Origin of the sequence: Paenibacillus sp. MSJ-34 (assembly GCF_018918005.1) — a bacterium.
In the GTDB taxonomy this organism is placed as follows: Bacteria; Bacillota; Bacilli; order Paenibacillales; family Paenibacillaceae; genus MSJ-34.
In genome coordinates this window covers 1-57,671 of the sequence record NZ_JAHLPR010000007.1, presented here as the reverse complement: position 1 = coordinate 57,671, position 57,671 = coordinate 1, and the positions used below count along the sequence as shown (strand labels likewise).

Genomic DNA, 57,671 nt, shown 5'->3' with positions numbered 1-57,671 from the left:
CTTGTCCGCCCCGCCATCCGGCGCCGTTCTCGCCGCGCCGCCCGTTCCTCCGGCGGATTCGCCGTCCGGCGCCGTACCCTCCGCCGTAGTCGAGCCGGCATTCGAGGACGCGTCCTGCTCGCCGTCCGGCTTCATGCCCAAGCCGTTTGCGGCGAAGGCTTGTCCGCTCGCGCCCGGCCGGAGCGCGCCCGTTACCTCATCCTCGCCGCGCTTTAATAGAATATTGTACGCGGCGGGATCCGATTCTTCGCCTTGAAACGCCCTGCAGCCGTCCGCGGATTCAAAGCGGATTTCGATTACGTTCATCCCCTGCACCGTTTGCGCAGTCACTTCTTCAATATTGTACGCCATCGCGGGAACCGCTTCGGGTTTGAAGAACGCGTTGTAGAGAATGCCGGCGCCGACAACCGCAACGACGACGATCCCCAACACAAGCCCCAGTATCTTCCCTTTTCTGTGGAGAAATTTGGCGAATCCGCCGGATAGATCGTATTTGACGTCGTCGAGAACCCGCTGCAACGATTGCGGGGCGTCTGCGTACAACAATTTCCGGTCTTTTCCGCTTTTGAATGCTTCGCGGTCGTATTGTTGAAAATATTGTTTGACCGCCTTCGCATACCCCGGGTACAACCGTGAAGTCCCGGCAAAATATTCGTCTCGCCCCGACCATTTCAGGAACGAATACACCGTGTCCTTGCTTCCGCCATGTTCGCGAACATAAGTCAACAGATCGAAATAGAAAACTCGAGGCCCCGTTTCCTCTCTCCCCTTGCCGCTTCCCCGAACGCCGCCGGTTATTTCCGCAAACGCCAGCGTAATTTTGCGGTAATTGGCCGGAACGATCTCGTCCGCCAGAACGCGCCGGATCAATTGTTGCACAGTCTCCGCCTCACGCGCGGACAAGCCGGCAAATTCCGTTTCCGACGGCTCGGACAAGCGATAGATCCGCTGAGCCGCTTGCAGCGCCTTGATTTTGCCTGCATATTCGTCCGCAACCAATTCCGATGCATAGCCAATCCGCATGAAATCTTCCTTCGTCAACGAATCCAAATCGAGCTTGGCAAGCAAATAATAGTCCGCCGCCGAAACGATGCGATCCGCCAGCAAGCTGTAAGCTTCATGAGACTTCCACCGTTTGAACTGCTCGTGCACCATGCCTGCCGCGGCTGTCAAATTGCCTTCTCTGGCCATCCGTGCGACAACCGTCGTCTCCGCCAGTTCGCCGAACGTCAAGTTGTCCAATGCCTGCGGACACCACGTCTCCCAATCCGTAATAAAACGGATCACTTCTTTCAAACTGCCCAGCGATTCGAATTTGCGCTCCGCATAAGGTTCGAACAACACTCTGACCAATTCGTCATACGCAAACACCGTTTGGAAAAACGATTGAAAAATAGCGCGGTCGCTCTCCAGCGCCGCGTACATTTTCTTCCGCTCCGCGCCGCCGCTGAGATGAATCGATTTGATCAAATATTTCACGACTTGTCCCTTATCCTCGGGACGGGCCATGTGGAAATATTGGACGAAACATTCCCAAACGGAGAGTTCCGGTGCTATATGCCGGTCAACCGTCTTTTGTTCCGCGGCAAACTTGTCCAAAAACAGCCGATTCAGCCGTTCTTTACGCTCCAGCGCGGACGGCGGAGCGAAATATTCGAGGATGCCGCGCAGCACGAACGCCGGCCGCTCGCGGTACAACCTGTCGTCCCCCGCTTCGATTCGGTAAAACACGCAAAGCTCATGATAGCTGGCGATGGCCATTTTGCGGGCGTCGCCCATATCCGCCAGCATCAGGTCCGCATATTCCAGAAAATCGTCCATTTGCCGCGGAGCGTCTAGATGGTCCCAGGCAAACTCAAGATACGGCTGATTCGCAAAATCCGACTCCGCGTTGACGATCCGGCCTTGCGCGAGATCGAAGCAGTAGTCCTTCTCGATGCTGCGGTCCCCTGCGCGTATGCTCCCTTTTTCCACAAACATGACATGAATATATTTCTTGCTCTGGGGTTCCTTCGCATATGTGATAAATCCGATGCGCCGCCGAAATTCGTAAGGCAGGGCGGAGAACAGAATCTCCATCAGCCGGTTGGAATTCCGCGCAAGGTGCTCCACTTCGACATCCAACGCAATATATACCTTTTTCTTGCTGGAGACGGAGGCGACGACAGCGCCGAGCAGTTGTTTAAACAGCGTTGCGCCGATGTTCAGCCCGGCCAGAAAAGCCCGATGATTCGGCGCCGAACCGGAATCGCCCGCTTGTTGCGGAATGTCGCTTACTTCCGGCAGCTCCTTGCCCTGCTCGATATCGTAGCTGCCCGCGAACGAGGCGCGAAACAGCTTCGCCGGCTGTTTCACATATTCGTCGTTTCGTTCCGCCGGGATCACGTAATTATGCATGAAAAACGCAGTTCGCAACCCGGTAAAATCGGCAGGCACGAAGACGCTTCTTCCGAGCACCGCCTCCCCGGAGTCCGCTTGGAAAAACGTGACGCTCTCGGGATATTTGCCGGCGTCCTTTTCGCTGCGTTCCAGCAGTTCCAACGGAGCAGCGTATCCGCAAAAAGGATGGATCGTTTTTTTAATAAAGTTGTTGTCCAGATTCGCCGATTTGGCAATCGTATCGTACCCTTCCGACGAACGAAAAACGCCGCGCCGTTCCCGGGTGTAATATTGCTGCTGAATCGGCTTTTTTCGCCGGTCCACTATTCCTCCCTCCCCTCGATATAATCCAGCTTATACAATAGCCAGATGAAAGGTTCGTCCACGCGGATCGGGTCGACCAGCCCTTTCAATTTCTGATTGACAGGATTGCTGCCGAGTGCGGATACCGCGAAAAAAGCGATATTGTTAAAATGCACGTCAAGCGCGCCCTTAAAAGGACGGTCCACCTTCTCGATAAATCGGCGTATTTCACCGTTAATATTTTCGAATTCGGTCAGGTTCAAATGTTTCTTATGGACATAATTATGGAAAAGATTGCTGTTTGCTTTGATATATTCGCCGTCCTCTTCCTTGATCGCGTGCAGCATGTCGCTTTTCGTCAGGACGACGGCCGTCGGAATATCGGTCTTGCTTCCTTCTTCAAAACCGATAAAGTTCTGGTACATGCTCAGCACGACATCCCGCGGTTCATCGTATTGCGACACCCATTCGCCCGGTTCGTCGCCAAGGTTGACGCGGATTTTCTCGCGAATCGTCTTGATCTGAAGAGGATCGACCATGAACAAAATACCGGTCGAATTTTTGATGTGCGCCGCGTATAAATCCAAATATTCCTGATCGACCATTCCTTCGCCCGCGGCGTCAAAGAAGACGAGCATGAGCGGCGGCTTCGTTTCGTCCTTGAAAATGAATTGGAATATAAACGGTTCCTGCAAAACTTCCTTCTGCGTCGATTCCAACAAATCGTTGCGCTCGAACAGAGGCTCCTCGTAATTTTGCCGGAATTTCCGGCTAATATCGGCGTTCAATGGCATGCAAGCCGCATCGAAATTGTCCGCCGTCGTGTTTTGCAGCGTATGAATCAACGAAGTCATATAAACCGATTTCCCCACCTGGGACGCGCCAACGATCGAGATAATGTTGCTTGGCACCTTGCCTGCGGATATCGGCAGATCGTTATGGCATTTCGGGCAAAGTCTTTTTTTGGTCACGATTCCGTAATGGTCGTTAATGCCTGCCAGAACGTTATCCACATATATTTTATGTTCGTCCGGAATCGTGACCGGATCGATGACCGCCTCGATCTCGTCGATGGAGTCCAAATTGAACTTTTCCCGATAAGCGTTAAGCAGTTGGTCTTCGCCGAGCGCGTAATCTTCATCGTTCTCCTTATGATGGGCGGCCCGAAACACCACTTCCTGCGGGTGAAACTTGCTGAAACAATAAGGGCATACAATATCATAGTAAAGAGGCCGCTCCTTGACTTCCTGTTTCTTGCGAAACAAACTGAATAAACCCATTGCTTTCGTCCTCCTCAGGCTTGTTCCTATTCCGGTATCAATTCGTAGATTTGCCCGTATTTTTTGCCGTCCGTAAAAAACAAGCGTATATAATCGTCCTTCCCGACTTCGATCGGCGGGAGCACCGTCTTACCCGGTTCAAAATCGCTTACGAAAGGATAGACCGTTCCGTCTTCCTTGCGAATCGGCAATCCGCCCTCTTTTTTCACGTAACAAAGCACCTCTTTGCCGATCCGGGCGTCCGAACGCAACTGCAGTTGAATCGTTTTATATTTGCGAAACAACCCCGTTTTCGAGGCAATCGAAAAATATATTTTAATCTTTCCCGTACTGACCGTAATCCGATTTCGGCCGTCTTCCTGACGAACAAGACTCAGTTCCCCGTTTTCATACACGCATGCATAAACCGTATAGGCAAAGCGGTCGATGGAAACGATCCGATCGCGGTAGCCGTTATTGGCTTTGTATTCTTCCCTCGTGTAAAGCTTCAAACGTTCCGGATGCGGCGGTTCCGCGGACTCCGCCTCGTCGGCATGCGTTTTGTCGATATACACATGCCGAACTCCTTCCGGCCACTGCCAACGCAACACGCACGCGCCGTCGTCGATGGTATGCGTCAAACGGCTAATATAAAACTCGGAAAGGTCCGATTCGACAACCCGCATCTCCATTCCTCCTTCACCGTCTTAAAAACCTTTGCTCCGGTTGTTATCCGCTCCGGCGAAAGATTTCGCCCTAAGCCCCATGCGATTGCCGTACGGAGAACGTTCGACCGCCCCTTTGTCTTTAATCGGCACAATGCAAGTAAAGAGCGAAATGACGACCGCCAGAACGCAATCTGCAAGCAGCCGGTGCATCATGCCCCATCCGGGCTGCTGCGCAAATCCGAACTCGAGAATGAGCCCCGCCAACAAACCGGCGACCGTTCCCCCGATCGCGAAGCTCCGCGCCAAATAACGGTTGTCGAAAATGATTCCGAGCGCAAGCCCTATCAACGCGCCGATGCAAACAAGGGAGAAGATGCGCCAAACGGCATAGAAGGCGTTGTGCTGCGCGAGGCCGGTCCGCTCGTCGATCAAGATGCGGCTGTCCCGCTCCGTATAAATTCTATGGAACACTCCCGTCAGTTCTTTCGCGTTCGACACGTCGTAATATTTCCCGCCCGTTTGCGCGGCAATATCCTTCAACAAACCGGCTCCTTGCGGGTCGTCGTATGCCATGCCTACGGTATGAACCGCGATATGATCGTCTTGAAACATTTTCAAGGTCGAACCGAGGTTCACTTCGCTGAACCCGTCGGACAGCATAATCACCATCGTCCCTCTGCGGTCCTGCAAGCGGCCGATTTCTTGAGCCGCCGCGTTTAAAGCGCGGGCAATATCCGTACCGCCGTCCACCTGGTCCAAGCCGTCGATTTGCCGCTTCACTTCCTCTTTCGCCGCCGCGTCGGATAATCGAATGAACGGCTGCACGACTCTCGTGTCGTGATTGAACGCAATCACGGCCAATCTTTTATCCGCATCGATCTGGTCGACTAACCGTTTAGCGGCGGCAATCCGCTCGTTGCCCGGATCGGTCGTCTCCATGCTGCCCGAAACGTCGATCGCCATCACGATGTCTTGCGGCGCTTTCGCCTTGCCCACATCCAGTTCGTAGACCAGTTCGAGCAGAAGGCCTGCAACGAACAAGGCCGCCAATGTGGCGATCGGCAGCATCTTCCACGATGCGCCGGAATATTGCGATTTCCAGGAGACGCCGTTCAGGCGCGGCGAGATCAGTTCTGCCAGCAAGCACATCAGACCGATGCAGAAACCGACGACCGCAAAATAAATCCCGATCCATACGATGCCCGGCATGGACGAGGCGTAGCTGCGCAGCAGCCATTCTCCGATCAAAAAGCCGATTACGCCTCCCACTAAACTGAACCATATCATCAGCATATTTACTTTTCGTCGCAGCATCGGCAGCCTTCCTTTCCATATTGGTAATTAGAGTTCTTAGTCCGTTCGCTCAACGAATCGCAGCCAATCTTTCGGCGGAAACGCCGTGAAATTCATAACCTTCGTTGCAATATCGGTCATAATACCCTTGCGCATTCCGGCAATACATGACATCCTCGAGATGGAATCCGCCCATCAGATGAAGCTTGGCAATTCCGCTGCGCCCCGTTTCATGCACGCATCCAAGCTTGTACGTACGGGAAGCTTCGTCGATGCGAAGCGCATAATGAAGAAATTCGCTCTCGGTATCGCCGAAAAAATACCGTTCTTCGTACCGGTGCTCTTGGGTGTAATGAAACAGGCGAAGATGAACTTCCGCGTTCTGATTCAGGCCGTTGTACAGTTCCTTGAACAATTCATCTTTCGTCAATACCTGCCGGTCGTAATAACCGACGGCTACGTTCGTGCGCTGCAGAAGCTCTTGTTCGAAAGACTCCATGAACGGCCCGGCTGTCAGCACATGGCGTTTGCAAACCTCGACGATTCTGCGCACGAGTTCCTCCGTTGTGCCTTCCCGAAGCAATTCCAGGACATTCCCGACATACCGTTCATCGAAATAAAAGTGTTCGCCCCGCTTCGTTTCCAGTTCGGTTACAATTTCCCTCGTTACGACCTGGTAATATTCGAACACGTTCTGTCCGATGTAATCGTCGGCCTGTTTCACGTTCTCGCGGACGATGTCAAGCAATTGAAGCCGAAGCCGTTCCAGTGCGCTCATCTGGATGCTCATCGCTTGATGAACGCGCGCAAGTTCGGTTTCATACCGGCGGAGCAGCGACAGTCTCGTTTGCAAACGCAGCATTTCCGTCTTATAGCCGTAGATTCTGGCGAAAAAGCAGCGAATAAAGTTGCGCGTATTCGTTTTGTCCATCAACGGAACCCGCTGAAATGTCTGCTCTTCGACGCGTTCCTGGTACAACAGCTCCAATTGGGCTTTGGCCTCTTCCAAATCCTTGGCCGTTTCCCTCGCCATTCTACGAATTTCCTCCAATATGCCGGTTTCCTTATTGTTTTCATCCGTCCATACGTAAAGGCTGTACAGACCGATTCCAGGCTTGCGCTTCATGATTTCCAGAATGGTGCGCTCCATAAGTTCGGGCATATTCAAGTCGTCCAACTGCGCGTTTGCAGCCTCAACGAAATTGTGTTGGAAATACGTTTCGCAACTGTCGCCAAACAGCATCGCTTCCGCTTCTTTCACCGTAACGCGTTTCAAATCTCCAAATCGAACCGGCCGATGCATGAGCGCGGTCATCCCGCGCAATGTGTCGTCATCCGGCACGATCCGCTCTACCAACCGATCGAGCGACGGCGGGTCCAGCTCGAAAAGCTCGAGTACCTCGCGTTTGTTCCAATTTCCCATACTTTGTATCTTCGCCAGCATCGAGTTATAGAAATGATAAACGACAGCTAGGAAGATCGCTTGATTCGGGCGTTTCATTTTGAAAAAGCCGGCGGTGACGTAAGCGTGCCGCGCGTTTTGCGACATAATTTGATTCTTAAACATCGTGTTGTTGTAAGTTTCAACGCCGTTGTCCGGTACTTGCCGCACGTTGCGATTTTTCAGCAAATGAATGTGGCAAATGATTTCGTAATTGTCCGTCAAACGGTTGCGCGTCGCAATTCCGCTCTCTTTCTTGTCCGACAACAGGTAGACAAGATCGAACAACGGAGACTTCCGATGAACGACCGGCAGCCTGACGCCTTCCCCCGTTACTTGCAATTCGGCCTCAAACGCATATTCCGCGTCCTGAACCGTCTCCAGCTCCCGCAAAAAGCCGAAACCCGCCGCGGCCGCATAACCGAATCCTTCCCCTTCCTCCCGTTCGCGAATCAACGCGTACAAATCCGATTGCACCACTTTGAAAGAAAGCGCGAATATCGTCTGCATGAGCAGCGTAATTTCCGACATTAATACATTAAGCGGGTCGTCGACCCGCGTAATGACAGAAATATGAATCCGTTCGAAGGAGGAATACAGACGGCCGAATTCGGAGACGTTGTTGCTTAAGCGGCGAATCGTTTGATTCAGCTCAAACAGCCGCTGTCCGTCTTTATAAAATTGATCGTAAATCGCCTTGCGCAACGTTTTTTTGTCCGCCTGCTCCGGTTCCGGGATGCGGAAGGACACGACGTTCGGGTATTGAACCGTTTCGTTCGAGCAAACGTGCAGATAGACGACCCCCGCGTTATTGTCCCATTTCTTCTCGTTCAACTCCGCGATCGGCCGGATGGCATCGGCCGTCAAGTCCCCAAGGAACACGAACACCGCCGGATGGTGGATGCTGCCCTGATCGTTGCCCGTATCGGTCCGCTTCTCTTGCGCAAAGGCATACTCCAGGGAAGAGCGTTCCAACAAATCTTTCATCGGCCTCTACCCCTATTTCATATTTCTAACGATATCGTTTAATTTGCCGAATACTTGCCGATAGAATTGATACATGTCTTCCCCGTCGGCGAGCTCGATTTTTTCGTACTCCAGCTTTTCTTTCGCCCCGCCGAACGCTTCGATCAATTCCTCCAGCTTGGCGAGCAGCGGTGCGATATCCTCCGCCGCGGTCATCTCGGCATCGCGCTTATGCGACTTCCTCAGCAGAACGGCTTTCGCTTTGTCGTCCAATTTGCGGAAACGGTCGAATACGGCGTATTCGATATAACTTTTCACCTTCATTACATTGGCGAAAGGCTCCCATTGGTCTTCTTCGGGATCGCGGTCATATACGTAAAGGGCGCCCTTCTTGACAATCGTTCCCGTATACATCGCTTCGATAAACTGGTCGATCAACTTGTCTTCGTCTTGATGAGCGGCGATCAGCGCGTTCAGTTCGGCGACTTTCGCAGCAATCGCTTCGTATTTGGCCGTTTCTTCCTTCACCCGTTTGATCAATTCCGGCGAACGGATGAAATTTTCCTGCGCCATCTCCGTATTCACGCTTCCGAAAATATCTTTGGCGCTCTCGCGCTCCAAGCCTTCCGCAAGCAGCCGGTTCAATTCGCCGGCACATTTTCTCATTTCGCCGAAATTCGGCTTCGGGCTGTCCAAGCGCAAGTCGTATTTCGCCAAGATGTCGGCAAGCGCGAAAGGCTTCGTAAAGACGCATTCGTAGCGGCTGCTCGTATTGCTGTCGATATGCTTCTCCGCAATCGCCCCGAATGAGAGCGCCCGCCCGAACAATTCGCGAACACGCGCGTTGTACTCTTTGATTCGCTCGTTCGAATAGGTTTCTCCCCACGATTTTTCCGGGATCGGGGAAGGGAGATACGTCCAGTTGACTTTATCCGTTTGCACCAAATGACGTCCGACGCCTTCTTTGTCCAATATCGTCTTCTCGTAGCTTTCTTCGTAAACCTTGAGCGGGGTATAGGCGAACAACGGAACGCCGTTCTTCGTGTTCAACCAGAAGATCCGGTTTTTCACTTCGCTCTCTTTGACGGTGAAATTCGATTTGCCGATCGAGTTGTTTTGATAATTTTTAATTCCTTTCAAAATGCTCGGCGCCTGCACCGGAACCGACACGAAGCCCCACGAAGGAAAATAGAGATTGCCGATGCTGTTGTTCAAATGGAACACGGCGATCGCTTCTTCGTCCAGCTTCGGCGCAATGAACCGTTCGACGAATTTGTCTACGGACTCGTCCTTCCCGTATTTGATGACCAGAAAATCTTCCATCGATTTCGTAATTAAATCGCCGAATTTCTCGGTCAAGAAATCGGAAATCGTAGCGATGACGTCCAGTTCCTGTTCCTTGATCCATTGGTTGGACCGCTTCAACAGTTCCGCCGTAAAATCGCGCATAAGATCGTCGGCATCCTTCTGTTCCAGCATTCCGCCGATCACTTTCGCAATATCCGGAACGCTGACGACGTTCCAGTAATATTTTTTGTTCCCTTTATGGTCTTGTTGTTCTTCGCCGTTGATCAGAATATCTCCGTTTTTGGCGAAAATATCGTTGAGCGCGTTCAATATTTCCGTAAAGACGTTATAAATTTTGGAGTTTTGCTCGTTCAGCAAGCGGTACAAGTCTTCGTAAAATTCGATCAGTTGCTCCGTTCGTTCGACATCCGCATGCAACAGGTACTCGTTGATTTTCGCCTCGATGAAGGCGTTTTTCTTCTTTTCCTTGGACACGAACGCGCTGCGCGCGTCGCCGAGCTTCTCCAGCGCCTGATCGCGCGCGCTTTCGATATCCCGCGGAATGCGGGTTATATTCTCTTTCAAAGTCTCGATATAAGATAAGATCATGTTCAGCAAGCAAAAACCTTTTTCCGTATAAATAAGCCGCGACACATAAAACGGCCCTTGTTCCGGGTGCAGGAAAAGCCTGCGGATTTGGTCGTCGAACCGTTCGAGCCTCTCCGCCGGCATTTGCTTCTTGGCTTTGATATATTCCTCTCTGGCCCGCGCCAGGAAGCCTTGCTCAAGCTCGGTATCCAGGTTGATCGCCTGCGTCTTGACGACATTATGATAGCTGAGGCGTTCGCTGTTCTGATAGCCCGCCAGCGGTTCCGGCACTCTCGCTTCGAAATCGCGCACGACCGTATCCAGATCGATGCCGATTTTGCGCGCAAACTTCTCGACGTCGTCTTGCGAAGGCGCCTTGTCGAACATTTTTTCCATTTTGTTAAAGAGACGGAAGGCCAAATAGGTCGTCATCTCTTCGATCGGCAATACCGCCGACGAGGCGCCGATGATGTTGTATTCGTAATTCGCCGCATACGTTTTGTTCATTTGCGCGATATTGGTGCGAATGTTGCTAATATAATCGTGAATGGCGAATTCCTCGCCCGATTGCTTCTCTTCGCTGGCCATGAAGTTCGTAATGTTCTCCGCCGTCACGTTCATGCAATAATCGTAGGCGTTCTCGAGCAGCTTGCCTTCCGTATTCGTAGCCGAAATCAGGTGGCATAGATTAAACGGCGGCAACGGCGAATTGACGGACAATATATTGCCGTATTGCTGTTTGAAACGTTCATTGCGGCTATCCACGTTCATCCAGTAATCCAATTCCTTCAGCGCCGCGTAGCCGTTCTTCTTAATATATTCTTTCGTATGCTCGCTCAAGCTTTTGTTCGACAGGTTCACGTCCGGCGTGAACAAATAGCCAAGCGTGTTGACGCGGTCGATGCCGGACGAACCGTGATCCCGCTCGATAATGCCGCGCACGATATAAGCGATGTCCAGGAAACAGCCGCTGCCCGTACCGCCGGATAAGCCGGTCAGAAGGAACACCATCAGTTTTTTATTCGTCCCGACTGAGAGCGTCTTGATTTTTTTGTCGATGCTTTGGACGACTTGGTTGATTTTGGTGAACAACAGCAATCTGCCTGCCTGCCGTACCCCGGCCGCCCCGTTCATGCCGTCGGTAATGTTCAATTCCGGGGAGAGCCAATCCGTAATATAAGGCTCGAGAATGCTGCGGTTGCTTAGCAACCCGCCGATTTCCGGATTCGACAGCAATACGAATTCGTTGATCGGGTCCAGGCCGATGCCCCGATATTTTTTGTTGCGGTCTTGTTCGTTCGTCTCGAATGCCAGAAATTCGACATTTGCCGGTTTTTCCAGTTTCTTCTTCGAAATCGGATCCTCGGGAAGTCTGAATCGGCGGTTAATCTGGTATTTGAGCCGCAGAAGCGCGTCGATTCCGGTGCCGCCCAAACCGATGATCAACATCGGATTATCGATCGTATCGACCCGGATCTTTTCGCTGACGATCCCTCCGCCGAGCGATACGTCTAATTGCTGGATATGTTCTCTCACAACCGGTTTCATGTCGTACCCTCCAATATTTTCGCAAATGTTATCGTATATATTCGATGAAAATCGTTTTATTCACATGCTGCATGGTGACGCTGATGCGCTCCGACGATTTCAGTTCCTTGCCCTTGCTCGCGTCCAGCGGACGCCCGCCTTTTTCCAGCGTGCATCCGGACAGATTTCGTACGGCGATGCCGTCGTTTTTGGCCGGGGTGAAGATCACTTTTTCCGTTTCCTTGAATTCGGGCGCAAGCTGCAGCAACTGGTGCAAGTTGAATTTCCCCTTGAAGGTATTCAGCTTCTTGTATTGAGGGTAGGTCATATCGCCGGTGTCGTTGTCCCTGATCTCGATGACCGCCTGGCCGACAAACCCTTTGTTCGCTTTCTTCACATAAGCGGCTATTGCATAGGCCGCTGCGGCGACCGCTATCAACCCTAGCGCACCCAAAATAACGGGAAGCAGCGGAAAGGGTTTACGATCCTCGTCTCCCCCCGCCCCTTGCGCGGACTGGCCATTATTGGCAGGGGCGCCGGTTTTGGCGTCGATTTGAACCGGCGCCGTCTCGCGGTAGAAGCTCCGGTCCTCGGCCCGTACTTTTATTTCATAAATATGAGCGTCCGGGATGGAGTATGAGCCCGCGAAATGATCCGTCTTGTTAGCCAGTTCGACCTGTTCCTCTTCTCCCGTGTCCAAGTCTTTCACGACCAGCGTCGCTTTCATCGTTTTGTAAATATCGTTGTTTTGCAGTTTCTGTCCGTTGCTGAGCAGATAGGACCGAACGTCGACCGAATCCCCAGCCTTGAACGTCGATCGCGTCAGCGGGTCCATTGCAAGTTCCAGGTCGTAATTAAAAATGAGATTGATATCGATTTTATCTTTGTTCGCGCCCTTGACTTGCAGCTTCCAATCGCCCATGGCGGGACTGGCGATTTTGATCATCGAGTACGTCTTCGACCGGGTATAAACGATATTCGGATCTGTCAACGGCACGGGCTGGCCGGAAGGATCGAACAATTTGACTTCCACGGGCTGGCGGGACATGATCGAAATATTCGCTTCAATCACGTTGGCATTCGGAATCGGCACCGCAACCTCCTGGAAGTCCCCGTTTCCGGTCATTCCCTGTCCGGGCACGATTTTCAACTTCAAATGGCTCGCGAAAATTTCGCTTAAAATTTGCGGCAGATTATCCGCCGTACTCGTCTCGAAAAATTTCCCGTTCGTTTGGGCCGAAATATCTTCCAGCACCGTTTTGTTTAATTTGCCGTCGGCGTTCAATCCGATCGTATAAATGGGGTATCCGTTCTTTTGAGCGATTTCCAATGCTTCGTTCAAGTCTTGATCGGACTGCGCCTGCGTGCGGCCCGATTTCTTGCTGAAATCGTTGTTGCCGTCCGCCAGCAGGACGATAAGCGGCACGTGGTCCGGCTCGGAGCCTTGCTGCAGCACCTTAACCGCCTCTTTGACCCCAACGGCGATATCCGTATAAGAAGCGCGGACCAATTGATCGATAAATGTTTTTAAATCCTCTTTATCCTGCGCCGACCGGATTTCCAGCAGCGCCTTCTCGCGCGCGATCTGGTCGGTATAAGCGACGATGCCGACTTTGTCCCCTTGGGCGGACAGCATGTCGATGAACATCTTCATCGCTTCGTTGCTGATTTTATTCTTGTCGCTGTTATTCATCGATCCGCTCACGTCGACTGTCAACACCGCGTCGATTTTCGACGTGGCGGAACCGGCGGCCGCATAAGTTGTCGAGAACGTCGACGCCGGATACGGGACAAGCGCGGTCAATATAAAAATGAGATATAAGACTCTTTTTAGATAAAGCCGGGACATATTCCAAACCTCCGTACAAGATGTAATGAACTTATCGTGTCTCTTTCGCCGTATATGCAAGCGGAAACCGCACCAACCGAAGGCGTCGCCCGCTTCTATCATTTAAATAATATGATATAATCTAACATAAGTAAACATTCGCACATTCTGTAATTACACGGACGTTTGAACGACTCGAATCCCTTCAACGAAGGCGAAAACAGTCCTAAAGTCCTATAAATCTACTAAAAACCAAGGGTGAAAATAGCGATGATTACATATATTTTCCTTTCGATATTATTTCTTTTTGTCGTTTCAAAAGTTATATTCTATTACGTTCGCCACAGCAAAATTGTTTCACTTCAAGAAATCGACAAATCTCTTATCCGCCGATTAAATGACGAGAGTGAATGACGATGAGAAAAAAGCCCGTTCAATTCAAACCGTTTAAACGCACTACCTTTGCCTTTCAGAAGCTGACCTATTGCCGCCGTTGCGGCACGTTCTCCATCCTTAAAGAGCAGGTCTGCTCCGTCTGTCACAAAAAAACGCCGATTCCTGTGGAACGGCAAGCCGAACTTGTCGCGGCCAAGTCACTGCGCATCGACGCCTTGATCGCCGTCTTTCTTTTTCTGGCAGGCGTTTTGTTAGCGCGAACGTCCGTGGAATCTATCGCAATGATCCTTTGCGGACTCATTCTGTTAACCCTTTTATTTCTATTCCAAAGAAAATGGAGGAAATCGTTCTTTCTCTTCCACCTTGACAACATGTTTCATAAGCAGCTTCCGCAAATCAAGGCCGGATTGCTGCGGAACTCCCAGTCGATCGTCCGGGACAGAGACGCCGGCCAGGAACGGATCGCCTATGAAAAATTGCGTGAAATCGGCACGCTGCTGCGGAGCGATCCGATCCGCAAGTTGAAGCTTATATTCCTGAATCAGTTTTATTTGCGCAAAGATATGGATCTGGAAATGGATTCGCTTATTATGCGGGAATTCGATCCGGATCTGGTAGACTATATCGGCACGATCGCCAGAATCAGGAAAGACCTGATTAAAAAAAGAACGCTGCGCTACGTCACCAGATACCAGATCGAGATCGCGAAGTTGCCCGGCGGAGAGAATATATTGATCGATGTAGCCGGATGCGCCCTGCGTACCAAGCCCTATATCGACCAATTCCGGTCGCTGATTATCGGCCAAATGCGCAAATTGCCGAAAGAGCGCTTCCTCAGGCTATGCAAAATGCTGCATCAAAGAGAAGGGTACGATTGGGACGACCTTTATGCGAGAGCGCAAGCGGTTTGCGAAGAGCAATACCACTGGGATCCCGATTTCAGCAAGTTTTTCTGAACAAGGCTATTCGCAGGTGATAACGGAAACGGCTTTTACGGCGTGCCGACCTGTTCCTTCTGCTCCTGGGGCGTCGGCGTCGTTGTGGTCGTTGTGGTCGTCCCTTCCGGATTGTCCCCCATCGCGGGGGCCGACGGCATCGGCAGCGCGATGCTCGGCGCATTGCCGCTGCGCTCGCCAACCGGATTTCCTTTATTGTCGTAATAGTACATTGGCACATCGCCTACAACGAGCAAATAAGAAATCGGAATTTCCGTCTCGACCAGTTCGGGTTCCGTGTCGAACGGAATAATGATGGCCACTTCGGCCACGATGCGAATATACACCTCTACGAGAATCATGTTGATGCCCGCATCCTGCTGCCGCGTATTGAGCGCCACTTTGACGGCGCCTTGCGGCTCCAGCTTAACCGGAACTCTCGGGCCGAAGGACCCGATTATCGCGCTTCCCATCGCTTGGCCGAGCGGAATATGCTCCGGCATTTCTTTCAGTTGGGCGAGCGTGCCTTCCACAATATCTTTCGTATTGGACGTAATTTTAATATTTTCCGCATAATTCAGCATAAATCCGGCAACCTTGCCTTGGCTGTCCGTCTTCCAATCGATCAAACGCTCATAATCGCTTCCGCGCGCCACCTGTTCGGAAATCGCTTTATTGATCGCCGTCGTGGCGATCTGCTTGATTCGCATCTTCGCAAGCGCCATCAGCGGCGGCCGCATGTTCTTCTCGATATAAATAAACGATTGCAAGGAAAATAGCGTGAAAATGACCATGGCGATAAAGAAAAATTTCCGGCGGCTTCGCGGTTTTGTCTGTCTGCTGTGCCACCTCGTCCGTTTGCGCATAAGCATGCCCCCCGCCCAGAAATAGAGTCAATTCGTATCATCTAATGCTTATGCGGTACAGGCAAAAAAAAGAAGGCCGGGCTTAGGACACGGAACCAAAACTAGGCCGGCGTCATATCGTATTAATGACGATAGACGATAGAAGTTAACCAATAAAGGAGCGGATCCCGAACATGAACGCCTATTATGACGTACCCGATGCGATTCCCGCAGTCGGATACAGAACGGATTACCCGATGCACCATATGCATCACGGAATGCATCATATGCATCATGGAAAGCATCATATGGCGCATTACATGCCCACGAATTGCACCATCATCCTAAAACCGAAATTTATGGAACATCTGAAACAGCACGTAGGCAAAAAAATTTGCGTCATGACGACGGCCGGCAAGCTGGAAGGAATATTGGACGGCGTATTTATCGACCATCTCGCCCTCGTTCCGAGCAGTCACAAGAAGCATCACGTATTATACTCGCAAATCGTTTATTTCGAGTAAGCCTTTCTCCGCCGAATTTATCCCTTCGGCGGAGGAGTCCCCTTATCGGCCACACCCCCCCTTTTTTTTCGTACAAGCCCCTCTGCTTGCCTACGACTTACTTCCATTCCATAGAGCAAAAAAAGTAAAAATATCTAAACTTTCAAACAAATCATCATTAGCGTAAAAACGCTTCCAACTTTACACTAGATACTGATAAACAACGAAGGAGGCAAACTTATGAAGCTGGCTTTAATCGGAGGAGCCGGGGTAAGAACGCCGAGCATGATCTACGACCTGGTCCGCAAGCAGCAGGAAATTCCAATCCGCGAGTTATGCATTCACGATATTAGCCAAGAAAAAATCGATACGATCGGCGCCATCGTGAAGCATTTGGTGCAACAGTACGGTTCCCCTTTCAAAGTCAAAGTGACGACGGATTTCGCGCAAGCCGTTCGGGGAGCGGATTTCATCTATACGGCGATACGTGTCGGCGGCGAGGAAGGCCGGGCGATCGACGAACGGGTCGCCTTGCGCTACGGGGTTCTCGGGCAAGAAACGACCGGTCCCGGCGGGTTCGCCATGGCGCTGCGGACGATCCCCGTCATGCTGGAATACGCCGCAATCATCGAGAAGGAGGCGCCGAACGCATGGGTGGTCAATTTTACCAATCCTGCCGGCCTTATCACCGAAGCGTTGACGAAATATACGAACTTGAAAATAATCGGCATCTGCGACGCCCCTTCGGCGCTGAAGCTCGATATCGCCAAGTTTTTGAACGAGGCCCCCGATCAGATCCACATGAATTACGTAGGGCTGAATCATCTGGGCTGGGTGAACCGCATTATGGTGCGGGGCAGCGACCGGCTGCCCGAAATCGTCGACAATTACGAAAAATTTACCGCCTGCAGTCCGCATATGGCTTGCTTCTCTCAGGCACTGATCAAGCAGCTCCGCATGCTGCCGAACGAGTACTTATACTATTATTATTACCGCGAACAAGCCGTAGACTATATATTAAACAGCCCGCGCACGCGCGGCGAACAAATCGTGGAGTTGAACAAAAACTTAATGGCCCAACTCGCGGAGAAATTGCGCCAAGGCGGGATGAAAGAGGCGCTCGACCTGTACACAGGCACGATGGCGGAGCGGCAGAACAGCTATATGTCGGCCGAAACCGGCAACGCCGGAGCCGCCCATGCCCGGCAGCGGGACGATGCCGGAGCGGATCCGCTCGAGAACGAAGGATATGCGGGCCTCGCGCTGTCGATCTTATCGGCCATCTATAATAACCGCAAAACAAGCCTTATTCTAAACGTGCCGAACCGCGGCGCCGTCAAAGGCTTGTTGGACGACGATGTCGTCGAAGTGCCTTGCTTGCTGGACGCCAACGGCCCGGTGCCGTTGAACGTGGGGGCGATTCCGGAAGCGGCGAACGGGCTGATTCAGAGCGTGAAGCAATACGAGCGTTACACCGTATCCGCCGCGGTCCGCGGTTCGTATGAAGATGCCATGATGGCGCTGACCGTCCATCCGCTCGTCTTATCCCAATCGCTTGCCCGGAACATTTTGGACGACTATTTGCAGCAGCATCGACAATATTTGCCGAGGTTCGGACACAAAGGAGCACTGCATGGATAAACATGACGTAATATTTATCGGTTCGGCTTGCTGTGACCTTATTTTTAACGGATTGCCTTCCTTGCCGAAACTGGGGGAAGAGATTTGGGCCGAGCATTTGGAATTGACCGTCGGCGGCATGATGAATTCGGCGGCGGCGGCGGCCCGCTTAGGGATGAACGTCGGCCTTGCGGTCGAATCGGGAGACGATTTGTGGGGGGACATGATTCTTGCCAAAATGAAAGAGGAAGGCATCGACCTGCAATTCGTGCACAGGCATGCCGAACCGTATCCGCAAATTACCGTCGCCTTGAATTATCGGGAGGACCGATCGTTCGTCTCTTATGCGGACCAGCGGAATTTCGATCTTCATTTGCGCCATTTGCACGATACTTTGCATCATTCGGATGCAAGCTTATATCACTTCTCGGCGCAAAAGCAATATTTCGACTTGATCGGGGCGGCGAGACGGCTTGGCAAAACGATCAGTTTGGATACCAGTTGGGACGAAGACTGGCTCCAATCTTCGGAATTGAAGGACATGATTCGATTAGCGGATATTTTCATTCCGAACTTAAAGGAAGCGCAATTGATTACAGGCAAGGAGCATCCCGACGAGGCGCTTGCGGAATTATCCGCGCTTTGCCCCGTCACCGTCATCAAGCTGGGCGAGCAAGGCGCGATTTGCCGGGCGAACGGGGAGCGTTACGCGGCGGAGGCGCAGGCGGCGCAAGTGGTCGATTCGACCGGGGCCGGAGATTGCTTCGCGGCAGGCTTCCTGTACGGATGGCTGCAGCGCAAACCGATGGAGGAATGTCTGCGCATCGCCAACTATTGCGGCGGCAAATGCGTTGAGTCGATGGGAGGCTATACGGGCGCTCCCACCTTGGAGCAGTTACTTCATGATTTCACATAAAACCATTTTTAGAGGGGGATTTCCATGAAGGTCAAAAGAAAAGCTTCCATTCTAGTGTTGGCGGTAGTGTGCGCGGCCTCTCTCCTCCTGCAAGCATGCGGCGCGGGAGGCGCGCAAAGCTCCTCCGAGCCGGGAGAGGGCGGCTCGCCGGATAAACTCGTCGAACTCGTCTTCTCGACCCATTGGGTCGGAGAGGACGGCAAGGCGGATATCGTGCAGCAAATTGTGAACGGTTTCAATGCCCAATACGAAGGAAAAGCGAAAGTATCCATCGACGCGATCCCGGACGACGACGTATACCAGGATAAAATGAAAACGAACTTGGCGACGAACAGCTTGCCCGACATTTTTACTTTCTATTATAATCCTGTTGAGTCGGAGCGCTATTACAGTTCCGGAAAGCTGTTGGATCTTGCGCCGTATATGAGCGACGAATGGAAAGGCAATTTGAAGGAAGACGTCCTCGCAACGGGGCGGTTCAACGATCAAATTCTGGCCATTCCGCTCGATCAGATGGTGACGCCGATCTTCTACAATAAATCGCTGTTCGAGCAGGCGGGCATTCGGCAATTTCCGCAAACTTGGGACGAGATGATCGATGCGGCCGAAGCGTTGAAGAAAAACGACATCTACGCGTTTGCGATGGGAACCGGCGAGAACGCTTGGTCGGCGATGCTCTTGTATTCGTATCTTGTATCCAGCATCGGCGGTTCCGATGTATTGGAGAAAGGGTTGGACGATCCTGCGTACGTGCAGGCGGCGGAGATGCTCAAGCAGTTATTCGCTTACTCTCCGAAGGACGCCGTGGGAGCGACCTATCAGCAATACGCCAGCCATTATTTGAATGAGAAAGCGGCCATGATCGTCAACGGACCGTGGATGATCTCCGAATTTTTGGAAAAGGGCGGCGAAGCTCTTGCGGCTAAAATGGGCGTCGGCACTTCCCCTAGCGCGAAGGACGGGACCGGCAAACAAGGGGCCCTCATCTCGGGAATCGGTTGGACGATGGCCGGCAAGAAGCAGGACGATGCGCAGCGGGCCGAATATACGGCCAAGTTTATCGAATTTTTCACCCATCCGGATAACGCCAAGAAAATTTTTCTGGAAAGCGGGGAAATATTCGAATCGACCAACTATCAAATCGAGCAGGACGATCAGGTCGATGCGATTTCTCAAGAGATATTAAGCAAACTAAACGCGGCTCCGCAAACGTACGATTACTTTGAAGGGATGACCGGTTCGGCTGTCAAAATCGAATTTCCGACAGCGCTTTCCGGTTTGGTTCTCGGCCAATTCACGGCCGAACAGTTTGTCGAAATGTTGAAAAAGGCGAGCATGGAATAAAGGGTTTGTGGCAAATATGACGGCGTTTACGCGGCCCATCGCCGCGGAGATGCCGTCAGAACCTTTGATTAGAGAGGTCCGAACATATGAAAAATCAACATCGAATAGGCGTTATTTTATTTTTAATCCCTGCCGTTGTAGTCTTCCTTATTTATTTTATATACCCGATCGGATTTTTGGCCTATACGAGCTTGATGAAGTGGGATTCGATCACGCCGATGGAATTCGTCGGATTGGATAATTATGGAAGGTTGCTCGAGGACAGCGTATTTCACAAATCATTGTTGAATACGCTTGCATGGGGCGCCGCCGCCGTCTTCATCCATATTCCGATGGCGATGATCGTCGCGATGATTTTATCGCGCAAAATAGCGGGGTGGAAATTTTTCCGGACCGTATTTTTTATACCCAATCTCATCTCCACCCTGGCGCTGGCGATGCTCTGGCAATTTATTTACAACGGGGAGTTCGGGCTGCTGAACGAATTGCTCCAGTTTCTCGGGCTAGGCTCCTGGCAGCGTAACTGGCTCGGCGAACTGCATACCGCTTTTCCGGCGCTGATCGGCCAATGGATTTTCTATATCGGGTTTTTCATGATTATCTTCATGTCGTTTATTTCAACGATTGACCCGTCCTTATACGAATCGGCGCAAATCGACGGCGCGAGCGTCCTGAAGCAGGAATGGCATATTACGCTTCCTTTGCTCAAGCCTGCGCTCTCGATTGCCGTCCTGCTGTCGTTAACCGATACGCTCAAAAATTTCGAGGCGCCGTTTCTGCTGACGAACGGCGGGCCGATCAACCAGACGATGGTTCTTTCGCTGCACATATATAATAAGATGGTTTCCTATCAATACGGATACGCGAACACGCTTGCCGTCATGCTGATTGCGATCGGCGCCGCCATGGTGCTTGCCGTGCGTCTGGCGTTCCGTGAGAAAGATCTGTAAAGGGGGATCGGTATGAATTGGAAAAACAGTGTCGCCAAGCTTCCGGCCTATCTCGTCATTCTGTTCTTTTTTTGCGTCACGATGCTCCCCATTCTTTGGATCTTGATCGGTTCGCTCAAAAGCAACGCGGAATTGATGAGTTCGCCTTTTTCCTTGCCGGAAGAGTGGCATTTCGCCAACTACCGCAAAGCTTACGTCGTAGGGCAGCTCGGGCAGCTGTTTCTGAATTCGGTATTCGTCAGCCTGTTATCCGTCGGCTTCTGTTTGCTGTTCGCGACGATGGCCGCTTATGCGGTCAGCCAAGGCAAGAAGTGGACCGTATCGGTGTATGTCGCGATGACGGCCGGTATTTTCCTTCCCGTCAATTCGTTAATGGTGCCGTATTATCTGATTGCGGGCCAGTTTGATTTGCTGAATTCGAAATGGGCGCTGATTACGACCTATACCGCGATGGGCTTTCCGTTAACGTTGTTGCTCGTATACGGATTCGTCCGCTCCGTGCCGAAAGAAATTATGGAATCCGCTTATATGGACGGCGCAGGCTTTTACTATACCTACGGACGCATTCTGATTCCGTTAATTCGTCCCGGCATGGCTACGGCCGCCATTTTTCAGTTTCTATTGTGCTGGAATGAATTTCTATACGCCCTGCTATTGACCAGCGACCAGAAAGTACGTACCTTACAGGTAGGCATCAGTTTGTTCAAATCGCAATTTAACGCCGACTTCGCGGCGATGTTCGCGGCGATTGTCGTCAGCGTCATTCCGATCGTCATTATTTTTATTCTATTGCAAAAACAGGTGATTCAAGGATTGACAAGCGGCGCGTTAAAAGGTTGATCTACCCGAAGGAGTGATTGATATTATGAACAGACTTCCCGAATCGCTGCAAACGTTTCGCAGCTTCTACGATTTCCAAATTTTTATCAATCGCAATGAAGGCGAGTGGCGCATGCCGTTCGAATGGCATGAACCGCTCGAAATTTTCTATGTCGTATCGGGCAGAGGCAAATATTATATCGAAAATAAAGTATACGTTTTCGAGCCCGGCGATCTGTTCGTCATCGGCAATCACGAATTGCATAAAAGCCAATTGATCAATCAAGAGCCGTTTGAAGCGATGATCATCATGTTCGATCCGTCGCTTGCCAATTTGATACAGTTGGACGACGGGGTCGATCCGCTAGCGCTATTCTACGAACGGACGGACGACTTCTCGCATCAACTGAAAGTGGATCCGACGCTGCAGCCGAAGCTGCGGTGGTGTTTCGATCTGATGATGGAGGAATACGACCGCAAGGAAGGATTCTCGCTGCGCACGGTCGGCTCCCTCCTGCAATGGCTGCTGCTGGAATTGAAGCGGGAGTACGGCCGGAACAAGCGCTATAACCAGATTGAATGCTGGAACGGCGTTCACTTGAAGCCGGTCGTCCAGAACGCAATGGAATATATTAATCGGTGCTATAACGAAGATATCAACTTATCCAAGCTGTCTTCCCAGCTTCGGGTAAATCCGTCTTACTTAAGCCGGGAATTCAAGCATAACACCGGCTTTTCGATCGTGGAGTTCATTTCGTTCAAACGAATTTGGCACGCTAAGGAAATGCTGCTCTATACCGATACGCAGGTCACGGAAATTGCGTACCAGGTCGGCTTCAACAATGTCACGCATTTTCATTGGATGTTTAAGAAAATGATCGGCATCAGTCCGAATAAATACCGCAAGCTGCCCAAAATTTTTTACAATCTCAAAAAATATTGACGTCGAGCATCGAATTCGAGGGTTGCGTAGCGACGCGAAGAAATCGCTGGCTTCTTGGCCAAGGAAATGAAATAAGGCTTCCTGCAAACGGAAGCTTTTTTATTTTTCCGCTTAGCGGTTCCGCCCCGAACGTTCGAACAAAAGCAACGGGTCGATGCATGCGCCGCTCTTTTGTGTATGATTTTTCGTCTACAACTACAGAATCAGGGCCCAGATCGCGTTTTGTATATGAAATTTCGAACTAAGTCGACGGATTCGCAGCGTGCGCGGCTCGTTTCGTACGATTATTCGTACACCTTTGCGGGAATAGGGCTCAAATCGGCGCGTATGTATGAAATTTCAAACTAAGTCGATGGATTGGAAGTGTGAGCCGCTTGTTTTGTACGATTTTTCGCATACCTGAGCAGGATCAGCACTGGCGTTGCATTAACTTTTTTCAGCAAATATTGAGACAACTGTGTGGATTACGGTGCTATTCCTTCACATTTCATCTACCGCCCTGCTCCCCAAGTTCGCGGACACAGGAGACGCTAATTGTGACAAACGGCCCGATTTCGGACCTTTTGCGGACATACGATCCTCTATTCGCGGCAAAAACGTAAAAATAAGCCCTCCGACGAACGGATAACGAACCACTGTCCGCCTAAACAGCGAAAAAGCAAGTTTGACACAAAATAACGGCCGTACGGTCCGGATAGCAATTTCCTCAATGCAACGCCATTGCAGGAGCAGGTCTCAAATCGCGATTTGAGTATGAAACTCAAACAAATTCGGAGGATTCGATCCATGCACTGCTTCATTGCGTATGAACGGAACGAAACTGAGGCGGCATCAACATGATACCGCCTCTGCTTGCTACTTCTTCTTCACAGCTTCCGATAAAGCCGCCGTTGCGCCGGTCTCGGTTTCAAACGCCGCTAACACGATCGCGTCTTGCCGCGCGCGGTCGGCCCGGTCCTTCGCAACCGGCAGGAGCAGCTTCTCCGGTTTGCCCGGCGCAAGCGGAACGGATCGATAAGCCAGCGCTTCGCCGCCTGCCCAGACGAACAGATGGGCTTCGCCCGCTGCGTCGGCTTTCAACTCGACGGCAATCGAACCGTCCTGCCAAACCGGCTTCGATTGGAATTGAACGACCTTGCCGGCATCGCGTCCGCCGGCGAGCGGAACGCCGTCCGCTAACGATTGGATGATCGACTGCGGCGAAGCTACGCTGCGCCCGACGTCAACGGCGGCGTCTTTCGCCCGGTCGTAGCCGGATAGCGACACTTGGCCCCAGCGGTACGGATCGCCTTGCACGCCGCCCCATGTCGACCAGCCGAGACGCGTTTGGCCGGTTTTGTCTTGCGTGTCGGAATCGTAGATGAAAATATTCAAGCCCATCCGCTGCGGATCGATCGGCGCCGGCAACTCGGCGAACGGAATTTTCGCCTCGATCGTATAACCGGCATACGGCTCGCTTACCTTGGATTTGACGACCATGCCCGGAGCCGTCTCGGCAATCGGCCCTTGCTTATGATCGGCGTCGCGGTACGCCGCTGCGGGATTGCCATGCTGCGCATCGTCCGTGACCGGGAAAATGCCCACTTTGAACGTCGTGGACGTATTCTCCGAATCGCCGCGCGGATCGATGGCGATTTCGACGGAATCGGTGCGCCAATGACGCTTGGCGTCATCCGGCGGCAGGACGGCGCCCAGCACATCGTCCTTGACGTGAATGACGAAATAGAGCGCATCGTCATACCAACTCACTTTCGCGCTGCCGGAGGCGTCCGCCGTCGATTCCGGGGCATCGCCTTCCCACACCCGGCTTAAGTCTAACGCGACGCCGGGATATTCCCCTGGAGATTCCACGCCGTCGACGCGCGGCGCGGCATTCGCCTTCGCGATCTCCGCTACAGGCACGAGATTCAGAGCGGCCGCCTGCGTACTGCTTCCGCCAATGCTTGTCGTCTGAACGGTAAAGTTATAATCTCCCTTCTCTCCGCCCTCATTGGACGTTTTCAAGTTGGAATTCGTGTTTTTCACTTGAAATGTCACTTTGCCGGTAGCTCCCGGCTGCAAATTGGAATACGACCGCACCGCCGGCTCCGCCCGGAAACCTGCAGGCAGTTGCAGCGTTACTGTGCCGTTCTGCTTGCGATCGCTGTAATTCGTCACATCGACTTCCACCGTGCGCATCTCGCCGACGCCGAGAGCAAGCACCGGCTTGATCAAATTATCGAGCTGCGGTACGCCGACTTGCTGCGCCCAGTTCCGGAATTGCTTCACTTGCGGCAAAGGCTGGAGCGTACCCGCCACTTCCGGGGAAACGTTGACGACCCGGCTTGCAAAGCCTTTCATATTTCCTGTCGTCAAGCGGGCGTTCAGCCGCACGCGTTTCAACTCCGCATTGTCCGGCACCGTTACCGTAAATGCGGCGGAAACCGGTTGATTCGGTTCCAGCTTGGCGATCGCACCCTGACCCTCCGCTTTCCATCCGTCCGGCAATTCCAAACGGATTTCGGCATCGCGAAGCGTCTGCTTTCCGCCGTTCCGCGCATGGACCGTTACGGTAAACGATTGGCCGCGCACAAGTTGGAATGCATCGGTCGTCAAATACAATTCGGAGCCGAGCGGCAAACCGCCTTCCGCTTGCTTCAGCGCCCCGGCCAAGATCGCCGCGGAATCCGTCCCGCCTTCCAAACCGGGCACGCGGCTGTCGATTTCCGTAAATTGATCGCAACCTAATTGCTGCGGGTCGGAAGCCACGTCAGGGAAGACCGACCAGCCTTGGGTCACATACTCGCGCTGCGCATCCCGCTCCACTTGGCCCCATGTTTTGCCATGCTTTTCCGAATGGCGTCCGTTCCATACGCCGTATACCGCATCCGTCGGCTCGGTCGGCGCAAACGACGACTCGCAACGCTCTCCAAGCTGTCCCGCTCCGGCGGCATACCGCATCACTATTTTACTCGCCCGCCAAGGCTGCAGCCCTTCCTGCTCGATCTGTTCGGGGAAGACGTCCGGATCGGCGGCGGCATAGAACGCTTCGACCGCCAATCGGGCCGCATACTGGTGGTTGCCGTGATTGCCGGGCGTCGGCGAAGGATTCATCGTAACGATCAATTCCGGGCGCGTCATGCGCACGATACGGACCGTCTTTTCCAAAGAATCGTCGTGACCCCACATTTCCTCCGTCAGCGGAGCGCTGACCGTGTAGTAGAAATCCAGTTTATCCAGGTTGTAAATATGCTCGATGCCTGCTTTCCCCACTGCGTTGCGCTCTTCCTTTTCCCGTATAATGCCCAGAGTGGCTCCTTCTTCCGGTCCCGCCGCGTTGCCTCCTCCTTCTCCTCTCGTGACGGTAATGACGCCTGTACGAATGCCTTCATATTCGTTCCATTGTCCGAAGGTCGACAAGCTGCCCGCCTCGTCGTCGGGATGGGCTCCGATAAACAGCACGCCGAGATCGACCGGCCGTTCCGCCGGTTTGGCGGCGGCCATCATATCGTTGCCGGCCGAAGGGGCCAAGGCCATAGCCAAGGCCAGCAAAGCGCTTACAAAAATCGATTTTCCGCTTTTCGTCATCGCAAACATCGTTCTACTCCCTTCCATGATTAGAATATGAGTAGAATATACTTGTTTATGGAAACTGCCGCTAACGAAATATTGACAGAATCTTTAGATTTTATGACCTTCGTGGAAGGTGTTTTACTTACATAGGAGCGTGTTTAAGATGCAAATTAGAAAGGCAACTATAGAAGATATCCAAGCCATTAGAAACATCGCTGTAACTGCTTGGGAAAGTACATATAGGTCAATCATTCCGCCTGAAGTGCAACAGTCTTTTTTAGACCATGCTTATTCAAATGAAATGTTGAGTAACAGAATGGATAACACCTTATTTTTTCTTGCTATTTGCGAAAATAAAATCGTAGGATTTATTAATTATTTTGTTACGAAAAATGATTTGGTGGAACTATCGGCATTTTATATTGACCCTTTGTTTCAACGTAAAGGGATTGGTACTCAATTATTCGAAAAAATGATTGGGGAATGTAAAGTTGGCACTGAGATCGTATGTGATGTTGAAACAGACAATGCTATAGGAATGTCGTTCTATCAAAAAAAGGGGTTTAGAATTGAAAAGCAATATGTAGATCATTTTCTAGGGCATGACCTTAAAACGACAAGAATGAGATATAAGGTGTAAGCGGATCGAAGAAAACGGCAATGAAAATGATAAACTCAAACTTCCCAGCTTCTCGGAATCGAAGTTTGAGTTTCATCTCATAATTTAATAGATATCCTGAAAATTCATGTACTAACGGCAACTAGTCCTTTGCTTCCGCCGTCGATTGGCGCACGATTAATTCGGGACGCAATACGATCCGCTGCATCGCCGTATCCGGCTTGTTCTCCAAATGGCCGGTCAACAGGTTGAACACGAGCTTGGCCATCCGGTCCATCGGCTGAGCGACCGTCGTCAGCGCCGGATCGGTGACGGAAGACAGAATCGTGTTGTCAAACCCGATCACGGATACGTCTTCGGGAACGCGCAATCCTTCTTCCTTGGCGGCTTGCAGAGCCCCGACGGCAAGGATGTCGTTGCTGCAGAAGATGGCGGTCGGCCGTTCCGCTTGACGCAGCAGACGTTTGGCCCCCAGCTTGGCATCTTCGATCGTATGATCGCAAGTGACGATGCTCTCTTCGTTCAGCGCGATGCCGGCTTCGAATAAAGCGAACGTAAAACCTCTGATCCGTTCGCGGCTGCTGCTTACCTTCAAACTTTCCGTCAGTACGGAAAGACGAAGATGTCCGAGCTCAAGCAAGTGACGGGCCGCAAGCGTTCCGCCGAGAAAATCGTCCGTCACGACGGTATGCGCGGTCAACGATTCGACCTCCCGGGCGATCATCGCGATCGGTATCGATTTCTCCTGCAATTGCTTCAATAATTCGATATTTTCGATGCCTGTGCCGATAATGATGCCGTCCACGCTTTTTTGTTCCAACAGCTTGAGATAACGCTCGACTTTTTCGTCTTTATTGTCCGTACTGCAAATGATGAGACTGTACCCCGATTGATGGGCTTCGTCCTCGATCGCTCTGGCGATTTCCGCAAAAAACGGATTGGATACGTCCGGAATGAGCAAACCGAGGGTAAAGGTTCTTTTTCCCATTAAGGCCGAAGCAATCACGCTCGGTTTGTATTGCAGCCGTTCCATTACTTTGAATATTTCTTCCCGTCTTTTTTTGCTTATTTTGCCTTTGCCGTTGATCGCATTGGATACGGTCGCGATGGAAACGCCGGCTTCTTTGGCAACATCGTATATGGTAGCTTTCATGAACATCCCCGACTCATTGATTATTACCGACATGGATAAAAAACGGGGATGGATTCATGCGCTCTCATCCCCTTACCCCATTATGCGTATTTTCTGCGCCTGATGCAATATGTTCCCTATTTATGCGAAGACGGATGGTTCATTAGCCAAGCATGATCCGGATCGTTTTGGAACTTCCAGATGCGGACAGGGCCTGCCATGACATTTAAATAATATGCGTCGTAACCGGGAGGCGCGGACACGGGATGGTATCCGCGGGGCACCAGCACCGCTTCGCCGTCCCGCACGGCGAGCGTCTCGTCGAGCGAACGGTCGTCGGTATAAACTCGCTGCACCGCAAACCCTTGCTCGGGCTTAATTTTGAAATAATACGTTTCTTCCAGCAACGACTCGTCGGGCAACGCGTCGCGGTCATGCTTATGGGGCGGATAGCTGGACCAATGGCCGCCCGGCGTAAATACCTCCACGACGAGCAGGCTGTCGGCCGGCTCCTGTTCCGGCAAAATATTGTGAATATGCCGCTGCATATTGCCGCTGCCGCGCACCTCGACGCCGACATGCTCCGGGGCGATCAGCCTCGCTTTATGATTTCCTTGGCCCGGCGCGCTGCAAACCGCAACTTCTACATCCGTAAGCGCCTCGATTTCATATCTGTCACCGCTTGGCACATACACGGAATACGGAGGAATTTGCTCGAATACGCTCATCCGCTGCCCAATATCATGCCACGATCGTTCCGACGTGCTCGCATTCGCCTTGCCGCTGAGCAACACAAGGCATGCTTCCCGCCCCCCGGTATCGCTGTGCAAGGAACCGCCCGCAGCGATGCGGTGAACCTCAAATCCGACATAGTTCCATTGCGCGCCTTCCGGGGTGACGGCAAGGACTCGGGAATCGCCGTATCCTGGCGGCACCGGTTTTACAATCAAATTGGACATTCTCCTCACTCCTATTCCTTATTGCCGAGTTCGTCTAACTCATCCAGCCGGACCGGACGCCGCAAGCGTAAAGACAGTTTCGCTGCCAAGGCGATGCTTTCCGCCTGCAAGGCGTCATGGCCGTCAACCACGAGCGGCCCGCCGTCAAGCAAGCATTCGACGAAGAGCCGCGTCTCGTCGACGTACGCTTGATTGTAGCGTTCCAGGAAGAAATGCAGCGGCTTGTCGGAATACGTTCCATCCGCGCAGCTGACGACTGCGCTGTTGGGATAATCGTTGGCGACGGCGACGCTTCCTTTCGACCCGAATACTTCCGCCCGCTGGTCGTATCCGTACGCCGCCTTGCGGCTGTTGTCGATGACGCCGAGCGCCCCGTTCTCGAAGCGAAGCGTAATTACGGCGGTATCAATGTCGCCGTACTTGGCGAACACCGGGTCGACGAGCACATTGCCTTGCGCGTATACTTCCTCCACTTCGCTGCCCGCCAAATACCGGGCCATGTCGAAATCGTGAATCGCCATATCCATAAACAGGCCGCCGGACACCCGAATGTAGCTTTCACCCGGCGGACTCGGATCGCGCGACGTAATTTTGATCAGATGCGGCCGGCCGATCGTCCCCGCTTGCACATGCTCCCGCACCCGTTTGAAGTTATGATCGAAGCGCCGGTTGAAGCCGATTTGCAGTTTGACGCCCGCCTCCGCCGCCGCGGCGACCCCTTCTCTCGTCTGGGCGAGATCCATGCTGACCGGCTTCTCGCAGAAAATATGTTTTCCCGCTTGCGCCGCTTGTTTGATCAGCGGTACATGCGTATCGGTCGAAGAGCAAATGAATACGGCATCGATGTCGGGATGGGCGATAATATCCCCGCTGTTCTTTGTTACCAGCCCAATCCCCCGTTCCGCCGCCCAAGCTTCGAGTTCGGGACCCGCGAACAGATCGCTGATCGCCGCAATTTCGACATTCGGAAGCCTCGCCATATTGTCAGCATGAATCTTCCCGATTCTGCCCGCGCCGATGATGCCGATCGTTATTTTTTTCATAGACACGCATCCTCTCTACGGATTACCATCTTGCCGTCACCATTTTCTTTCTCGTGTAAAATTCAACCCCGTCCATGCCGTTCGCGTGCAAATCGCCGTAAAACGACTTTTTCCAGCCGGAGAACGGGAAGAACGCCATTGGTGCGGGTACGCCAAGGTTGACCCCGAGCATGCCTGCATCGATTTGCTCGCGGAACTGGCGGGCATGGCTGCCGCTCGTGGTGAACAAGCATGCTCCGTTGGCGAACTCCGACCGATTCGCCAGCTCGATCGCCTCCTCGAGCGTATCCGCTCTGACGACGGATAAGACAGGGGCGAAAATTTCATCTTCCCAAATTTTCATCCCGCACCGCACGCCGTCGAAAATCGTCGGCCCGACAAAATAGCCCTCGCCGGACGACGCCGAATCTTTGCGCCCGTCGCGAACGAGCAAAGCGCCTTCCTTCTCTCCGATTTCGATGTATTTCACGGTCCGTTCTTTATGGGAATCCCGAATAACCGGTCCGAGGAACACACCCTCGTCGAGACCGTTTCCGATCGTAATCCGGTCTGCGGCCTGAACCAGCCTGTTTACGAGTTCATCGCCGATCTCCCCGACCGCTACGACGACGGAGCATGCCATGCAGCGTTCCCCGGCGGAACCGAAAGCGGCGTTTGCGATTTCCTTGACGGCCAGGTCGAGATCCGCATCCGGCATGACGATCGTATGGTTTTTGGCGCCGGCCAAAGCCTGCACCCGTTTGCCGTGGGAGGAGGCCGTTTTATAGACGTATTCGGCGACAGGCTGGGATCCGACGAAAGAGACGGCTTTCACGTCCGGGTGCTCCAATATGCCGTTAACGACATCATGAGCGCCATGCACGACGTTCAGTACGCCCGCGGGAAGTCCCGCTTCGTGCATCAGTTCCGCCAATCGGTTGGCGAGCAGCGGCGTCCGTTCGGACGGCTTCAGCACGAACGCGTTGCCGCAAGCGATCGCGAGCGGGAACATCCAGCATGGCACCATCATCGGGAAATTGAAAGGGGTAATGCCCCCGACAACGCCGATCGGATAGCGGAACATGCCCGATTCCAAGTTCGTGGCGATATCCGGCAACTGTTTGCCCATCATAAGCGAGGGCGCGCCCGCGGCAAACTCGACGCATTCGATCCCGCGCAACACCTCGCCGTAAGCTTCGTTATAGCTTTTTCCGTTTTCTTTCGTAATCAACTTCGCAAGCTCTTCCCAATGCTGGACAAGAAGCTGCTGATACGCGAACATAATGCGCGCGCGGCGGGGTACCGGCGTGCGGCTCCAGGTTGCGAACGCTTCCCCGGCTTTCCGCACCGCCGCATCCACATCGGTCTGTGTGGAGAGCGGAACTTGCGCGAGAATCTCCTCCGTGGCCGGATTATAGACTGGCTCGAGACGTACGGACGACGAATCCGTCCATTCGCCGCCGATCCAATTTTTCAATATTGTCGCCATCGTGTCATATCTCCTTTTTGATCAAAATTGGCTGCTATTGCACTTCGATTTCGCCGGCTTTGCAGCGTTCGATATATGCATGAACTTGCGCGGCCGTCGGCATGGCGTCCGAACAGCTATGGCTCGAAATGACGATGCAGGCCGCTGCGCTGCCGAATTCCATGCATGCCGTAAGCGTCCAGCCCTGCATGATGCCGTACAGAAATCCGGCCGCATAGGAATCGCCCGCGCCGAATGTCTTCACCACTTTGGCCGGAAAGCTTTGGGCGCGATGGCCGATGCCGTCGCCCGTATAAGCGATCGACCCCTCCTTGCCGTGTTTAACGACGACGATTTTCGCGCGATGCCCGAACCAGTTGGACGCCGTCACCCGGTCGTCCCGCTCCGGATTGCCGCCGAACCGCTCCATCATATCGAACTCTTCGCGGGTGCCGAGAATGATATCGCATTTCTCCGCCGCCAAGTTATAGTAAACTGCCGTCTCCTCATCCGATTTCCAAGTGTAAGGGCGATAATCCAGATCGAATGCGACGATCGTTCCGTGTTTTTGGGCGTATTGCAGCGATTGAAGCACCGCTTCCCGCGACGGGCTTTGCGCCAGCGCCGTTCCGGAAATGAGCAGCACCTTCGATCCGGCAATGAGCTCTTCCTGCACTTCTCCCGCAGTCAGCAGCAGGTCGGCCGCATTGTCCCGGTACATTAAAATGCTGCAATCGGTCGGGCTTTTAATTTCCGTAAAGGCGAGTCCCGTCACCGCTCCGGTACGATCGGTAACGACATTGCCGGTATGAATCCGGTTTTGCTCCAAATAGCCGCGAATAAAGCGCCCCATTTGGTCGTCCGCGATTTTGCCGATAAAAGCCGTCTTCATGCCAAACCGCGACATGCCGATCGCAATATTCGCGGGGGAACCGCCGACATATTTGGTAAAAGTCATCGTTTCTTCCATCGGTCGATTGATCTCGTTCGCGTTCAAATCGATGCATAACCTGCCGATCGCCGTGAAATCATACGTACTGTCCGCCGGAAACTCGATATACCGTTCCACGTTTACGCACCTGCCTTTTCCGAAATAATCTTGTTCAAATAGTTGAGCGATGTCCGGGCATACTCATGCGGAGGATGCTTCGCCGGATCTTGTTCTCCCTCCAGCATCGCCCATCCGTCGTAGCCGCGCTGAAGCAGTTCCCCGACAATCGGCCGGAAATCGAGATCGCCCGTTCCGGGCAGCGTAAATACGCCCCGCTTGATGCATTCGATGAAATCCGCCTCTTCTTCCCGCGCCTGCGTTAATACCCCTTTGCGAACGTCCTTGAGGTGGACGTATGCGATGCGATCGTAATGCTTGCACAGAACCGCAAGCGGGTCGGCGCCCCCGAAATACGCGTGTCCCGTATCGTACAACAAGCTGACGAGCTCGGGGTCGGTCATCTCCATCAGCCGGTCGATTTCCTCGGGACGCTCGACGACCGTGCCTCCGTGGTGATGGTAAGTCAGCTTCATCCCATATTCGCTTGCGATCGCTCCGGCGGCGTTCAATCCTTCGGCAAGGCTCTTCCAACCCGCTTCGTCCAGCCGAATCACCCCTATCTGTCCCGGCGATGTTCGGGGATCGAACTGGGGCGAACCGCCGCTCTCGCAAGTGCTGATCACTTTGCAACCCATCTCATGCAGAAATTGCGCATGACGGCGATAGCTCTCCAGCTCCTCCCGGCGGCAGGACGGATCGGAGAACAGCACCGACTTCCATTGGGAGACGAGCCGCATGCCGCGTTTATCGAGCTCTTGCCGCAGTAGAGCGGCATCTTGCGGATATTTGCGACCCATTTCCGTTCCAAGCAATCCGAGCGATTGCATATCGTCGAGAATTTGTTCGTAAGTCGTATGTTCGCCATGCTCCTTCACATCCTCGCCGACCCAATTAATCGGATGCGCGCCGATGCGGAATAATTTCCGTCTCATATTCGGTCCCCTTCCTTTCTAATATAAGTTGATACGCTCGATCCGCCGCCGCCTTTTCGCATGCTCGGCAACGACTTTCTCGCTTGCCGACACTTCCGGCACGCCAACGTTCCACCAAGATTCGTAACCGTCCGTATTCGTCCCCGGCAAAACCGAGATTTCAATGAGTACGGTAACCGTTTCTTCCTTCGCCCGTTGCAAAGCTTCCCTGAGCTCTTCCGCCGTCCCGGCTTGATACGTCTTCGCTCCCAAGCTGCGAGCATGGGCGGCATAGTCAATTGGCATATAAGATCCCGTCAACCGGTTTGTATCCGCTTCCCGATAACGGAATTCGTTGCCGAAGCCGTCGCTTCCATGACCTCTCTGCAAATTATGGATACATTGAAAACCGTGATTATTGAATAATAAAACCGTAAATTTTATGCCTTCCTGCAAGCTTGTCACCATTTCCGAATGCAGCATCAAGTAGCTGCCGTCTCCTACAAGGGCGTACACCTCCCGGTCAGGTTCCGCCATCGCGGCGCCGAAAGCTCCGGACACCTCGTAACCCATGCAGGAAAATCCATATTCCATATGATACGTTTTCGGTTCCTCGCTTCTCCATATCCGATGCAAATCGCCCGGCAAGCTGCCGGCCGCGCAGACGACGACGGCGGAAGAACCGATCGTCCCGTTCATGACGCCCAGCGCCCGGGTTTGCGTTAGCCCTTGATCGTTTTCAAGCAGGTGCAAACGGTCGACTTCGGCATTCCATTTCGCTTGCAGGGCGGCGATTTCCCCGTCGGCGTAGCCGCTGCGGTACCCAGAGTCAGCCAAGGCTTCCCGAAGCGCCCGCAATCCTTCCCTCGCATCGGCGAGAAGGGAAACGCCGTTTAATTTCGCGGCATCCATGCCGTTTACATTGATGTTGAGAAACCGGACATCCCGGTGCTCGAATGCCGATTTGGATGAAGTCGTAAAATCCGAATAGCGCGTTCCAACGCCGATGATGAGGTCCGCCTCCTTCGCCAGCTTATTTGCCGCCAGCGTGCCGGTCACCCCCACGCCGCCGACGCTCAGCGGATGCTTCCATGAGATCGCGCTTTTCCCCGCTTGCGTTTCGGCGACCGGAATATGAAAAGTTTCCGCAAACCGCAGCAATTCCTGCTCCGCTTCCGAATACAGCACGCCGCCGCCGGCGATAATAAGCGGTCTTTTCCTGCCCGACATCAGTTCCGCTGCGCGCTTGACGGTATTAGCCGCAGGGGGACGGCGGTCGATGTAATGGACTCTCTTGGCAAAGAACGATGCCGGGTAATCGTAAGCTTCCGCTTGCACGTCTTGCGGCAGCGCCAAAGTGACCGCGCCCGTCTCGGCCGGGTCCGTCAAGACGCGCATCGCTTGAACGGCCGCCGACATCAGCTGTTCCGGCCGGACGATCCGGTCCCAATATTTGCTGACAGGCTTGAAGCAATCCGTCGTCGACATCGTGTAATCTCCGCTTGCTTCCAGCTGCTGCAGCACCGGATCGGGCTGCCTGTCCGCGAAATGGTCCCCCGGAAGCAGCAGTACCGGAATACGGTTTACGGTAGCGGTCGCCGCCGCCGTCACCATATTTAAAGCGCCCGGTCCGATCGAAGACGTACAGGCGAAAATTTGTTTGCGATTCTTTTGTTTGGCGTAAGCGGTTGCAGCATGAACCATTCCTTGTTCGTTCTTGCCCTGTATGTACGTCAGTTCGCCCGGGCTGCGCTCCAAAGCTTCCCCGATGCCTGTCACATTGCCGTGACCGAAAATGCCCATCACGCCTTGTACAAACTTCGTTTCTACGCCGTCGACGGAAACGTACTGGCAATCCAAAAACTTGAGCAATGCCTGCGCCATCGTCAATCGCAACTTGCTCATGCAACATCACCTCCACATAGGTTAAGCGCTTATCTATATACTTTATTCTATTTCCATTAATTTTATTACTAGTATTGGGTTAAGCGCTTTACCTTTAGATTATAATGAAATAGAAAATTAAGCAACACTTTTTTGTGCGAGAACGCAGAGCAATGATCGGAGCGCAAAAAATCCCTGAATGAAGCTGATATTCAGGGACTTCCGCCATGCCGGGCTCAGTATAAATCTGCAGATTCCATGATCGGCAAACTGATTGTAAACGTCGTTCCTTGGTCCGGCACACTCTCCACCGACATGCTGCCGCCATGATTGTCAATAATGTTGTAACTGACCATTAAACCTAATCCCGTTCCCGATTCTTTCGTCGTATAAAAAGGTTGACCGAGCATTTGCAGCTTGTCCGGAGGAATGCCGCATCCTTCGTCTTGTATCGATATATGTGCGTATTCCCCGTGAATAGTGAGGTCGATATGTATATTTCCGCCTCCATGCATCGCTTCAATGGCGTTTTTAATAATGTTGAGAAATACTTGCTTGATTTGATTCGGATCGCAGCTTAGCCATATCGCTTCTTGCGGATAGGCGGCAACGATCGCGCAGTTTTTCAGCGTCGCTTGTACGCTCATCAAAGCGATCACCTGCTCCAGCACCCGTACGATATCGGTTTTCGTTCTCGTCATTACGCTAGGTTTCGCTAACAAGAGCAATTCATTGCAAATAATTTCTATGCTTTTCAGTTCCGCTTCGATGATGTCATAATACTGGTCCTTCTCATGCTTCAAAGTGCGCATTAATTTAATGAATCCGTTGATTGACGTTAACGGGTTGCGAATTTCATGCGCCACGCCGGCGGCCAGTTGCCCGCATATCGACAGCTTCTCCGAATGAAGCATCCGCTCTTCTTCCTTTTTCCGTTCCGTAATATCTTGAAATACGCCGATTACCGCACGTTCGCCGCAATAGGTGGCCGGAATCGAAATGCCTTCCACATACTTCGTATCGCCGTTGTAACAATTGACCTTATATTTGACGCTTCCCATTTTCTCGCCATGGCGATACTTTCTTCTCCGTTCGTGCAACTTTTCGTGATCGCAAGGATCGACGATTTCGTTCGTAGACGTGCCTAAGTAGCGTTCTGCGCTGTCGGCTTCAATCAATTCGAGCGCGGCGGCGTTTAAATACTTGCATACGCCGTTTTGCGTAATGAGCACCGCCAGCGGCAGTTCTTCCATCAAAATGCGCAAGGACTCTTCCTTTTCCTTTAATACCGCCGCGACTTCCTTCTGTGCCAGTTCAGTCAGTTTATTCGCCGTAATATCATGGAACTGGGCGAATAAAAATATCGGTTCTCCTTTCTCGTTGAAGACTAACGATGTGACAATCATGCACCAAACCATTTGCCCTTGCTTATGAACGCAGCGCTTCTCGGTGTGAAACGCTTCTACTTCCCGGCATGCCAATTGATTGAAGCACTCTCGATGTTCCTCCGCATCGTCATGCTGGATGATCGACATAAAATTCATCGACAGCAGCTCCCGTTCATTGTAGCCGATCAATTCGCAAAGCGCCCGGTTTACCTGGATAAAGCGTCCTTCCAAAGATACAATTGCCATTCCAATCGATGCATGATTGAAAGCGAAATCAATTAAATCAGCCTGCCTCAAATGCATGAGCTTATCCCCTCTCCATTCGCTACACTTCAATGTCAATCGTATGACTACAGTTCGGAATCTGTCTGAATATAGGGAAAGGCAATACCAAAATATTGAATTAATTCGCTAAAGAAACAATATTTCCTCGTTAGGATTCGTTTTTTGTAAAAAAAATTAAGAGACGAAGAACACCGAATCGTGAATTTCGTCTCTTAGTTTTAATCTAGTATTGTACGGCTAACGGATCCAAGGGACCTTATTTGAGTAAAATCGCGGCTTTTCAAAATGTAACGGAAATGAGGAACCTTATTTGCGGTCATTCGCTCATTTTTCGCTAGAGAAACAATAAATAAGAGCGCTGAGTTCCGTTAGAATCCGAAAAGTTTGTTTTTTTCCGCTAAAAGGTCTTCCACTTCCGTTAAAAATGCTGCACGCCCCGCTCCCCTTACCTCTCGCCGTAATGCCGCTGCCGGAGCGCTTCATACAGCAGCACCGATGTTGCCATGGCAACGTTAAGCGATTCCGCCTCCCCATGCATCGGAATAATGATCGCGTCGTCGATCCAGGCGGATGCCGCGGCGGATACCCCTTTCGCTTCATTGCCGACAAGCAGCCATGTGCTTTGGTTGAAATCGTAGGAGTAGCAGTGCCGCTCCGCCTGAAGGCTTGTACTGACGATGTGAACGCCGCGCTCCTTCGCTAGGGGCAGCAGCTCCGCCAAGTCGCCCTCGACGATCGGCAGATGGAAGATCGAGCCCATCGTGGCGCGAATCGTCTTCGGATTGTATAAGTCGACGCTTCCTTTGCCGATCACGACGCCGTCGGCGCCCACCGCATCGGCGCTGCGGATGATCGTTCCCAAATTGCCGGGATCCTGCACGCCGTCGACCGCCACGACAAGCGCTTGCTTGCGGTTCAACAACTCATCCGCATGGGAGGAGCCTTTTCGTATGACAGCGAATATAGGCTGAGGCGTTAATGTATCGCTGCATTTGGCAATAATCGCGTCCGTCGTTCCGATCCATTCGACGTTAAGGCGGTCGCGGGCGGAGCGTTCGATTTCGGCAGGCAGCCCTTGCTCGATCGAATATACGATGCACTCGATGTCTGTATTCGCGGCCAGCGCTTCTTGCACGAGATGAATCCCTTCGATCAAAAATTTGCGCTGTTTGTCCCGATGTTTTTTGTTTAGAAGTTGCGCCCATAGTTTGACGCGAGGATTTTGATTCGACGTTATTTCCATAATGAACTCCTAATTGTATACTTCTGTAAAGAATCGCCGGCCGATACATTGCCTCATGCCGCGATGCCGCTTATTCCTCCGCGTAAGCGACTTCCATCTTCTGCAAGTCTTGGTTGCGGCCGACGATAACGAGCACATCGTCCTGCTTGATCATATCTTCCGCATACGGCGAAATATTCATCGTTCCATGGCTTTTGATCGCCATGACGTTGCAGCCGAATTTGGCCCGAATGTTGAGCTGCATCAAATTTTTGCCGATCATTTGCTTCGCCGCTTTCATCTCGACGATGCTGTAGTCGTCGGATAAATCGATATAATCGAGAATGTTCGGCGATATTAAATGATGGGCGACGCGCAATCCCATGTCCCGCTCCGGGTAGATCACTTTGTCGGCGCCGATTTTGTTCAGCACTTTCCCGTGCAGTTCGTTTTGCGCTTTGACGATAATTTTCGGCACGCCGAGATCTTTCAGAATCAAAGTCGTCAAAATGCTGGATTGAATGTCTTGTCCAATGGCAACGACAACGACGTCAAAATTGCGGATCCCGAGCGCTTTGAGCGCCTCTTCGTCCGTCGAATCGGCCGAAACCGCATGAGTGACGAAATTGACCACTTCTTGCGTCTTTTGCTCGCTGGAATCGATCGCAAGCACTTCATACCCCATTTGATTCAAAGAACGGGCAACGCTCGAACCGAAACGGCCCATCCCGATAATCGCGAATTGTTTTTTGCTCAAAAGGATTCCGACCCCTCTCCGCTCAGAATACATATTGCGTCTATTATATCATAAAGCTTTCCCGATTAAACGTGCGGAATGCTGCGCCGAAACGAATCCATTGAATCCATTACAGCCATCTGGGGAACGCTAAATACGGAAAACATTATAACACGGAGGTCGTTCATCATGGCAGTAGTTATGAGTTTGCGGGAAGCGATCGTGAAGAAGGTCGAAGGCCAGTCCAATGAAGATTTGCGCGAAATTATCGAGGATTCGATCGGTCAAGACGAACGCGCGCTGCCGGGACTTGGCGTCTTATTTGAAACGATATGGAAACAAATTGATACGAACACGCAAAATCAGCTAATCGACGCGCTGCAGCAAGGCTTGAAAGCAAAGCCCTCTTCTTAAACGAACATGCCGCCGAACCTGAGGCTCACCCTCAGGTTTGTTTGATTGAGAACATAAGAACCGGGATTGATCTTGTATAATATACAACATATCTCCATTTTTCTACCTCGCTACGCAAACTATGCTGTAAAATTTGCAACATAGCGGCGCTCAAACGGAGCGTTTCGCCCTTCCGCTTGCGTTTTTGTTGTACGAGATGCAACATGGTACTAGGCTCCTGCACTTTTTCCCGCTCAAATATTGTATTTCATACAACATACAACCCTCCTTGCGAAAATCCCCCTCCATTCATTTTTTTTCGACAAAATTGAAGTGAAAACCGAATCATGATCGTCTAAGTAATTGTGCAAGGGCTAGTTGCGTTCGGGTTCCATGATTTGTGCACAGGCAAGTTTTGTTGCGCAGGCAATCGAAGAAGCATCGCTTCACAAAACAGAGCCCATGCTTTCGAAGCAAGTTTTGTTGCGCAGGCAATCGAAGAAGCATCGCTTCACAAAACTTTTAGAGGGGAGGATTTGTCGTGCTGCACGTACATGATCTTTCGCATGTTTTTCGCAACGGCAGCGAAGATACGCCCGTACTGAAAAACATTAATTTTACCGTAGAAAAGGGGGAGATGGTGGCATTGCTCGGCAGTTCCGGCTCCGGCAAATCGACATTGCTCAACCTGATGGCCGGGTTAATGAAACCGACGGAAGGACAAATCATCATCAACGGCCAGCCGATCGAGAAAATGAGCGAAAACAAACTGGCCGAATACCGGCGTACGAACATCGGATTTATATTCCAAGCCTATGAGCTTATATCGCATATGACGGTGCGCGAAAACGTGGAGCTGCCGCTCGTCTTTCAGGGGATGCGTCCTAGCGAGCGCAAAGAGAAGGCCATCGAGCTGCTCCATCAAGTCGGCCTGCAGGACAAAACCGAGCTGTTCCCGTCGCAATTGTCCGGCGGACAACAGCAGCGGGTCAGCATTGCGCGTTCGCTCATCACGATGCCTTCCATCGTGTTTGCGGACGAGCCCACAGGCAACCTGGATACGAAGACGGAGAAAGAAATTATCGATCTTCTTATCGACCTGAACGAGAAATTACATATTACATTCGTCATCGTTACGCATGAACGCGAAGTCGCCATTCGAACGAAACGCATCATCCATTTGCGCGACGGGCAATTGATCGAAGACGACGAATGGGGGGAGGGAATAGCGCATGAGGCTTAGAGATTACCTCCGCATCGGCTGGGATCAGCTGAAACGGCGCAAAGTCGTCACCGCCATGTGCGCCTGCGGCATCGCCATCGGTTCCTCCGCAATCATCGTTGCGCTGTCGCTCGGCGAATCGTCGCAAAAGTATGCGCAGGAACAAGTGAACGCCTTTTTAAAGATCGATGAAATTACGATCATGGACAATTCGGAGGGAAATTCCGGCGAACCTTCGAACGAAAGCCCGGACGACTATGGGAAAGTTACGAAACAAAAGCTCGACTTGATTCGCAGCTTCCCGCATGTCAAAGCGGTTGCGACTTTTAAAGATCTGGGGTACTTCCCTTTCGTCGTCGACGACCAGAAAAACGGCCGCGTCAATCTGATCGCAACCGATCTTGACACGTTAACCTATTTCGACAAGGAGTTCAAACAAGGCAATTATTCCGATCAACCGAATACGATCGTGCTTAGCTACGGAGCGACGTTAGGCCTGTACGACGAACGCACCGACGAAATCCGGAACAAACAGTTGCAGGCGAATCCGGACAATAAGCAGCTGCGGGAAATGTACCGCAGTTTGGACAAAGTTCCGACGCCTCTATACCAGAAAGGAATCAAGCTGCTCATCACAGGCAATCCTTCCGGCAGCGGCCAGCCGAAGGTGATCGAAGTGCCCGCGCGCGTAACGGGAGTTCTTAACAAGCCGAGCGGGGTCCCGGAAGATTCGATCCCATATATGAAGGAAGCATACATATCGCATGAAATGGCGGAGCAAATTCAAAACGCAATGAAAGAATCGACCGGATCGAATGCCGGCATGGAGCGGTTCGACTCTTACGCAAGAGTTGTCGTGAAAGTGGACGACACGAAACATGTCAAAGCATTGGATGAGAAAATAAAAAAACTAAAATTAAACACCCAAAACAATTTGCATCAGCAAGACCGGTTAAACGAGCAATTCGCCGTTATTCGCACCGTCGCGTTGGGAGTGGGCTTGTTCGTGCTCTTCATCGCTTCGATCTCGATCGTCGTTGCGATGACAATGTCCACATATCAAAGGCGGAAACAAATCGGCGTGATGAAAGTGCTGGGCGCCAATTTGCGCCAAATACGCAACATGTTTATCGTCGAATCCGCGCTGCTCGGTTTGCTCGGCGGCATGGTCGGCATCCTGCTGTCCTATTGGGTCGTTTGGGGCATTAACGGGCTGTTGTCCGCGGTCGACAGCGGCACATCCGAGCTCATCTTTATTTCTACCTGGATTTTAGGGGTCGGCATCTTCTTCGCCGTGCTGACGGGCGTGCTGTCCGGCATTTATCCCGCCATCAGCGCTTCGCGGACCGATGCTTTAACGGCAATTAAACGAGATTAGGGGGAACAATCATTGAAGAAAAAAATTTGGCTGGGCGTCCTCGGAATCGTCATTATCGCTATCAGTTTCTTTTTATATCGGCTCAGTAAACCTCCGGCGGCAGCGCCCGTCGATTTGGGAGCGGAAACGATGCTGCAGTTCGATGTCACCCGCGAAAATTTGTCCAAGACGATCGAAGTGAAAGGGAAATCCTCTTACTTGAATGAAACTTTCATCTATGCGCCATATTCCGGCGATGTTGTGAAATGGCATGTGAAAGACGGGACGCAATTGAAAAAAGGCGATATCATGTTCGAGCTCGACGGCACCAAGCTCAGCAACGATATTGCATTGATGGAGGCGAATTCCAAAAAGGCGCAGCTGGAAAAAAGATTGAATGAGCTGCAGGCTGCCATGAGCGAACACGAAGCTCCGCCATTGACGACGGAATACGAATCGAAAAAATATTTTGTGGAAAAAGAACAAAACAAAATTGTAAACGAATTAAACGAAGTTAATGAACAGATCAATCGAACGGATATTGAGGAAAAGAAAAAGAAGCTCGGCCAATCGAAGTTTGCCGCGCCGGACGCCGGCATATTTCTATTCGAAGATTCCAGCAAAATTCCGCAGGCCGTCAAGGAAAGCGACCGGCTCGGCAAAATCGTCGATTTAGGCAAACTTCAACTGATAACGTACGTCGGCGAACAAGACGTATTTCAGATCAAGCCGGGCATGCCGGTTAAGGTGAAGATCAATGCGCTGAAAAATATTACGCTTGAGGGCAGCGTCGAACGCGTCTCCAAATTTGCCAAGTCGGGAACGGATCAAAGCTCCGGCCAAGCCGCGCAATTCGAAGTGAATATTCATCTGCAGCCGAACGAGAATTTGATCGCCGGCCTCAGCTTGACGGGCGAGATTGAAATCGCCAATAAGGAGAATATCGTCGTCGTGCCGACGCTGGCCGTGCAGCGGGAAAACGACAAGTACTATGTTATGAAGCAGACCCCGGAAGGACTCGAGAAAACATTTATTGAAATCGGATTGGAGACGGCGGATAAAACCGAAGTGATCAGCGGGCTGAATGAAGGGGACAAAGTTGTTCTTCAGTAGTGTTTGCCATTATTTATATCTTTTTCCTCCAGAAGTATTGACATTTCATCGGCATGAGTCGTATGATGCTATAGATAATAAAATGATTTGCCAATTACCTCGTTAGGTGAGGCTCCTATACAAACAGATGCCACTGCCCAGAAATATCGAAAGATGCCCATGGGTTGAACAGGGATTGCCGGATTAAGGCTTTTCATAATGTGGCTAAGACAACGCTCGACGTTGCCTTTACGTTGTATAGTGCCAAAACTCGACTTGGAGGGACATCGGAAGTTTCTATTTGCATTTGCATATTCCATGAATCCTCTAGTAGTTAGGGGATTCATTTTTTTTATTGGAGGTAATATGCATGTTTAAAAAGTGGAGAGAACTGGATTATATCATTTTGCTTATTGTCGGCATTTTCATGGCCGTGAGCACCATCGCCATTTACAGCGCAACCAATCTTACGAAATACGAAGGACTGCACATGAACAACCTGCTGCTATACGGGGTATCCGGTATTTTGGTCTGTGTGCTGGCGCTTATCGATTATCGAATTTTCGTTCGTAAATTATCCTATCTTTTATACGGAATCGGGATTGTATTCCTCATCTATGTCATGTTCCAAGGAGTAACGATTAACGGATCGAGACGATGGATCAATCTCGCCTTTATTCAATTTCAACCGTCCGAGCTTGTGAAAATTGCGCTCATTCTCGTCATTGCCAAACTGCAAGAAAAAAGGCAGGGCGACGCGCTTCAAGTGTGGAGCGACATCCTGCCGATTACTCTGTTCACGGCGGTACCGTTTGTGTTGGTCTTGATGCAGCCCGATTTAGGCACGGCGATCGTATTCATCAGCATTTATATCGGCATGCTATGGTCGGGCAATATCCGTATCAAACATATTGCGGTCGGCGCCGGAACGGCCGCTGCCATCGTCGGGCTCATCGTTGCTTTGTATTATTTCGATTTCAATCTATTCTCCAAAATTGTTAAGCCGCATCAATTAGAACGGATACAAACGTTTCTGGACCCCGGGGCGGATCCGAATTCCGCTTGGCATGTCATGAATTCGCTCACCGCCGTCGGGGTGGGGCAGTTGTTCGGCAAAGGGTTTCAGCACGGTTTTTATACGCAAAACGGATTCATCCCTTATAATTACGCAGACTCTATTTATGTCGTCATCGGAGAAGAATTCGGGTTTGCAGGCTCGGCGTTATTGCTCATCTTGTTCTTCCTGCTCTTCTACCGGATGATCCGCATCGCGTCCGAATGCAAAGATTTGTCCGGGTCGTACATCGTGGTCGGCGTCATTTCAATGTTGACTTTGCAAATCTTCGAGAATATCGCCATGCATATCGGCATGATGCCGATGACGGGAATCGCGCTGCCCTTTATAAGTTACGGAGGAAGCTCCTTATTGACGAATATGATCGCGGTAGGGCTCGTTCTCAGCGTCAGAACGCATCGGAACAGGCACGATATCCCCTAATCGCAATACAAGAAAAGACGGCTCTTACGGAGCCGTCTCCAGAAATTTTACGTCAGGCATTTTGTCGATTGCGGTCCGCATCGCATATTCGTTCTCGAACAAGGCGACGTAATTGTCTTTCTTGTCCTTGACAAGCTGCGAATTAATGCGGAATTTCGCCGGATCGATGCTGTCGCCGACAACCCAGCGGCCGAATTGGAACGGCAGCCGCTGCAGCAGCACTTCCACGCCATATTCGGCTTTCATCCGATATTCGAACACTTCGAATTGCAGCTGGCCGACAACGCCGAGAATCGTCTCGTCGAACGTCCCCGTGGAGTAGAACACCTGAATCGTTCCTTCCTCCGTCAACTGATCGACGCCTTTCTGGTATTGCTTATGCTTTAACGCATTCTTGACCGTGACTCTGGCGAATAATTCGGGCGAGAACGTCGGCAGTTCGTCGAATGTCACCTCGGAACCTTGACTCAAGCTATCGCCGATGCGGAATATGCCGGGATCGAACAAGCCGATAATATCCCCCGGATAAGCTTCCTGAACGATATCGCGGTCTTGCGCCAGAAATTGCTGCGGCTGAGATAGCTTGATTTCTTTACCGACGCGCACATGCTTCACGGCCATGCCCCGTTCGAACTTCCCGGAACAAACGCGCAGGAATGCGATTCGGTCGCGATGAGCCGGATTCATGTTCGCCTGGATTTTGAATATATAACCGGAAAATTTCTCGTCGGTAGGCTCCAGCAACCCTTCGATCGTTTGGCGCGGAGCCGGCTTCGGCGCAAGCTGCAGGAAATTTTCAAGAAACGTCTGCACACCGAAATTGTTGATCGCGCTGCCGAAGAAAACCGGCGTCAATTCGCCCCGCTTCACTTTCTCGAAATCGAACGGATCGCCGGCGACATCGAGCAGTTCCAATTCCTCGCATAGTTGGTCATGCAGAAACTGTCCCGCCATCTCGCGAATTACCGGATCGTGGTAATCTTCCACCTTTTGTACCTTAATGACGGAATGATCGTCCCCTTGGAACAGTTCCACCTGATTTTTCGCCCGATCGTATACGCCGCATAAGTCCCGCCCCATCCCGATCGGCCAGTTCATCGGTACGGAACGGATGCCCAGCACTTGTTCGATTTCTTCCATCAACTCGAACGGACTGCGCCCTTCGCGGTCCAGCTTATTAATGAACGTAAAAATTGGAATGCCGCGTTTGGCGCAAACCTGGAACAATTTGATCGTCTGCGCCTCGACGCCTTTGGCCACGTCGATCAACATGACCGCGCTATCCGCCGCCGTCAAAGTCCGGTACGTATCTTCACTGAAGTCTTGGTGGCCGGGCGTATCGAGAATATTGACGCGATGGCCGTTATAGTCGAACTGCATAACCGATGAAGTGACGGAGATGCCCCGCTGCTTCTCGATTTCCATCCAGTCGCTCGTTGCATGCTTCGAGGCTTTGCGCGCTTTTACCGTCCCTGCCAGCCGAATGGCGCCTCCGAATAGAAGCAGCTTTTCCGTTAACGTCGTTTTCCCCGCATCGGGGTGGGAGATGATGGCAAACGTTCTGCGTTTATCCACCTCTTTGCTAATTTGTTCCGAAAGCGTTTTGCTCATAGTTTTATCCCTTCCATACGAAAATCACATAGCTATTATTGTACCACAAAACGCGTCAAAACGTGATTTTTTTCCGCGATCGCGGGTTGGCGTCTTTCGGCGTCCGAAAGACAAAAATGCCCCAAGCGGATATTCCGCTTGAGGACATCTTGCCGTTTGTTTACGAGCCTTTCACCCAAACTACGTTGTCTTCCACTTGTCCGTTGACCGGCCACCAGTGAAAACCGTCCTTCTCCAGTATTTCGTCGGTTTTCTTCGGCCCCCACGTACCGGCCGGATATTGCTGCAAATCGTCCGTTCCTTCCGCCCAAGCTTCTGCGATCCGATCGACGAAAGCCCAAGCCGAAGCGACCTCGTCCCAGCGCGTGAAATAAGTGGAGTCGCCGCGCGCCGCATCGAAGATCAGGCGTTCGTACGCTTCCGGCGAATTAATGCCGACGAGACAGCTTTGACAAAAATCCATCGCGAGCGGTTGAATTTCCGATTCCGAGCCCGGCTTCTTCGCATTGATCTTCACATAGATGCCTTCCATCGGATTCACCCGAATGACAAGCAAGTTCGGTTCCAATTTATGCTTCTGGCCTAAATAGACATTCGTGGGCATCCGCTTGAATTCGACGACGACTTCCGTCGTCTTAACCGGCAGACGCTTGCCCGTACGGATATAGAACGGAACGCCCGCCCAGCGGAAATTGTCGACGAACACCCGGGCGGCGAAATACGTTTCCGTTACCGACTCCGGATTCACTTTATCTTCCTGCCGGTAACCCGGCAACGGTTTGCCGTTCAGTTCGCCTTCGGTATATTGGCCGCGGATGACATTCTCGCGCACTTCCTCCGCCGAAGCGAATTTGCGCAGCGAGCGGAGAACCTTCACCTTCTCGTCGCGGATATCTTCCGGATGGAGCCGGCTAGGCGGTTCCATCGCGATCATCGTCAACATCTGCAGCATATGGTTCTGTCCCATGTCGCGCAGCGCGCCGGCATGATCGTAGTATCCGCCGCGCTCCTCAACGCCGACCGTTTCGCTTAACGTAATTTGAACGTTGGCGATATGTTTGTTGTTCCAGAGAGGTTCGAAGAATTGGTTGGCAAACCGGATAACCTCGATATTTTGCACCATTTCTTTCCCTAAATAATGATCGATACGGAAAATTTCCTCTTCGCGGAACACTTCGTTAATTTGTTCGTTCAATTTCTGCGCGGATTCCAAGTCGTAACCGAACGGCTTCTCGATGACTAGCCGATGCCAACCGTCGGTGTCCAGCATGCCGCCGGCCCGCAAATTTTGCGAAACGCTGCCGAACAGTTCCGGCGCAAGCGCCAAATAGAAAAGCCGGTTGCCGGGAATATCGAATTCTCGTTCCAAAGCTTCCGTCTGCGCGTTGAGTTCGCGAAAGCCTTCGACATTGTTAATGTCCAGCGATTTATATTCAAAATGTTTGACAAATCGGTTCCATTGCTCGGCGTCTTCCGTTTTGTAACGGCAAAATTCTTGAATCGAGCGGTATACGTCCTCCCGGAATTCTTCATTCGTCCGCGGACGGCGCGCTACGCCGACGACGGCGAAATTTTCCGCCAACTTCCCTTCCCGGTATAAACTATAAAGCGCGGGGAACAATTTACGGCTTGCCAAATCGCCTGTCGCTCCGAATATGAAAAAGACGGCTCCAGATGTCAGTGCATGTTCGTTGTTTTGATTTTGTATCATGGTCCTCATTCTTCCTATATGTATTTTAGGCACTTACGTGTTTTTCCATTCTGGAATGAAAACTTGTTTGATAATATGTCATTTTAACATAATTGATCGCTTTACGCTATCCAATTAAAAATTTTTTTCAATATATGATGGCATAATTCGGTTAATATTCGATCGTAATAAGCGGAATTCCAATAGAAATACGGGATTTATCCTTCTCGCGATCGTCATGGACCGCGATTTGCAAATTGACGGTCTTCCCCCCGCTCTCGATTCCGACATCGATTTCCGGGGCGAAGTAAGTCGCGCTAACCGTCGTCTCATCCGTGTACCGTTCCATCTCTTTCATCTTCACGCGTTTGGCAATCCGTGCGGTGATCGCATCATAATCGGCCGTCCCGCCATTGCCCGCATATCCCTGAACGGTTGCATTCCAGCGGTATGGAATCCGATGCCGGCGCAATCGTTCCGTCTGTTTCCGCAACCGGTCCGCCACTTTGCGGTAACCGTCTCGTCCTTCCCCCGCCATTTCAACGACGAACCCTATCATGTGGTCTTCTTCTTTATAGACTGTCAGTTGCAGCTTATCGTTCGGCTGATCCGATACGGCCCGGTATATTTCTTTCCCTTGTTCCTGAAGGATTTGTCCGCCGGGAAAAGCCAACCTTTCGCCGATTCGCCGCGCCTCTTCGGCGAAATCGGATTGATCGGGACGATAGACCAAACTTCCGTTCAATTTGGCGACGATCCGCTCGGCTCCTTCCGCTTCGCCTAACGACCACAGCATGTCCAAATCGCCGGCAAGACGATCCCCCGGACGCGTGATCCCCGCCATTATCGCAACAACGATCCCCGCCCCAAGCAGCGCAATGAATACGAACCATATCGCCTTCCTCATAGCGTATCCCCTTTCCTCGAAATCAATCCGCCGTAGAGCGTCGCTTTCACTTCCGCCATAAAGCCGTTCGGAAAAATAGGCGTTTCTCATATAGGTTAGTAACCATACAAGGGATAAGCCTATCGAATACACTGAATCTAAAGAATGTTTCCGCCCTGTCACATTCGCTTGAAAACTAATAATAGGAGGTGCCCTGCATCTATGGTTCCGATTTATCCTTTAACCGAAGATGCTATCAATCCGTATTGCGGGTATTATGTATGCGCCGTTATGAAGGATGGCAGACAATACATCGGACGGATCACCGGTTGCAGAAACGGTCAATTGTTCCTGGACGGCGACCCGTCTGTCTTGACGAACGGCCATTCGAAAACATCCAAGAAAGGCGGCAAGCAAAAAGGCAAGAAAGTAGCGAACAAAGACTCCGCGAAACTTAACGCATTCGCCCCATATCCGTATGGTGGTTTCGGATACGGCGCCGGCATCGCTTTGGATTTGGCCTTGCTAGCACTTCTCTTCCTCGTGTTCATTTAATAAGCTTGGAGAATAGCCAAAAACCCGGAAATTCCGGGTTTATTCTCATTCAGCCAATCCGTTCTTATATGCATAAATGGCCGCTTGCGTACGGTCTTCGACGTTCAGCTTCGCCAATATGTTCGTTACGTGAAATTTTACGGTTTTGACGCCGATAAACAATTCGTCCGCGATATCTTGATTGGATTTCCCTTGCGCGAGCAGACGAAGCACGTCCATTTCGCGGTCGGTCAAATCTTCGTGGGCCGCTGCGCTCGCCTTCGGTTGCCGCAATCGGTTCATCATCTTCGAGGCGACTTGCGATTCGAGCACCGACTGCCCGCGGGCCGCGGCCCGAATCGCTTCGGCAATTTCTCCCGCGCGCGACGTTTTGAGCAAATAACTGAATGCGCCCGCCTCGATGACCGGATACATCTTCTCATCGTCCAAATAACTGGTCAGCACGATTACTTTACAATCGGGGTGGAGCTCAAGCAGCTTCCTTGTCGTCTCGATGCCGTCCATACCTTCCATGACCAAGTCCATAAGCACGACGTCAGGCTTATATTCTTGGGCCAACCGGATCCCTTCATGGCCGTTGCTCGCCTCGCCAACGACCTCGATGCCGTCTTCCGTATTCAATACGGCGGCAAGGCCGATTCTTACCATTTCATGATCGTCAACCAGCAATACTTTAATCGTCGATTCCGTTTCCATCTTCCCCATGACCTCCGCTTTCTTCTTTTACGATTGGGATCCGGATCTCAATTTTCGTTCCTTTACCCGGCGCAGTCATAATTTGAATGGAACCGCCGATTTCATTGACCCGTTCCTGCATCGTTTTCAAACCGTAAGAAGCTTGTTTTTGCACGTCCAAATCGAAACCGACGCCGTTATCCCTGAGCAGAACGCGAACGCCGTCCGCCCGGAGCTTCAGCTTAATTTCCATTTTGGTCGCTTTCGCATGACGCAGCGTATTGGACAACGCTTCTTGAACGATTCGGAATATATGATCTTCTATCCCTTTTAACAGTTGAATGTTCTCATCCATTTCGAAGACGATTTCCATCGGCACCTTCGCCCTCATCTCCGACAGCAGTTCCTGCAATCCTTGCTCCAACCCTTTTCCTTCCAAGTGAACCGGACGCAAATGCAAGAGCAGCGCGCGCATTTCCGATTGCGCAACGGAAGCCATTTCCTCGATCAGCTTCACCTGCCGCTGGGCCCGGTCGAAATCTTTCTCGAGCGTCCTCCCGACGGCCGTCGCCGTCATGGAAATGGCGAACAGTTGTTGGCTGACCGCGTCATGCAATTCGCGCGCGAGCCGCTGCCGTTCTTCAATGATCGCAGTAAACCTAGCCTTCTGCGCCAACTGCGCATTGTTCGTCGAAAGCCGCTGCAGCGAATTCACTTGCTCTTCCCATTTTTTGCTCATTCGTCTCACCTGCTCCGCAAGCTGGCCGACTTCATCGCCCCCTAAATCGGGCAACGGCGTGGACAAATTGCCTTTCTCCATTTGCAATACCGAATCGCGCAGCGTATCCAGCCTCTTTTTTATTGTATGGCTTTGAATAAAACCGAATACGGCGGCGATCACCGCGACGACCAAAATGGCCGTAACGCTTGCGTTCACCCCTTCGACCCAAGACGCGAACGGCTTGATATAGCCGTAATACTTCATTAAAAATATGATAACGCCAAACAAAACTAAAGAAAAGAGAATCGTTTGACCCATGCTTCGAATGACCATATTGGTCGTTTTTTTCGGTTCCAAACGCACGATTCCCCTTTCTTTAGTTCAATCGGATATCAATATCTCCTACGATATAGGAAATAAACAGTTTCACTTTATGTTCGCTCATTTCATAATTCGGCGATTGCCACACCCTTTTGTTCACCAATCCCGAGTCTTGATCCTGATCGAAGCTGACCTGTCCGAGGAGCACCGAGGCTTCGATATACACGCCGATATCGTCCGGGATCGTTATGTCGATATCGCCGAACGCCCCTTGCAGAACGACGACGTTTTCCATGCTTTCGGGAATAGCCAATGAGAAGTCCATTTCGATATCGCCGACGACATGCCATAGGCTAATGCTGCGCAATATCCACGGTTCGCGATTCCATTGAATGCTGCTATGCAAATTATGCCGCTGGATATAACGTTCGTCGCGATGAGCCTTCTTGGATTTGGCATAGAATAGGCCGAGCGAGATAAGTACGATGCCGAAAATCATCGTAAAATTGTCGAACATTAGCAGAATGGCGCCGACAATTAACAGCTTGTAGCTGCTTTTTCCTTCATTGCTGCGCAGTCTTTTCACGCCAAAAAAGATAAGAACGAGGGCGGCAATTGTCAAAATGCTAACCCACCGGCTTAACAATATAAATGCGCCTATCGCTATCAAGATGATCGCCAAGTTTCGGTTACGCTGATCCATGCCGCACCTCCTTATGCTCAACGAAAAGGATGGAAAGCCATCCGGCCGTGGAACGCGCCGTATGGCTTTGCCTATCATAGTCTATCAGAATTTCGCGAAAATCGAAACCTTAATTTTTGTCGTTCAATTTATTTTTCAATGCGTTCAATTGTTCTTCCACCTTGAGCTGCTTCTCAGCATCGACCGGCGGGCTGTACAGATTGCTGCCCGAGTACGGAGCGCGGATAACGTCGGCTTCCGCTTCTAATTGCATAATTTTCTCTTCCATCCGTTGGAAACCGCGGGCCGCTCCGCCGCCTTCAATCGTATGCAGCGTAGTGATGGAGGCCATTTGCTTTTTCGCTTTCGCCATTTGCGCGCGAGTCGCAAGTTCATTGCGTTTGTTGCGCAGCTTGTAGTACTCGTCTTTCATTTCATGCAGTTGCTTCATCAACTCGTCGGCCTGTGTTTTGGCTTCGATATGCATGTTGCTGTACTCGGAAACTTTTTGATCGTAATAAATTTTTTCCTCAAGCAATTTGCGGGCAACTTCTTCCTGTCCGTTGCGCAGCGCCAATTCCGCTTGCGCTTCGCGCTCTCCCGCGATGCGGGCCGCTTCGTCATAACGTTGTTTCACGCGGCGTTCGTTCGCCATTTGTTTCGCAACGGTTACTTCCGCTTCGTGAATTTCCCCTTCCATGTCGCGCAAGTATTGGTTCAACATGACAACCGGATCTTCCACCTTATCCAACAAGTCGTGAATCGACGCTTTCGTCATATCTTTAATTCTTTGAAATACTCCCATTCTTAAACATCTCCCTTCTCATATTTCGCAACTTTGGCGCGTAGTTCTTCCAATTCTTTTTTCAATGCTTTTTTCTCGATATCTTCCATGGCCGCATCGATCGGCGATGCGTTCGCCGGATTCGATCCGTTGACAGGACCGCCAGCGTTCATGTTTGTTCCAAATCCCGACGGGCCTTGGGGTCTCGGTCCGTATGACGGCCCGAAAGGACCGTTTGGCGGAACGGGGCCCTGGTTTCCATACCCGCCGTATTTGTTATGATTGTACCCGTGGAAGCCGTTGCTTCCATAGCCCGGACCCGGACCCGGACCGAACGGGCCGAAAGGCGGATAAGTCGGTTCTTTCGGTACGACCAAGCTGGCTACGATGTAGATGAACAGTACGGTCCCGCCTGTAAAGACCGTTAGAATCACTACCAAGACTCGAATCAGGGTAGAGTCCATCCCCAGCATTTCCGCCAATCCGCCACAAAGACCGGTAAATGTTTTGTCACGGTTAGAACGATATAATTTGGTCATCTTTTACTCCTTTCCGCTATCCTCCAATTTCTGCTTTAATCGGTTTAGCTCGCGGTCAAGCGCCGATTGCAAAGTCGTTCCCGCCTGCACCGCGAATTCTTGCCCCATCCGGCGCAGATCCCGCAAACTGCGCGATTCCAGCTCCCAGTCGGAGACGCGGTCTTCCAAGCGTTGAAACATGCGCGGAACGTCTTGCATTCCGTATGCGCCCATTCTTTGATTCATTCGCTGCTGCAATCGAAGCGATTCCATCCGGGCGAAGTAATACTGACGTTTGTCGAAGACGGTTTGATACTCCGACTTCAACATATTGATTTGGTCTTCCAACTCCAAAATGGCGTTTTTGCTTTGCTCGTACAGTTCCGTGTACTGTTCGATTTTTTCTTCTTGCTGGATTTTTTCTTGCAATGCCATTTTAGCGATATGTTCTTCTTCCGCCTTTAGGGCGAGCAGCGCTTGTTGTTCCCTCTTATCCCGAAGCAACTGCGCTTGTTGAAGCTGCTGCTTCATTTGATTCGCGTGCATTAAATACTGCTGGTACAATCTTTCCGCTTCGACGATTTCCTGCTTAGTCGTGACGAGAAACTGGTCAATCAAGCGCACCGGATCTTCCGACCGTTCCAAACGGTCGTTTAACGTTGCAGCAGTTATGTCCCTTACCCGACGAATAACACTCATCTTTCGGCCTCCTATCCTTCATTTACTTCATCGATATGATTTTCTTCGGTCGGACAGCATCGATATTCCGAAAACGATCAAACCGATCGCGAGCAGTATTCCGAAAATCCAAGCCATCTTGCTGACAAGCGCGATGGTACCGATGATCAAAATGATCCAACCGAAAAATTTATTGCCTTGTTTAATTCCGTAATAACCGAGGGCGATCATTAGGATCGGAATGATATACCCCATCAATCCGCCAAGGATGCCGAACTTTGAGAGTAGGAGGATAACCCCTAATCCGATGATTGCTATCGCAATTCCAAAATTTTTATTTGTTCTCATTGCAATGATTCACCGCCTTTCGTCTTCTTTCTTGCTTATGTCTTTATTTTAGGTTGTTTCGCTTTTTTTCAAAACGGACCCACGACGGTTTTTGCACCTAGACCTAGGTCGGGGTACACTATCGACTTAAGGTATGATGTCGATTGGAAACCTGTATTTCGCTATGATTCAACAATTCTCAATTGTAGAAATCACTCTTCTAATGTAAAATATGGTAATAGGAATAACGAACTATTCCCACTCGATTGGAGGAAATCAGATGGTCAGAGAGAGCGCGCTATCGACTGAGAAGTTTCTCGGCTGCCAGTTGAAGCGAGATATATTCAATAAGACGGGACTTCTGATCGTTCCGGCTTTAACCGTTCTGAACGAAGAACATTTGCAAATGATCGGGCAGCATCAAATCGACATCTCCATGCATGATGTTTACCCGCTTGAAACGCCGCCATCCAACGAACAAAACGGTCATAAAGCGCTCATTGATAAAAGCGTTTCCATGGTCCAGGATATTTTCAGGGAGGTCCGTTTCGAGAACAAAATCCCGCTCGAAGATATTCATGATCAGGTCATTCCGACGATCCGGAATGCAGCCGAAACTTCTAATTTGTTTCGCATTTTTTCATCGCTTCGCGCAATGGACGATTATACGTACCGCCATACGATTGCAGTCGGCATTATCGCTTCAATGATCGGGAAATGGCTTCGCTTGCCCAATGAGGAATTATCCGACTTGACGATGGCCGCCACATTATGCGATATCGGCAAAATGATGGTGCCGGAACATATATTGAACAAGCCGGGAGCGCTAACGGCCGAAGAATTCGAACAAATGAAAAAACATACGATATACGGTTACGAACTCATTCAAAGCACGGCCGGAACGACGCATAGACAGGCTCTAGTGGCGCTCCAGCATCACGAAAGACATGACGGCAGCGGATATCCGTACGGGATTCGCGAGAAAGAGATCGATCTATTTAGCCGCATTGTAGCCGTTGCCGACGTATTTCACGCGATGAGCTCAAACAAGGTGTATCGAAACGCCACTCCTTTCTACGAGACGCTCAAACAGATGAACCAGAACGCTTACGGTGCGTTCGACGCCAAAGTTATACATATCTTCCTTGATAAAATGATGCAATCGCTCACCGGGAGCGAAGTTCTGTTAACTGACGGAAGCAAAGGGAATATCGTTATGATCAATTCTCATGATCCGACCCGCCCGTTAGTGCAGGTTGGCGGCAATTTCATCGATTTAAGCAAGCAAACCTACCTCCATATCGAACAGGTGAACGGTTAGCCGTATCAAAAAACACCGGTCACGGAGCGCGCGCTTCCGGCCGGTGTTTCTTGTTACTTGAGAAAATCGTTTCCTTAACAGTACATTTTTGTGAAATGTTTATCGATAGATCCAAAAAGCGGCGTTAATTATTGCCCTAGCCTCAGTGCAAACTAATTAAATGGAAAAGTTGGCTCTAAAAGTCCCAAAAATCCGCATACTTGTCAAACCACGCTAAATTAGCTCCTGTTTTTGCCGCTACTTCCCATTTTCGCAACGAACTAGCCTAAACAACAGTAGTAATTGGCGTTAAAGTTTCCGAAGAATTAAATCTGTCAAATAAAATCAAAAAAGTCCTTGAAATCTCCAGTTTCAAGGACAAGAAGGTTATGAAGAATATGGTGCCGGTGAAGGGACTCGAACCCCCACGGTTTCCCTCACGATTTTGAGTCGCGCGCGTCTGCCAATTCCGCCACACCGGCATGTACTATATGATTATAGTATGTTTCTTTCGTCAAGTAAAGAGGGAATTTCAACCTCTGCAACCCGACAAGATGTTACATGGCGTGCCCTAAGAGATTCGAACTCCTGACCTTTTGATTCGTAGTCAAACGCTCTATCCGGCTGAGCTAAGGGCACATATGATGACTGGTGCGGAAGACCAGACTTGAACTGGTACGGTAGTCACCTACCGCAGGATTTTAAGTCCTGTGCGTCTGCCGATTCCGCCACTCCCGCACGGTGAAGATTGTGGAGGCGCCACCCAGACTCGAACTGGGGGTAAAGCTTTTGCAGAGCTCTGCCTTACCACTTGGCTATGGCGCCTAATAAATGGAGCGGACGACGGGAATCGAACCCGCGACCCTCGCCTTGGCAAGGCGATGCTCTACCGCTGAGCCACGTCCGCATAATGGCTGGGGATCAAGGATTCGAACCTTGGAATGACGGAGTCAAAGTCCGTTGCCTTACCGCTTGGCTAATCCCCAATAAGATGAAATTATGGGGCGATCGATGGGACTTGAACCCACGAATGCCGGAGCCACAATCCGGTGCGTTAACCCCTTCGCCACGACCGCCATATGAATGAAACAAGTTATTCTGGCAGGGGCAGCAGGAATTGAACCCACACTAACGGTTTTGGAGACCGCTGTTCTACCTTTAAACTATGCCCCTGTATTGTTAAGGAATGGTGGAGGCTGATGGATTCGAACCACCGAACTCGTCAGAGAACAGATTTACAGTCTGCTGCGTTTGGCCACTTCGCTAAGCCTCCACATTGTGCTGCATGGTGCCGGCGAGAGGACTTGAACCCCCAACCTACTGATTACAAGTCAGTTGCTCTACCAATTGAGCTACACCGGCGTATGTTGTTGTTCAATGGTGGCTCGGGACGGAATCGAACCGCCGACACGAGGATTTTCAGTCCTCTGCTCTACCGACTGAGCTACCGAGCCTTAATCGTTTCGAAAGTAAATGGCGGAGCTGACGGGATTCGAACCCGCGTTCTCCTGCGTGACAGGCAGGCATGTTAGGCCTCTACACCACAGCTCCGTATTTGATTGGTTGCGGGGGCAGGATTTGAACCTGCGACCTTCGGGTTATGAGCCCGACGAGCTACCGAGCTGCTCCACCCCGCGATATTGTATATGGTGGAGGCTGACGGGATCGAACCGCCGACCCTCTGCTTGTAAGGCAGATGCTCTCCCAGCTGAGCTAAGCCTCCGATTTAACGACAATCAATATCTTATCAGATTCTTCTAGGATATTGCAAGTCATTTTTCGATGATGATGGTTATCAAAGAGAAATAATGGTGACCCGTAGGGGATTCGAACCCCTGTTACCTCCGTGAAAGGGAGGTGTCTTAACCCCTTGACCAACGGGCCACATACTGGCGGAGAGCGAGGGATTCGAACCCTCGATACGCGGTTAACGTATACACGATTTCCAATCGTGCTCCTTCGACCACTCGGACAGCTCTCCATAATGGCTCCCCGAACAGGACTCGAACCTGTGACAACTCGGTTAACAGCCGAGTGCTCTACCGACTGAGCTATCAGGGAACAATAATATTCAATTCAAGGAGTTGCTCCCTGAAAACTAGATGCGAAACAAACGCGAATTCTTGTGTTATCCTTTATTCGGGGTCCCCCGAAAAGTAATCGGAATACGCTTCGAAGCATATCGTCACTTTTTGGGGTATGTTTTAGGATAAGCCCTCGACCGATTAGTATTGGTCAGCTGCACGCATTGCTGCGCTTCCACCTCCAACCTATCAACCTCGTCGTCTACAAGGGGTCTTACGAATTGGGAAATCTCATCTT

45 protein-coding genes, 17 tRNA genes, 1 rRNA gene and 1 riboswitch (1 of these 64 running past the window's edge) are annotated in these 57,671 nt (G+C 51.4%); of the genes, 16 read left to right on the top strand and 47 right to left on the bottom strand.

Features of this window, described 5'->3' with window-relative positions:
* The 7 genes in view from KQI79_RS05165 to KQI79_RS05135 are tightly spaced (at most 49 nt apart) and all read right to left on the bottom strand, a layout consistent with a single transcriptional unit that may run on beyond the window.
* A protein-coding gene (locus KQI79_RS05165) for a GAP1-N2 domain-containing protein (RefSeq protein ID WP_216537152.1) crosses the window boundary here: on the bottom strand, nucleotides 1-2,703 show its 5' portion. It extends 285 nt beyond the left edge of the window; the window shows 2,703 of its 2,988 coding nt (coding positions 1-2,703); its start codon is at nucleotides 2,701-2,703; its stop codon lies beyond the left edge, outside the window.
* Nucleotides 2,703-3,962 (bottom strand): TRAFAC clade GTPase domain-containing protein, encoded by a 1,260-nt coding sequence (locus KQI79_RS05160; protein ID WP_216537151.1) that lies wholly within the window; start codon nucleotides 3,960-3,962, stop codon nucleotides 2,703-2,705. The genes KQI79_RS05165 and KQI79_RS05160 overlap by 1 nt, the downstream gene beginning before the upstream one ends.
* 26 nt (nucleotides 3,963-3,988) lie before the next feature.
* The gene (locus tag KQI79_RS05155) at nucleotides 3,989-4,627 is read right to left on the bottom strand and encodes a beta-mannanase (RefSeq protein WP_216537150.1); all 639 of its coding nucleotides are present in this window, start codon (nucleotides 4,625-4,627) and stop codon (nucleotides 3,989-3,991) included.
* Nucleotides 4,628-4,648: 21 nt separating this feature from the next.
* Nucleotides 4,649-5,923, bottom strand: a complete 1,275-nt coding sequence (locus tag KQI79_RS05150) for a vWA domain-containing protein (protein WP_216537149.1) — start codon at nucleotides 5,921-5,923, stop codon at nucleotides 4,649-4,651.
* 49 nt (nucleotides 5,924-5,972) lie between these two features.
* Nucleotides 5,973-8,330, bottom strand: coding sequence for a transcription initiation factor TFIID (locus tag KQI79_RS05145; protein WP_216537148.1), 2,358 nt, complete (start codon nucleotides 8,328-8,330; stop codon nucleotides 5,973-5,975).
* A 12-nt stretch (nucleotides 8,331-8,342) separates the two neighbouring features.
* Complete coding sequence (locus tag KQI79_RS05140; protein WP_216537147.1) at nucleotides 8,343-11,732, bottom strand: tubulin-like doman-containing protein; 3,390 nt, start codon at nucleotides 11,730-11,732, stop codon at nucleotides 8,343-8,345.
* 28 nt (nucleotides 11,733-11,760) lie between these two features.
* Entirely contained in the window at nucleotides 11,761-13,560 is a 1,800-nt protein-coding gene (locus tag KQI79_RS05135; protein ID WP_216537146.1) for a vWA domain-containing protein, read from the bottom strand.
* A gap of 395 nt (nucleotides 13,561-13,955) precedes the next feature.
* Here KQI79_RS05135 and KQI79_RS05130 point away from each other — a divergent pair, with 395 nt between their 5' ends.
* Nucleotides 13,956-14,891 carry a hypothetical protein gene (locus KQI79_RS05130; protein ID WP_216537145.1) on the top strand — a complete coding sequence of 312 codons (936 nt, stop codon included), beginning with the start codon at nucleotides 13,956-13,958 and terminating at the stop codon, nucleotides 14,889-14,891.
* 35 nt (nucleotides 14,892-14,926) lie between these two features.
* Here the strand turns inward: KQI79_RS05130 and yunB are convergent, their stop codons facing one another.
* Nucleotides 14,927-15,736: a sporulation protein YunB gene (gene yunB, locus KQI79_RS05125; protein ID WP_216537144.1), complete on the bottom strand. Its 810-nt coding sequence runs from the start codon at nucleotides 15,734-15,736 to the stop codon at nucleotides 14,927-14,929.
* A gap of 173 nt (nucleotides 15,737-15,909) precedes the next feature.
* Here yunB and KQI79_RS05120 point away from each other — a divergent pair, with 173 nt between their 5' ends.
* From KQI79_RS05120 to KQI79_RS05090, 7 genes are all read left to right on the top strand, one after another.
* Nucleotides 15,910-16,239: a DUF2642 domain-containing protein gene (locus KQI79_RS05120; RefSeq protein ID WP_230190991.1), complete on the top strand. Its 330-nt coding sequence runs from the start codon at nucleotides 15,910-15,912 to the stop codon at nucleotides 16,237-16,239.
* Between the two features lie 219 nt (nucleotides 16,240-16,458).
* Entirely contained in the window at nucleotides 16,459-17,859 is a 1,401-nt protein-coding gene (locus tag KQI79_RS05115; RefSeq protein ID WP_216537143.1) for a family 4 glycosyl hydrolase, read from the top strand.
* A complete protein-coding gene (locus KQI79_RS05110; RefSeq protein ID WP_216537142.1) occupies nucleotides 17,852-18,754 on the top strand; it encodes a carbohydrate kinase family protein in 903 nt (300 codons plus the stop codon). Before KQI79_RS05115 ends, KQI79_RS05110 begins: the two co-directional genes overlap by 8 nt.
* 24 nt (nucleotides 18,755-18,778) lie before the next feature.
* The gene (locus KQI79_RS05105; RefSeq protein WP_216537141.1) at nucleotides 18,779-20,098 is read left to right on the top strand and encodes an ABC transporter substrate-binding protein; all 1,320 of its coding nucleotides are present in this window, start codon (nucleotides 18,779-18,781) and stop codon (nucleotides 20,096-20,098) included.
* A gap of 86 nt (nucleotides 20,099-20,184) precedes the next feature.
* Complete coding sequence (locus KQI79_RS05100) at nucleotides 20,185-21,048, top strand: carbohydrate ABC transporter permease (RefSeq protein ID WP_216537140.1); 864 nt, start codon at nucleotides 20,185-20,187, stop codon at nucleotides 21,046-21,048.
* A 12-nt stretch (nucleotides 21,049-21,060) separates the two neighbouring features.
* Nucleotides 21,061-21,888, top strand: a complete 828-nt coding sequence (locus KQI79_RS05095; protein WP_216537139.1) for a carbohydrate ABC transporter permease — start codon at nucleotides 21,061-21,063, stop codon at nucleotides 21,886-21,888.
* 25 nt (nucleotides 21,889-21,913) lie between these two features.
* Nucleotides 21,914-22,810, top strand: a complete 897-nt coding sequence (locus tag KQI79_RS05090; RefSeq protein WP_216537138.1) for an AraC family transcriptional regulator — start codon at nucleotides 21,914-21,916, stop codon at nucleotides 22,808-22,810.
* Nucleotides 22,811-23,665: 855 nt separating this feature from the next.
* On the opposite strand, the gene KQI79_RS05085 is transcribed toward KQI79_RS05090, so the two are convergent.
* Complete coding sequence (locus tag KQI79_RS05085) at nucleotides 23,666-26,386, bottom strand: sugar-binding protein (protein ID WP_216537137.1); 2,721 nt, start codon at nucleotides 26,384-26,386, stop codon at nucleotides 23,666-23,668.
* Between the two features lie 139 nt (nucleotides 26,387-26,525).
* Between KQI79_RS05085 and KQI79_RS05080 the strand changes: the two genes are divergently transcribed.
* Complete coding sequence (locus KQI79_RS05080; RefSeq protein ID WP_216537136.1) at nucleotides 26,526-27,002, top strand: GNAT family N-acetyltransferase; 477 nt, start codon at nucleotides 26,526-26,528, stop codon at nucleotides 27,000-27,002.
* Between the two features lie 121 nt (nucleotides 27,003-27,123).
* On the opposite strand, the gene KQI79_RS05075 is transcribed toward KQI79_RS05080, so the two are convergent.
* The 10 genes from KQI79_RS05075 to KQI79_RS05030 all read right to left on the bottom strand — a co-directional run bounded on the left by KQI79_RS05075 (nucleotide 27,124) and on the right by KQI79_RS05030 (nucleotide 39,093).
* Nucleotides 27,124-28,134, bottom strand: coding sequence for a LacI family DNA-binding transcriptional regulator (locus KQI79_RS05075; protein ID WP_216537135.1), 1,011 nt, complete (start codon nucleotides 28,132-28,134; stop codon nucleotides 27,124-27,126).
* A 116-nt stretch (nucleotides 28,135-28,250) separates the two neighbouring features.
* Nucleotides 28,251-29,072, bottom strand: coding sequence for a 5-deoxy-glucuronate isomerase (gene iolB / locus KQI79_RS05070; RefSeq protein ID WP_216537134.1), 822 nt, complete (start codon nucleotides 29,070-29,072; stop codon nucleotides 28,251-28,253).
* Nucleotides 29,073-29,083: 11 nt separating this feature from the next.
* The gene (gene iolG, locus KQI79_RS05065; protein WP_216537133.1) at nucleotides 29,084-30,115 is read right to left on the bottom strand and encodes an inositol 2-dehydrogenase; all 1,032 of its coding nucleotides are present in this window, start codon (nucleotides 30,113-30,115) and stop codon (nucleotides 29,084-29,086) included.
* Nucleotides 30,116-30,137: 22 nt separating this feature from the next.
* The gene (locus KQI79_RS05060) at nucleotides 30,138-31,583 is read right to left on the bottom strand and encodes a CoA-acylating methylmalonate-semialdehyde dehydrogenase (protein WP_216537132.1); all 1,446 of its coding nucleotides are present in this window, start codon (nucleotides 31,581-31,583) and stop codon (nucleotides 30,138-30,140) included.
* 34 nt (nucleotides 31,584-31,617) lie between these two features.
* A complete protein-coding gene (iolC, locus tag KQI79_RS05055; RefSeq protein ID WP_230190988.1) occupies nucleotides 31,618-32,631 on the bottom strand; it encodes a 5-dehydro-2-deoxygluconokinase in 1,014 nt (337 codons plus the stop codon).
* Nucleotides 32,632-32,633: 2 nt separating this feature from the next.
* A complete protein-coding gene (iolE, locus tag KQI79_RS05050) occupies nucleotides 32,634-33,545 on the bottom strand; it encodes a myo-inosose-2 dehydratase (protein WP_216537131.1) in 912 nt (303 codons plus the stop codon).
* Between the two features lie 18 nt (nucleotides 33,546-33,563).
* Nucleotides 33,564-35,429: a 3D-(3,5/4)-trihydroxycyclohexane-1,2-dione acylhydrolase (decyclizing) gene (gene iolD, locus KQI79_RS05045; protein WP_216537130.1), complete on the bottom strand. Its 1,866-nt coding sequence runs from the start codon at nucleotides 35,427-35,429 to the stop codon at nucleotides 33,564-33,566.
* 215 nt (nucleotides 35,430-35,644) lie between these two features.
* The gene (locus tag KQI79_RS05040) at nucleotides 35,645-37,099 is read right to left on the bottom strand and encodes a PAS domain S-box protein (RefSeq protein WP_216537129.1); all 1,455 of its coding nucleotides are present in this window, start codon (nucleotides 37,097-37,099) and stop codon (nucleotides 35,645-35,647) included.
* A 427-nt stretch (nucleotides 37,100-37,526) separates the two neighbouring features.
* Nucleotides 37,527-38,324 (bottom strand): TrmH family RNA methyltransferase, encoded by a 798-nt coding sequence (locus KQI79_RS05035; protein ID WP_216537128.1) that lies wholly within the window; start codon nucleotides 38,322-38,324, stop codon nucleotides 37,527-37,529.
* 70 nt (nucleotides 38,325-38,394) lie between these two features.
* Complete coding sequence (locus KQI79_RS05030; RefSeq protein WP_216537127.1) at nucleotides 38,395-39,093, bottom strand: potassium channel family protein; 699 nt, start codon at nucleotides 39,091-39,093, stop codon at nucleotides 38,395-38,397.
* A 135-nt stretch (nucleotides 39,094-39,228) separates the two neighbouring features.
* On the opposite strand from KQI79_RS05030, the gene sspI reads away from it, so the two are divergent.
* The 5 genes from sspI to KQI79_RS05005 all read left to right on the top strand — a co-directional run bounded on the left by sspI (nucleotide 39,229) and on the right by KQI79_RS05005 (nucleotide 44,601).
* Nucleotides 39,229-39,453, top strand: a complete 225-nt coding sequence (gene sspI, locus KQI79_RS05025; protein ID WP_216537126.1) for a small acid-soluble spore protein SspI — start codon at nucleotides 39,229-39,231, stop codon at nucleotides 39,451-39,453.
* Nucleotides 39,454-39,973: 520 nt separating this feature from the next.
* Entirely contained in the window at nucleotides 39,974-40,675 is a 702-nt protein-coding gene (locus KQI79_RS05020; RefSeq protein ID WP_216537125.1) for an ABC transporter ATP-binding protein, read from the top strand.
* Nucleotides 40,665-42,032, top strand: a complete 1,368-nt coding sequence (locus KQI79_RS05015) for an ABC transporter permease (protein ID WP_216537124.1) — start codon at nucleotides 40,665-40,667, stop codon at nucleotides 42,030-42,032. The genes KQI79_RS05020 and KQI79_RS05015 overlap by 11 nt, the downstream gene beginning before the upstream one ends.
* A gap of 12 nt (nucleotides 42,033-42,044) precedes the next feature.
* Complete coding sequence (locus KQI79_RS05010) at nucleotides 42,045-43,124, top strand: efflux RND transporter periplasmic adaptor subunit (RefSeq protein ID WP_216537123.1); 1,080 nt, start codon at nucleotides 42,045-42,047, stop codon at nucleotides 43,122-43,124.
* Between the two features lie 91 nt (nucleotides 43,125-43,215).
* Nucleotides 43,216-43,392: riboswitch (M-box (ykoK) riboswitch) on the top strand.
* Nucleotides 43,393-43,473: 81 nt separating this feature from the next.
* Complete coding sequence (locus tag KQI79_RS05005; RefSeq protein WP_216537122.1) at nucleotides 43,474-44,601, top strand: FtsW/RodA/SpoVE family cell cycle protein; 1,128 nt, start codon at nucleotides 43,474-43,476, stop codon at nucleotides 44,599-44,601.
* A gap of 24 nt (nucleotides 44,602-44,625) precedes the next feature.
* On the opposite strand, the gene KQI79_RS05000 is transcribed toward KQI79_RS05005, so the two are convergent.
* The 3 genes from KQI79_RS05000 to KQI79_RS04990 form a co-directional block, all read right to left on the bottom strand.
* The gene (locus tag KQI79_RS05000; RefSeq protein WP_216537121.1) at nucleotides 44,626-46,212 is read right to left on the bottom strand and encodes a peptide chain release factor 3; all 1,587 of its coding nucleotides are present in this window, start codon (nucleotides 46,210-46,212) and stop codon (nucleotides 44,626-44,628) included.
* Nucleotides 46,213-46,372: 160 nt separating this feature from the next.
* Complete coding sequence (gene zwf, locus KQI79_RS04995; protein ID WP_216537120.1) at nucleotides 46,373-47,923, bottom strand: glucose-6-phosphate dehydrogenase; 1,551 nt, start codon at nucleotides 47,921-47,923, stop codon at nucleotides 46,373-46,375.
* 151 nt (nucleotides 47,924-48,074) lie between these two features.
* On the bottom strand, nucleotides 48,075-48,809 hold the full coding sequence (locus KQI79_RS04990; RefSeq protein WP_216537119.1) for a YwmB family TATA-box binding protein: 735 nt from the start codon (nucleotides 48,807-48,809) through the stop codon (nucleotides 48,075-48,077).
* A 201-nt stretch (nucleotides 48,810-49,010) separates the two neighbouring features.
* Here KQI79_RS04990 and KQI79_RS04985 point away from each other — a divergent pair, with 201 nt between their 5' ends.
* A complete protein-coding gene (locus KQI79_RS04985; protein ID WP_216537118.1) occupies nucleotides 49,011-49,343 on the top strand; it encodes a hypothetical protein in 333 nt (110 codons plus the stop codon).
* A gap of 45 nt (nucleotides 49,344-49,388) precedes the next feature.
* On the opposite strand, the gene KQI79_RS04980 is transcribed toward KQI79_RS04985, so the two are convergent.
* From KQI79_RS04980 to KQI79_RS04950, 7 genes are all read right to left on the bottom strand, one after another.
* Nucleotides 49,389-50,039 (bottom strand): response regulator transcription factor, encoded by a 651-nt coding sequence (locus KQI79_RS04980; RefSeq protein WP_216537117.1) that lies wholly within the window; start codon nucleotides 50,037-50,039, stop codon nucleotides 49,389-49,391.
* Nucleotides 50,017-51,096, bottom strand: a complete 1,080-nt coding sequence (locus KQI79_RS04975) for a sensor histidine kinase (RefSeq protein WP_216537116.1) — start codon at nucleotides 51,094-51,096, stop codon at nucleotides 50,017-50,019. Before KQI79_RS04975 ends, KQI79_RS04980 begins: the two co-directional genes overlap by 23 nt.
* A gap of 19 nt (nucleotides 51,097-51,115) precedes the next feature.
* The gene (liaF, locus tag KQI79_RS04970; protein ID WP_216537115.1) at nucleotides 51,116-51,763 is read right to left on the bottom strand and encodes a cell wall-active antibiotics response protein LiaF; all 648 of its coding nucleotides are present in this window, start codon (nucleotides 51,761-51,763) and stop codon (nucleotides 51,116-51,118) included.
* 109 nt (nucleotides 51,764-51,872) lie between these two features.
* Entirely contained in the window at nucleotides 51,873-52,547 is a 675-nt protein-coding gene (locus KQI79_RS04965) for a PspA/IM30 family protein (protein WP_216537114.1), read from the bottom strand.
* A gap of 2 nt (nucleotides 52,548-52,549) precedes the next feature.
* Nucleotides 52,550-53,065 carry a PspC domain-containing protein gene (locus tag KQI79_RS04960; protein WP_216537113.1) on the bottom strand — a complete coding sequence of 172 codons (516 nt, stop codon included), beginning with the start codon at nucleotides 53,063-53,065 and terminating at the stop codon, nucleotides 52,550-52,552.
* 3 nt (nucleotides 53,066-53,068) lie between these two features.
* Nucleotides 53,069-53,743, bottom strand: a complete 675-nt coding sequence (locus KQI79_RS04955) for a PspA/IM30 family protein (protein ID WP_216537112.1) — start codon at nucleotides 53,741-53,743, stop codon at nucleotides 53,069-53,071.
* Nucleotides 53,744-53,770: 27 nt separating this feature from the next.
* Nucleotides 53,771-54,070 carry a LiaF transmembrane domain-containing protein gene (locus tag KQI79_RS04950; RefSeq protein WP_216537111.1) on the bottom strand — a complete coding sequence of 100 codons (300 nt, stop codon included), beginning with the start codon at nucleotides 54,068-54,070 and terminating at the stop codon, nucleotides 53,771-53,773.
* 259 nt (nucleotides 54,071-54,329) lie between these two features.
* On the opposite strand from KQI79_RS04950, the gene KQI79_RS04945 reads away from it, so the two are divergent.
* Nucleotides 54,330-55,370: an HD-GYP domain-containing protein gene (locus KQI79_RS04945; protein WP_216537110.1), complete on the top strand. Its 1,041-nt coding sequence runs from the start codon at nucleotides 54,330-54,332 to the stop codon at nucleotides 55,368-55,370.
* Nucleotides 55,371-55,748: 378 nt separating this feature from the next.
* Here KQI79_RS04945 and KQI79_RS04940 read toward each other — a convergent pair.
* The 18 genes from KQI79_RS04940 to KQI79_RS04855 all read right to left on the bottom strand — a co-directional run.
* Nucleotides 55,749-55,831 (bottom strand) — tRNA-Leu (locus KQI79_RS04940).
* Between the two features lie 80 nt (nucleotides 55,832-55,911).
* A tRNA-Arg gene (locus KQI79_RS04935) sits at nucleotides 55,912-55,988 on the bottom strand.
* A 10-nt stretch (nucleotides 55,989-55,998) separates the two neighbouring features.
* Nucleotides 55,999-56,087: transfer RNA gene (locus tag KQI79_RS04930), tRNA-Leu, on the bottom strand.
* A 13-nt stretch (nucleotides 56,088-56,100) separates the two neighbouring features.
* Nucleotides 56,101-56,174: transfer RNA gene (locus KQI79_RS04925), tRNA-Cys, on the bottom strand.
* A gap of 7 nt (nucleotides 56,175-56,181) precedes the next feature.
* A tRNA-Gly gene (locus KQI79_RS04920) sits at nucleotides 56,182-56,256 on the bottom strand.
* A gap of 4 nt (nucleotides 56,257-56,260) precedes the next feature.
* Nucleotides 56,261-56,335 (bottom strand) — tRNA-Gln (locus tag KQI79_RS04915).
* Nucleotides 56,336-56,349: 14 nt separating this feature from the next.
* Nucleotides 56,350-56,425: transfer RNA gene (locus KQI79_RS04910), tRNA-His, on the bottom strand.
* 23 nt (nucleotides 56,426-56,448) lie between these two features.
* Nucleotides 56,449-56,522: transfer RNA gene (locus KQI79_RS04905), tRNA-Trp, on the bottom strand.
* A gap of 14 nt (nucleotides 56,523-56,536) precedes the next feature.
* Nucleotides 56,537-56,622 (bottom strand) — tRNA-Tyr (locus KQI79_RS04900).
* 13 nt (nucleotides 56,623-56,635) lie between these two features.
* Nucleotides 56,636-56,711 (bottom strand) — tRNA-Thr (locus tag KQI79_RS04895).
* Between the two features lie 16 nt (nucleotides 56,712-56,727).
* A tRNA-Phe gene (locus KQI79_RS04890) sits at nucleotides 56,728-56,803 on the bottom strand.
* A gap of 20 nt (nucleotides 56,804-56,823) precedes the next feature.
* A tRNA-Asp gene (locus tag KQI79_RS04885) sits at nucleotides 56,824-56,900 on the bottom strand.
* A gap of 9 nt (nucleotides 56,901-56,909) precedes the next feature.
* Nucleotides 56,910-56,986: transfer RNA gene (locus KQI79_RS04880), tRNA-Met, on the bottom strand.
* Between the two features lie 10 nt (nucleotides 56,987-56,996).
* Nucleotides 56,997-57,072, bottom strand: a tRNA-Val gene (locus tag KQI79_RS04875).
* Nucleotides 57,073-57,158: 86 nt separating this feature from the next.
* Nucleotides 57,159-57,233 (bottom strand) — tRNA-Glu (locus tag KQI79_RS04870).
* Nucleotides 57,234-57,239: 6 nt separating this feature from the next.
* A tRNA-Ser gene (locus KQI79_RS04865) sits at nucleotides 57,240-57,330 on the bottom strand.
* Between the two features lie 4 nt (nucleotides 57,331-57,334).
* Nucleotides 57,335-57,410: transfer RNA gene (locus KQI79_RS04860), tRNA-Asn, on the bottom strand.
* Nucleotides 57,411-57,554: 144 nt separating this feature from the next.
* A 23S ribosomal RNA gene (locus KQI79_RS04855) occupies nucleotides 57,555-57,671 on the bottom strand; the annotation flags it as partial.

Bases quoted from the DNA above. Each gene is read 5' to 3' on its own strand.
- KQI79_RS05145 (WP_216537148.1), bottom strand. From the start codon at position 8,330: ATGAAAGATTTGTTGGAACGCTCTTCCCTGGAGTATGCCTTTGCGCAA.
- KQI79_RS05080 (WP_216537136.1), top strand. From the start codon at position 26,526: ATGCAAATTAGAAAGGCAACTATAGAAGATATCCAAGCCATTAGAAAC.
- liaF (WP_216537115.1), bottom strand. From the start codon at position 51,763: ATGGATCAGCGTAACCGAAACTTGGCGATCATCTTGATAGCGATAGGC.
- KQI79_RS05000 (WP_216537121.1), bottom strand. From the start codon at position 46,212: ATGAGCAAAACGCTTTCGGAACAAATTAGCAAAGAGGTGGATAAACGC.
- KQI79_RS04985 (WP_216537118.1), top strand. From the start codon at position 49,011: ATGGTTCCGATTTATCCTTTAACCGAAGATGCTATCAATCCGTATTGC.
- KQI79_RS05135 (WP_216537146.1), bottom strand. From the start codon at position 13,560: ATGTCCCGGCTTTATCTAAAAAGAGTCTTATATCTCATTTTTATATTG.
- iolE (WP_216537131.1), bottom strand. From the start codon at position 33,545: ATGAGACGGAAATTATTCCGCATCGGCGCGCATCCGATTAATTGGGTC.
- KQI79_RS04965 (WP_216537114.1), bottom strand. From the start codon at position 52,547: ATGGGAGTATTTCAAAGAATTAAAGATATGACGAAAGCGTCGATTCAC.
- KQI79_RS04990 (WP_216537119.1), bottom strand. From the start codon at position 48,809: ATGAGGAAGGCGATATGGTTCGTATTCATTGCGCTGCTTGGGGCGGGG.
- KQI79_RS05085 (WP_216537137.1), bottom strand. From the start codon at position 26,386: ATGTTTGCGATGACGAAAAGCGGAAAATCGATTTTTGTAAGCGCTTTG.
- KQI79_RS04955 (WP_216537112.1), bottom strand. From the start codon at position 53,743: ATGAGTGTTATTCGTCGGGTAAGGGACATAACTGCTGCAACGTTAAAC.
- KQI79_RS05155 (WP_216537150.1), bottom strand. From the start codon at position 4,627: ATGCGGGTTGTCGAATCGGACCTTTCCGAGTTTTATATTAGCCGTTTG.
- KQI79_RS05015 (WP_216537124.1), top strand. From the start codon at position 40,665: ATGAGGCTTAGAGATTACCTCCGCATCGGCTGGGATCAGCTGAAACGG.
- KQI79_RS05150 (WP_216537149.1), bottom strand. From the start codon at position 5,923: ATGCTGCGACGAAAAGTAAATATGCTGATGATATGGTTCAGTTTAGTG.
- KQI79_RS05140 (WP_216537147.1), bottom strand. From the start codon at position 11,732: ATGAAACCGGTTGTGAGAGAACATATCCAGCAATTAGACGTATCGCTC.
- KQI79_RS05060 (WP_216537132.1), bottom strand. From the start codon at position 31,583: ATGGCGACAATATTGAAAAATTGGATCGGCGGCGAATGGACGGATTCG.
- KQI79_RS05120 (WP_230190991.1), top strand. From the start codon at position 15,910: ATGAACGCCTATTATGACGTACCCGATGCGATTCCCGCAGTCGGATAC.
- KQI79_RS05075 (WP_216537135.1), bottom strand. From the start codon at position 28,134: ATGAAAGCTACCATATACGATGTTGCCAAAGAAGCCGGCGTTTCCATC.
- KQI79_RS05090 (WP_216537138.1), top strand. From the start codon at position 21,914: ATGAACAGACTTCCCGAATCGCTGCAAACGTTTCGCAGCTTCTACGAT.
- KQI79_RS05040 (WP_216537129.1), bottom strand. From the start codon at position 37,099: ATGCATTTGAGGCAGGCTGATTTAATTGATTTCGCTTTCAATCATGCA.
- KQI79_RS05035 (WP_216537128.1), bottom strand. From the start codon at position 38,324: ATGGAAATAACGTCGAATCAAAATCCTCGCGTCAAACTATGGGCGCAA.
- KQI79_RS05130 (WP_216537145.1), top strand. From the start codon at position 13,956: ATGAGAAAAAAGCCCGTTCAATTCAAACCGTTTAAACGCACTACCTTT.
- zwf (WP_216537120.1), bottom strand. From the start codon at position 47,923: ATGATACAAAATCAAAACAACGAACATGCACTGACATCTGGAGCCGTC.
- KQI79_RS05115 (WP_216537143.1), top strand. From the start codon at position 16,459: ATGAAGCTGGCTTTAATCGGAGGAGCCGGGGTAAGAACGCCGAGCATG.
- iolD (WP_216537130.1), bottom strand. From the start codon at position 35,429: ATGAGCAAGTTGCGATTGACGATGGCGCAGGCATTGCTCAAGTTTTTG.
- KQI79_RS04960 (WP_216537113.1), bottom strand. From the start codon at position 53,065: ATGACCAAATTATATCGTTCTAACCGTGACAAAACATTTACCGGTCTT.
- KQI79_RS05100 (WP_216537140.1), top strand. From the start codon at position 20,185: ATGAAAAATCAACATCGAATAGGCGTTATTTTATTTTTAATCCCTGCC.
- KQI79_RS04980 (WP_216537117.1), bottom strand. From the start codon at position 50,039: ATGGAAACGGAATCGACGATTAAAGTATTGCTGGTTGACGATCATGAA.
- KQI79_RS05005 (WP_216537122.1), top strand. From the start codon at position 43,474: ATGTTTAAAAAGTGGAGAGAACTGGATTATATCATTTTGCTTATTGTC.
- sspI (WP_216537126.1), top strand. From the start codon at position 39,229: ATGGCAGTAGTTATGAGTTTGCGGGAAGCGATCGTGAAGAAGGTCGAA.
- KQI79_RS05110 (WP_216537142.1), top strand. From the start codon at position 17,852: ATGGATAAACATGACGTAATATTTATCGGTTCGGCTTGCTGTGACCTT.
- iolG (WP_216537133.1), bottom strand. From the start codon at position 30,115: ATGAAAAAAATAACGATCGGCATCATCGGCGCGGGCAGAATCGGGAAG.
- KQI79_RS04950 (WP_216537111.1), bottom strand. From the start codon at position 54,070: ATGAGAACAAATAAAAATTTTGGAATTGCGATAGCAATCATCGGATTA.
- KQI79_RS05095 (WP_216537139.1), top strand. From the start codon at position 21,061: ATGAATTGGAAAAACAGTGTCGCCAAGCTTCCGGCCTATCTCGTCATT.
- iolB (WP_216537134.1), bottom strand. From the start codon at position 29,072: ATGTCCAATTTGATTGTAAAACCGGTGCCGCCAGGATACGGCGATTCC.
- KQI79_RS04945 (WP_216537110.1), top strand. From the start codon at position 54,330: ATGGTCAGAGAGAGCGCGCTATCGACTGAGAAGTTTCTCGGCTGCCAG.
- yunB (WP_216537144.1), bottom strand. From the start codon at position 15,736: ATGCGCAAACGGACGAGGTGGCACAGCAGACAGACAAAACCGCGAAGC.
- KQI79_RS05105 (WP_216537141.1), top strand. From the start codon at position 18,779: ATGAAGGTCAAAAGAAAAGCTTCCATTCTAGTGTTGGCGGTAGTGTGC.
- KQI79_RS05030 (WP_216537127.1), bottom strand. From the start codon at position 39,093: ATGTATTCTGAGCGGAGAGGGGTCGGAATCCTTTTGAGCAAAAAACAA.
- KQI79_RS05160 (WP_216537151.1), bottom strand. From the start codon at position 3,962: ATGGGTTTATTCAGTTTGTTTCGCAAGAAACAGGAAGTCAAGGAGCGG.